Origin of the sequence: Echinimonas agarilytica, from assembly GCF_023703465.1 — a bacterium.
GTDB lineage: Bacteria > Pseudomonadota > Gammaproteobacteria > Enterobacterales > Neiellaceae > Echinimonas > Echinimonas agarilytica.
In genome coordinates this window covers 57,672-115,342 of sequence record NZ_JAMQGP010000010.1, presented here as the reverse complement: position 1 = coordinate 115,342, position 57,671 = coordinate 57,672, and the positions used below count along the sequence as shown (strand labels likewise).

The following is a 57,671-nucleotide window of genomic DNA, read 5'->3' as shown; positions in this document are numbered from 1 at the left end:
GTTGTATAAATCTGTTGCGGCGCGCATGGTGTAGTACAGCGCGTCTGGTTCAGGGTTTAGGAAGGTAATCCCATTAGCTGATTCCAAGTTATTGCCGTTATAGCCAATGACGGTGTCTTTTAAGCCGCCAACTTCCCGCGCGACAGGGAGTGAGCCATAGGCAAGACTAAACATTTGCGTGAGGCCGCAGGGCTCGAAAATGGAGGGCATAAGAAAATAGTCTGCGCCTGCTTGTGCTTGATGGCTCAATGCATCGCTATAGCCGATAAATAGGCCAAATCGATTGGGGTAGCGTTTTGCTAACGCGGTGAGTGCGTCACAAATGGCTGTTTCTCCACTCCCTACAATCGCAACCTGTGCATCGCTGCTGGCAAGGAAGTCAGCCAATGCAGGTACGAGCAAACTGAAACCTTTTTGGTCAGTAAAACGACTGACCATTGCAAACAAAGGTAAGTTGGGATCTTCGGGCAAATTTAATTGCTGTTGCAGATCTTGCTTGCACTTCGCTTTTCCTGACAAATCCGTTGCGCTGTAGTTGGCGATGAGATGCGGATCGTTTTCAGTATCCCACTCCCCATAATCACAGCCGTTTAAAATACCCACCAATGCGTCTTTCCGGCGTTGGAAAATATGGGACATGTAGTGTCCGCCCAACGGTGTTGTTAATTCTTCGGCATAGGATTTACTCACCGCGTTTATTGCGTCAGCGTAAAGCACTCCACACTTTAAAAAGTTAAACATGTTGTAGCTGTCGTACATGCCTTCTTCGGTGTATTGGCTAAACGTGTGTGCAAAAGGAATGCTGTTGAGATCGTACGAGCCTTGATAAGCGCCATTGTGGATAGACAGTACTGAGCGAGTCTCGGCAAAGAAGCTATTATCGGCCAATACGGTTTTTATGAAGAATGGAGCCAGTGCAGTGTGCCAATCATTGCTGTGCACAATATTCGGCTTAAGGTTTAACATTTGGCATGCTTGAAGTGCTGCCAGTGTGAAAAAGGCAAAGCGCTCGCCATTATCGGCATAGCCATGGTTGCCATCATCATAAGGACGGTCACGATTAAAATAAGGTTCATAATCAATGGCGTAAACTGGAACTTCTTGACCACTGATTTTGTAGATTCGGTAGATGTAATGTTGCGAGCCCAGGTGCATGGTGAGTTCTATAGGAGCTTCACCAGGTACAACCAAAGCTTTGACTTGTGGGTAGCAAGGGAGCATGACAGAAACATCGATGTCGCGTTTTTGTAGTTCTATGGGAAGTACTTTCGCTACGTCAGCCAGACCTCCAGTTTTAATTAAACCGTCTACTTCACTGGCTAAAAACAAAACCCGCATATAATCCCCGCATTCAGATTTACAAGCAATTACCGATTCAGCCCCCTACTTTATCGGCTTTCAATGGAAGATCAATAAATTGATGTTTTATTTACAACTTCAAATCATCATTGTGGTTGCGCGGTACAGCGATATATAGCGAATTTCTGCGTTGAGGCAGGCACCGCTACTTGTTTGAATGAGGCTTCAAGCAAGGGAACATAATTGAGGAAGCGATTTGCCACCACTCGCATTTCACCATGACGCTTTAATAAACGAGGTGCTTGGCTAAAAAGCTGCTCTGTGATCTGATAATGAGTCTTAACGCCTTGATGAAATGGGGGGTTGGTGACAATGCAGTCCAACGATGCTTGTTGGATATCTTGCACGCCTGTGACGGGGTAAACATTGGCCTTAAGGCCGTTTTTTGCAAGGCTTAATTGAGTTGCGTGAAGAGCAAACGCGTTGACATCAACGGCATGAACTTCGGCTTTAGGGTTTAAATATGCAATGGCATTGGTGATGACGCCGCAACCGCAGCCAAAGTCGAGCACTTGATCATATTGATTGTTCGGCAGGTGTTGGAGCAGTAAGGCAGTGCCGTCATCAAGGCGTCCAGAACTAAACACGCCAGCAAGAGTTACAAGCACGATAGTTTCTGTATTTAAGGTGACTTCAAATACACGAGCAGACGCCATGATGAGGGCGTTGTCATCCACTGAGGTGGCCGATTGCACGGGGCAACAAAACAAACTGCAATGACGCGCTGCGTCAACCTTATTTGCTGGCAGCTCTAATGCCTTAGCGACTTGAGGCGCACTTTTAATACCACCTTTATTTAATCCAACACAGTAAATAGCAGCATTGTTTGCGACTCTAGCCATGGCCATTTGCATGAGTAATTGGCCGAGCGCTTTTTCTTTGGGCCAATAGATGATGATGGTATCAAAGTTATTCCACGATTCTGGAATTTGAGTGCCGAAGGCTGCTCGCTCTTCCGTTAGCTGTTGCACATATAATTGGTGATAACCGAAGTGATAGCTAAATGTATATGTGTCTGAACCGTGCTCTGACAGGTATTGAGGAAATGTATCGCCAGGACCATTGATGATTAAACAGCGTTGTTGTTCAAAACACTCGATATTTCGAGCGAGTACGGTGCTGGTGTCTTGAAGTGAAGAATTGGACATGATCATTTCCCATTTTGAATCGGCGGGAGTATATCATGTCCATTTCAAAGCAACGTAGCCTGATCAAGCAGCTTGGCGTCGTTGTGCACGAATTTGTTCGCGCCATTGTTGTTTTAGTTGTTCTTTAACATAAGTGGGGCGAGCGGCTTTAAAATAACGAATATCATCTTCAGTCAAGTCATTCACCGGAAGACGCAAGTTCTTGCTAGTAATATAAGAACGAGCTTCGGTGGAAATACTAAAGCGATAAAACCCCGTTCGCAGACCTTCTTCTTGCGTGTGACGATGCAAAATATGTGCATCAGTTAAACGCTGAACAGCTTCTTGCTCGATGGGTAATATCAGTGAGCTTGTCCGCTGAAGAAAAAACTCGCGTAAGATCGCGCGTTCTTCGTTGTCCAAACAGTTGGCTTTGAGAGCAGCTTGTTTTTGAGCTTTTTGGCGATTCAATCGCTGCATGACAACACGCGCCATCAAATTCAGAGCTAAGACTACAAAATAGCTCAAGGTCACAATATAAATTAACGCGACCAAAGCTCCATAGCTATCGAGTATTTCGGCCAAACGAAGTTTGAGCATTATATGGTTTGGTGCAAATAACAGAACACCACTAGCGATTAGTGAAACTAATAAAAAGCGGTGGAGCCGGTCGCGCTTGGCATCGGATTTATATTCAGTCACATTCATTGCGTTACTCGTCAGGCAATTGACACTACCTACGAAATTAGCAATAACTGTGCCGAGTTATCTAACGGGTATAAGGTTCGAGCTGCAGACTGTTACCGCTGTAAAATATTTTACTTGGGCCATAGTCTCTTGAGGTCGACAAAGCCCATTGATCGCTCAAGCTAAACTCAAGCCCACTAAAGGCATTTTTGCTCACAATCACTTCAACGCTTTCGGCCACTCTAGAAAGCCTAATGTTGGCGGTTTGAACGCCGAACTCGCAGGCTTCAGTGGTCGTTTTCTGGTCGCGTAAAAATGATTGGCACATGTCGAGCTGAACTTGGAGTTCAGGGCTTATTTGTTGTTCTTTGATGTGGTTAAGTTCAGCTGATAGCTCTCGTTGTGCTTCTTGTTCAGTGGCTAATCGCTCGCGAGATTGTTCCAATTCTAGCATGGCCAAGTCGTATGCATGCGATAGGTTAATTGCGGTAGATACGCCTGCAGGAGCACCTAACTCCCCGCAATAAAGTCCTTTGCCAACATAAATGTGGCCACCTATCAGAGTACCTTCATTAGGAGTTTGCAAGCCAATAAATACACTATCAGCCGCTGATAGCGTGCAATGCAGCGCCTGCTTCTTGATATGAATGCTCTTGCCTGCGGTAATGCCTGCGTTTTGAGCCATCGTTGCAACGACATCGCCTCGGGCAGATAATTGACACGAGGATATATTATTTTCATTCAGGTGCCCGTAAGCGCCTTTTTCAATGGTAATGTCGCCTTCGGCTTCGATGATACATCCTTCGATATTACCCATGATGAGGACGTCGCCACCGACTTTAATGCGCATACTTTCGGCCACGTCGTTTTTCACTACAACATTGCCCAAATATTCAATATGCCCTGAGCGGTTATCGACAGAGTCTAGCTCTAAGGTATCAACGACTTTCATACCTGTGTCAGTCAATACAGGTATGCCTAATCGTGTTGCAACTAACAGGTTTTCGTCGCCGTCTTTTAAGTCGGCACCGTCAGCGGCTTCTAACAAGTTGTCCTGAACCGGTGGTGCTGGAATCACATTGCCAGTGACGGTAATACCGTCTTTTCCCTGTATAGCCGGTGTTCGGCGTAACAGCGGTGACCCCTCTGACACGGAAATAATAGCTCCGAAATCACGAGGATCAACTTTACCTACACCGGCCGACTGAGGTCGCAATACTCGATCTTTTAGCGTCGGTGTCAGTTGTTCTAATTTTCCATCTTTGCCAAAAATAGGAGGGGTTGCCTTTGCTACTGTGCATCGGATCTTGCGTGCGCTGCTATTTTTTTTGGAATGTTCACTGAGAATATCAACGGCCCTAGGGTTGAGACCGTGTTTAATGCCTGCCTTAGCAAAAATACGAACAATATCGGTATGACTTAATGATTTTCCACCACGTGCTGGACGCAACTCTGCCACGGCTATCATGCCACCATCTTCAATGTGAATGGTGAGTTCTGCATCACTTGCTTTGCCTATGATAACCAATGCAGGATCGCTTTTTGCTTCAATTGCTTTGGTTAAAGCTTGGTGCAATTGATTATTATCAAATAAGCTTGATGCGTATCGAGACTTTGACAATGTTGCAACAATAGAATCTAAGTCGGCTTCTTGAAGACGGCTCAGTTGCATATGCAATTCAATGTTATTTGTCTCTTGATTCAGTAGCAGCTTGTCTTTCAGCACGGCAGACATGGTCCCGTTGGTTTGTTCCGCTAACAATATTGTCAGCGTCTAACTTTATTATCAAGATTATGAATTTTTCTCAGTGACCTTCGTCAAATGCGAGTGAAATGTCAATAAAGGTGACAGATAAATGCGAATTTTAGTGATTGGAGCTTTTGGAACCATCGGCAGAAAACTTGTACCTGCGTTGGTTGCAAAGGGTCACACTGTGTCGGTTTCAAGTCGCAATGCACGCAAAGAAATACCATGGCCAGAGTTAGGCTGTGAGCGCTATACACTGGACTTGCTCAGCGCTTCGAGCATTCCACCTGCACTCGAAGGAATCGACGTAATCTATTATCTCATGCATGGTATGAGCGACGGAGAACAGCACTCTGAGCGCGAAGTTCGAGCGGCTCAAAATTTAGTGGCTTCAATTCAACAATCGACAGTTAAACGTATCATATATATGGGGAGCTTGTTGTCGGATACGCCACAATCCGAACATATGCAGGCTAGACTGGCGACCGGAAAAGTGTTGGCATCATCGCCCATTGCCGTGACTGAACTTCGCGCGGGTATCATTATTGCGCCAGGTTCGGCCGCTTTTGAAGTCATGAGAGATATGGTTGGGAATTTGCCCTGGGTGGTTACTCCTAACTCCATTCATACGTTAGCACCGCCCATTGCTCTAAGTAATATTGTTGTATACCTCACTGGTTTTCTTGACCTTCCAGAAACTCAAGGAAAAACTTACGAGGCAACAGGGCCAGAATGGATGAGTTATCGAGATATGATGGAGCGCCTTGCTGCCCATATGGGCTGGCGTTGCCGTATTGTTTCGACCCAGCATTTACCAATGTCATTGGCTACCGCAGTGCTTGGAATAGTCACATCTGTACCTAAATCGCTAGCCAAAGCTTTGATCGAAGGACTATCCGAGAGACTACAAGCTAACCCTGCTCCTTTACAGACGCTCATTCCGCAGACTTTAGTCGCTTATGAAGATGCGCTATCTCAGCTTCTAGAAGAGGAGACTGTTGAGGTTTACCCCAAGCGTTGGGAGGACGGAGTGCCTGCTTTTCGAAACTTTTCTCATCGGCATGGGTTTTATTCCAAATGCGCGAGTCAAAGCATCACAGTGCCAGCTTCGGCCAAAAGTGTGTGGCAGGTTGTGAATTTACTCGGTGGTGAGCATCGCTATTTTTACATGGATATATTGTGGGCCATGCGCGAATGGATGGATTGGTGCATGGGGGGAAATGGCCGTGATCATGGCCGAGATGATCCCACCATGTTGAGAGTGGGGGAGCGGGTCGATTCTTGGCGTATTTTGAGTGTGGAACAAGAAAGCTTGCTGGTGATGAAGTTCGGTATGAAGGCACCAGGCGGTGGTGGCATGCAAATTACCATAGAGCCCAAGTCTAAACAGTCGTGTGAACTCAACGTAGAATTACTTTGGCATCCAGCGGGTTTTATGGGCTTAGCGTATTGGTATTTCTATGCCCCGTGGCATCAATTGCTACTCAATGGCATGACCGAAAAGATGTCGCAACTTGCGATGGATATCGAACAAGGTCAAACGCCCTAAACCATCATTTTGGTGTATAGTGTGCGGAAAATTTTACATCTAAATAAATACTTCAAAGGATTTGCCATGAGCCAGGTCAAAACAGCGCTTAAAATCGATGCCAAGCTCGGAGAGTGCCCTCGATGGGACGAGCAGACTCAAACTTTATTTTGGGTTGATATTGATAACTTTCGTTTAAACCAATTTGACCCTAAAACTGGCACAAACAAGGTGCTGCAGCTAGACGAAGAAATCGGCTGTTTTGCGCTCCGTGAAAAAGGCGGTTTTGTTGCGGGTTTGCGCTCAGGTTACGTCACCATCGACAGTTTGGAAGGCGGCATTACCCCAATTGCAGATCCTGAAGCTGATAAAGATTGGCAGCGATTTAACGATGGCCGCTGTGATGCAGCAGGTCGGTTCATCGCTGGAACATTGAACCCACGTAAAGATGCTTACAGTGGTCACTTCTACAGCCTTGATCAAGGTACCGTCAAAAAATTGGTAGGAGAAAACTGGACATCAAATGGTTTGGCATTCAGCCCTGATTCAAAAACCTTATATTACTCAGACACTCCTCAGCACAAGATCTTTGCATGCGACTATGACTTAGACACAGGTACGGTCGGTGAGTCGCGTATTTTTGCCGAGTTCCCTCTTGGCTGGGGGCGTCCCGATGGAGCGTCAGTTGATGCGGATGGGAATTACTGGTCAGCATTGTATGGTGGTGGCCGAGTTGTTCAGCTGAATCCGCAAGGCGAGATTATCAATACCATTGCGGTACCGGCTAAAAACCCAACGATGGTTGCATTTGGCGGTAGCGATTTAAAGACACTTTATATCACGACCACTAAGGCGGGATCGGAGGAAGAGGCAGAACAATACCCATTATCTGGCTCGATCTTTGCCGTTGAGGTTGAAGTGGCAGGTGCGGTTGAACCTCGCTACAAAGGCGAATGACAAATTAGGCCGACGCTCGTTGTTGAAATTCGACTTCAGTTGAGAGCAGGCGCTGTTTTAGCGCTTGTTTTCGTTCAGCGGGCGCAAACGATGCGTCGATGCTGTTATGTGTGAGCTGAATCCACTGTGGTTGGGTAAGCTCAAAGGCATCTTGTATTGCTAGCATATTTTGAGTGAGATAGCCGCCAAAATAGGCCGGATCATCACTATTCACGGTGACACAAAGCCCCAAGTCTAACAGTTGCTTAAAATTGCTTTGAGCGATGTCTGGAAATACGCCAAGTCGAACATTCGATAGCGGACAAACCGTTAAAGGCACTTGGTGCTTGACCAAGTAATCAACAAGTTTAGGGTCTTCTACACAACGCACTCCATGATCAATGCGGCGTATTTTTAGTTCGTTGAGTGCTTCCCAAATGTATTCTGCAGGGCCTTCTTCGCCCGCATGAGCAACACGATGCCAACCATATTCGTCTGCAATTTCAAATGCAGTACGGAATTTCCCTGGTGGGTTCCCCTTTTCGGCAGAGTCTAATCCAATACCAATAATTTCGTGTTGCCAAGGTTTGGCAAGCTTGAGTGTTTCGAGTGCGTCATCCACCGGTAAATCGCGCAGTATCGACATGATTAACCCGCTGCTTGCGCCATAGTGATGCCAAGCATCTTGTTGAGCGCCAGTAAGGCCGTCCATGATGATATCCATGGATATGCCACGCCTGATGTGTGCTTGCGGATCGAAAAACACTTCGTAATGAAGAATATGCTCTACATCGCAGCGAGCAAAGTAAGCCATCGCCAGATCGTAGAAGTCATTGGCGGTTTGAAGTACCGAGGTGCCTTGATAATAGAGATCTAAAAATTGCTCAAGGTTATGAAAGTCGTATGCGGATTTAAGAAGATCAGGGCTGGCGTAAGGCAAGTGAATACGATTACGTTCAGCAAGTATGAACATAAGCTCAGGTTCAAGCGTCCCTTCAATGTGAAGGTGCAGCTCTGCTTTAGGTAACGCGCTTAAAAACTCGTTCATTGCCATTCCAATTGGGCACTATTTATACACTAAGTATTGCTGAGTTTTTAAATGGAGCAAATGCGTTTGATCAAAAATGACAAAGGCCCGCAACCTTAATCAAGGTGCGAGCCTTTTAATGTGGTGCAGAAGGGGAGACTTGAACTCCCACGACCTTACGGTCACTAGCACCTGAAGCTAGCGCGTCTACCAATTCCGCCACTCCTGCAGTTGCGCATTTGAGCGCGCGCGAATCATACTGTATTCGTTCGATATCACGCAAGTGATTTTAGCCAAAAACCACAAATCTAAAGCTGTAGTATTTAGTTTTGTCTTAACTGGCGTAAGGTATGTGGCGTTAACATTCAATAAGGAGATAAGAGTGTCTCGAAGCATCATTATTGGTTTTGCAATACTTGTGTCGAGCTTGGGCCAAGCCAGCAGCTGGGATCTCATCGAAAAAGATCTGAAGTCACCATGGTATGTTGGTGCAGGAGGCGGCTATGGAAATGTGTCGGGTGAAGACGATGAAAACTGGAGTAGCACTTGGTACGGCTATGCAGGATACAGATTTGATCGTGTGTGGGGAATTGAGTTTGGGCTGACGCAACCCGGTGAACTGGATATGGACTTGATTGAAGGACAGTCTATTGCCATTGACGGCAATTGGAGTACTTCAGCGAGCTTGTTAGGGTTTGCTTACTATCGTGACTTTAGCGCGTTTTACCGTGTCGGTGTGCAATATGACGATTATGACACGGTGGCATTTTTAGAACGCGAAAAGGGAGAGTGCCAAGCGCTAGGCGAAGCATTTGTATGCCAAGATTCAGCCCATCAAATCAGTTGGTTGCTTGGTCTTGGGGGGGAGTTCCCAATATCTGATGCAGTGTTTATCCGAACCGAGTGGATCAGCGCTTGGGGGCAAGACGACTTTGACCATCACCAAGCTTTGATGAGCTTGGCGGTGGCATTTTAAGTTATCGCTTTAAATTGGAACGCATGATTTGAGTGATTGCCCGAGTGCTGCCATGACATCGGAGCGGCTAATCACACCAATGACTTTGCCGTCTTCAACAACTGGATAGATTTTGGGTTTCTCGTGAACCATCTGCTGTGCCAAGTCGATGAGTCCCATATCAGGTGATACCGATAGTGGTTCGTTGTTCATCACATCATCAACTTTCAGCGTGGTATCGCAAAAGTAAGAGGCGCTGATAAGAACACGGATACAGTCTTGTTCAGACACGAACCCTTTTAAATTCTTATTGGCATCCATCACGGGGGTGCCTGTAATTGCGAATTCGCGCAATAAGTCCACAGTTTCAGTCAGCGGTGTACCGACCTTCATGTGTGGAAAATGTTTATGCATGAAATCACGAACTTGATGGTTATGTGGCATAGCAGTTCCTCCCTAAAGCACACACGTCCAGTATGTGCAGGAACCGGCTATTCGGCCAATTGTTTTGTCAAATACCCAACATAGGCCACAACTATTAATCCAACGGTAAGCTTTATCTACGCACTCTTCACGAACTTAACAGTATCGCACTCAGACGGTTTGGCAGGCATACGCCGACGTGACATAAACAATCGGCTGCCGGTTAAACGTTTGGCTTCTTTTTTGGCGTCAGCGGCTAACGCGGCCACTTCATGATGCGAATGGCAGTGGTTAGGATCGGGTTGTACCGCGCCAATGGCTAATCCAAGTAGTGGGAAAAATTGTTCTACGCCACTGCGTGCACGCGCTACAATTCCATTGCGTTCAATATCGACTGCTTCATAATAATTTGGGATACGGGCAACAAAGTCTTTCAAAATAAGTTCGCACTGCAGTTGCCAATTGTCATCGGTGAAGATAGCTACGAAATCGTCGCCTCCCACATGACCGATGAAATTTCCCGGTGCAGAGGCATGGCTTTTTAGGAGCTCAGCCACCAGTTGGATGATCATGTCCCCACGACCATAACCGTACACATCGTTATAGGGTTTGAAGTGATTTAAGTCGAGGTAGGTAATGACAAATTCTTGCTTTTTCTTGAGCAACCGTTCGACTTCGCGATAAATGGGAACGTTTCCCGGCAACATCGTAAGAGGATTGGCGTAACGGGCACTTTGAATACGGGATTCAGTGATCCTGCGGAGCAAACTCCGTACTGACCCTAGCCCTCTATATTCGCCCTGCACTGTAATCACAAAGTGAGTCCGAACATCAAAGCTTTCTTCATCGGTCACAATGCGACTGACATCTTCGAGTGAAATATCTGATTCCACTATCACAGGATTCAGCTGCATGACTTGACCGATATGACGTCTTTCGTTGAGCGCTCTGCCATAGGGAGTTGAAAATAGTTCAAGAATATTCGCTCGTTGTACGATTCCGACAGGCAGCGGACCGTTTGTTACGGCGATGGATTGCAAATCAGGCGTTCGCAGGAATCGGTCGACAACTTCGCCTGATGCTACGAGGTGATCCACAGGTTTGCTGGGTTGCAACAAGACCACTGCCGTATCTTGGAGGCTGTGCAACAAGTTAGAGCTGTCATTTCTAATTTTATACGCGCCAACGGCTGTGTCGACGATAGAGCGCATTGGGCGACCGAGTAAATAGCCTTGACCATAGTCAATGCCAAGCTCTTGTGTTTGAAGAAGTTCTTCGTCGGTTTCAATGCCTTCTGCAACGACTTTGGAACCTGTGGTTTGGGCGAGTGAGACAATACTGCGAACAAATTCTTTTTTAACCGGATCAGTATGAATTTGACTAATAAAATAGCGATCGATTTTGATAATGTCGGGTTGAATCTCGCTCCACAAGCGAAGTCCGGAAAAGCCTGCACCGAGATCATCAATGGCAATCAGAAACCCAAGGTTACGATAGTGATTCACTGCTTTTAGAAGCGTCTGGGGATCATCTACTTGATGCTGTTCGGAGAGCTCAATCACCACATTTTCAGGCTTAATGTTGTGATGCGCCAACCATTGAACGGTCATTCCTTTGGGGTGATCTTCGTTCAGCAAGGTGACTGGACTGACATTAATAAACAGGAGCGCATCAGTGTTGAACTCATTGTAGCGTTCAATGGCGCAATGCCGACATAGCAAATCCAACTGCGACAGACGTTGTGACTTTGACGCAACTTCAAAAAGAGCGGCTGGCGAATGAAGAGGGCTGTCCGAAGGACCCCGTGAAAGCGCTTCGTAGCCAATCACTGTTCCGCGTCTAAGATGAACCAAAGGTTGAAATAGAGAGGTTAAGGAGCGGTTCTCTATAATACGTTCTAACTCTTGCTCAAGCGGTGAGGGCGCCATGATCATACTACCTAGTTTGCGTGAAGCGGTTCACGGTGACATAGGATTATGTCAGTAGCATGACAAGATTAAAGATTTGTTAAATTTTTGAAGTGTGACTTTACCCTATGTTTTGTAAGGAATTGTAAGCAGAACGTTATGGCATATTGCGCTTAATTCTAGAGCCTTTAAACTATTTAAAAAAACATAAGAGACAACGTCATGAGCCACGAACAAAAATTTCATCCCATGGTTAAGCTAATGCATGGGCTAGTTGCCATCGCGATGATAGCGGCCATCGTCATAATTCTCATTGCTGGCGAAATGCCACGTGGGCCAGAAAAATTCGAGCTGTACTTCTGGCACAAATCACTGGGTGTATTAGTTGGGGGGCTTGTTTTATTTCGCATTTGGGCTGTGGTATCAAAAGGTAAACCAAAGCCTTTGGGAAAAGGAATTGCCCGTTTGGCAGCTCAATGGGGGCATCGCTTACTTTATGTTGCCATGATTCTCATGCCTGTAAGCGGTTTTCTGATGTCTTGGTCAGGAGGGCGTGAAACACCTTTCTTTGGCCTTTTCACCATTCCAGGTGCGAGTGAAAAGTTAGAATGGCTGAATGAGATCACCCATGAAGTTCACGAGATTGCAGGAAATGTAGTCATCGGGCTGATTGTACTTCACGTGCTGGGCGCGCTCTACCACCACTTTATTGTGAAAGACAAAACGTTATCAAGAATGTTTGGTCGTTGATTCAATAAAAAGAAACCCGCATCAGGCGGGTTTCTTTATGGTTATTTGAAGTACGGACTTTGAAAGTTATGCAACGACTTCATGTAATTTAGCCGCTCCAACGTGTGACTATCTGCTTGACGTTGCTCGGTGAGCAATCCAACTAAGCTTTGAATATCGTCACATTCATGATGATTCATCCAATCTTCCAAACCCTGATTTAGGCTTTTCAGATAGTCGATGCCGTTACGAATTAAGCAGCTTGCCACTTGCACCGAAGATGCGCCAGATAGCAAGTATTGAAGTGCTTGCTCTGCATTCTCAATACCACTGTTGCCAATAATGCTGCTGGATATTTTGCCGTATAGTAGTGACGCCCAGTGAATGCTCCATTGGCTATCTTCTTTGCGAGATAACTGAACACTTTGGTGAATATTCATGTTTTCAGTATCCACTGACGGTAAATACAAACGGTTGAACATGACTAAACCGTCTACACCAATACCATCGAGAATGAGTGCCAAATTGCCTGGAGAACTCAATGTCGGCATTAATTTCAGGGCCATTGGTTTTTGGCAAATAGCACGCATTTCTGTGGCTAGCTCAACGAGTTGTTCTTCAATATCGCGGCCGCTCTGAGTCAAATCAACCGGTAAATGATACGGGTTATATTCGACGGCATGGGCGCCTGCATTGGTGGCGAGCATGGTCATCTGGCTTAGGTGATCGAGATTGGTGCCGTTTAAACTGGCAATCACAGGAATATTAAGCTTGCTAGAAGCGTCGTCTACTAGTCGCAAATAGTCGTCACTCGACACGCGGTACTGCGAGTCGGGTTCGCCATTATTGCGCCTCCCCTCTTCAAATAAAGAAAACAGCACAACAGCTCCGGCGCCAGCATCTTGCATGCGCTCCAAATTTTCCAATTTAGTTGAAAGCGGACACGCCGCAACAACAATCGGGCTGGCGATTGAAAAGCCAAGGTACTGGCTCGAAAGAGGATTCATTTGCATAGGCAGACAACCTTTATTGTGAGGTCAGTAATCAAAAACGTCAGAATTCAAAGTAGCAAACATTTTTGACTTAAACATTACCAAATATCAATCAAGTACGTTTTTTCAAATAGTTAGCATAATCGGGTACGCGAGTCTCATATTCGCAATTGAGCAATGGTGACTCAATTAAAAAGTCTGCAGATGCAGGATTACACGCGACCGGAATATTCCACACCGCCGCAAGGCGTAACAGTGCTTTTACATCTGGATCGTGCGGCACGGCGTCGAGGGGATCCCAAAAGAAGATCATCATGTCGACTTTGCCTTCGGCAATTTTAGCGCCGAGTTGTTGATCGCCCCCCATTGGGCCACTCAACATACAAGACACATCTATACCCGTTGCTTTTGCAACTAAAGTACCTGTGGTGCCGGTGCCAAACAGTTCGTGTTCAATTAACTGCTCTTTACGAATTGATACCCATTCCATGAGAGCAGATTTCATGTGGTCATGAGCAACTAATGCAATACGTTTGCGGGCAGGGATAGTTCGGCTAGTAGTTTCCATCGCGCGTAGGCTCCTAAATTTTTGTTTAATCTGGCGATGAGACTACCCCCCGATGGTCAGTGGTGCAATGGTTTTTGGAGTTAGATATCTGCTTGAGCGTAATAGTGATACCCTGATCGAAGAATATATTTAAGGAGCATCGGCGTGAGTGCAATTGAACAAGTAAGTGGTTACTGGAAAGAGTTTTTTGAAGACCAGATGAGTCAAGCGTATATGCAGCAACTCAGCCAATTCTTGCGCGAACAAAAGCAAGACGGGCAGCGTATTTTCCCCACGAGCGAAAACATGTTCAAAGCCTTTGAGCTGACACCGCTGGAATCAGTTAAAGTTGTCATTGTAGGGCAAGACCCGTATCACGGAGAAGGTCAGGCCCATGGTTTATCTTTCTCAGTACAACCGGGGGTGGATAAGCCGCCATCGTTGAAGAATATTTTTAAAGAGTTGAATCGTGATTTGGGCATGGATATCCCGCAAACTGGATGCTTACAGGCGTGGGCCGAGCGCGGCGTGATGTTACTCAATAGTGTGTTGACAGTGCCTGAAGGCCAAGCGGGCGGACACCAGAAAAAGGGTTGGGAGCAATTTACGAATGCGGCTCTAAGCGCCATAAATGACCGTACTCAAAATGTTGTGTTTTTAAGTTGGGGTAAGTTTGCTCATGGCGTGTGTGAACACATTGATACGCAACGTCATTGTGTGATTAAAACCTCGCATCCAAGCCCCTTAGGCGCCACAAAAGCAGGTAAAGATTTTGTATCGTTTAACGGTTCAGGCTGCTTTTCTGCAGCCAATCGTTGGTTGATGGAACGCCAAATTGCGCCTGTTGATTGGCGTTTAGAATCAGACTAGATTTGGCTATTCATTCGATCGAAAATCGTACATAAAATTGAGCTGGCGCATACGAAATTTATCAAAGCCTTCATATACTGACTTTAGTATATGGATTGCTTGAGCCTATATTTAGGGCTTTATCGGCTGGGAGAAATTACATGATTCTGGATATTATCCAAAAAGAGCATGTCAATATGGCTGCTTTGCTTAAGTTCCTTGATGCCAAGTTGAATGATCTGAAAGAAGATCGCAGTATTCGCTATGACTTCATTAAAGACATAATCGATTACCTTCATGACTATGCTGATAAACATCATCATCCGTGTGAAGACCTTATCTACGAATACTATCTTGAAAAAACGCAAGGCCATCAGGATGAGATTCATCAATTAGCGGTTCAGCATCAGAAAATTTCTGAGTTGACGCAGCGCTTGAGTGATATGACAGAAATGATTCTGATGGACGCAGTGGTGCCCCAACAGCAATACATTGATGCGTTATCGGAGTTTTTGTATGTTCAAACCAGTCATCTGAACTACGAAGAAGACAATATTATCCCAATGTTGCGTGAAGAACTCACTAACGACGATTGGGACGCAATTTTAAAGTTATTGCCATACGATGGAGTTTCAGATGTCGATTCGCTGGAAGAGCTGGCGAAAAAAGCAGATCCGTTATTTGGCACACAAGTAAGCGAGCGCTACAAACCCTTGCATCAAACTTTACACGGTTAAGATGTTTGGTTGAGCCGAAAACCAAAGAAGCCCCGCATTTTTGCGGGGCTTCTTTATGATATACAAGCGCCATAGGTAGCGTTGGATCAAGAGCGTAAGGCCACAATAGGAAGTCACTTGCTGGTGGTGTTATGTGATGATAAAGCTGCACAACGAAGCGTTAATACTGACTTTTTAATATCACTAAAGCGTTTCTCTTCTCGCAAAACCACGACATTGCTCGTATAAAAACCACCACTCGACTCACATCGGGGGTGGTTTCAATCTCAAACAGGGGTCATTGTCGCGTTTAACGTATAACCGCATCTGTGCTGTTAAATACTTGCATCACTACGGACGCGACATGGCCTCCGGCGTCGGGAAAAGTCACAGACACAGTGTTATTTTGTTGTAGCGCAGAGAGTGATACAGGGATTTCTAAGGTACCGTAGAAGCTGGCTCGACCTGTGTTGATATCGCCTGAGACCTGATCGTAGCCGCGGAAGTCCGTAGGTACTGCCACGGTATTCCCATTTACTGTCACCGTTGGCTGCAACGATTTATCGTGCGCTCGGCCAATACCTAAACGTAATACCGCCTCACCATGATTGCCAACCGTCACATCGGAGATCGAGAAATCAATTGCTTGATTTGCAATAATCTCCTGCAGATAGCTATCCGCATAATGTTTCGATTCTGACAATGTTTGGTCGATCATGTAATCGGCATTGCGAACCACTTCAATGATCATGGTGCCTTCGCCATCCAAAGTGACCGTATCCGGTAATTCCGTCAATTCAGTCGTTTCTATCGATGACGCTAAGTTGGCATCATTCGACGACACTAAGTGGCGAATTGTCACGCTAGAAATAGTTGACTCATCTAAGCCTAAGGCATTCAAATCTATATCTGTTTCATCAAATTCTAAGCTGTTTAGTATGATATACGCCGTATCACCATCGATATATGCATCGACTTGAAGATCTTGGTCGGTTGCGTATGTATCGATTCGAGTACCAGCCACGTCTGACCATAAGTCATAGAACAGCACGAGATCTGAGTACACCCAAGACGTCTGACTGCTATCTCCGGTGCGTTCAAATTCTTGAATCATCAAACGCGGGCCGTAAGGTACTGTCACGCCATTCACCTCTTTGCGACCCCACTCAGCTTTCACTACAAAGAACGGAATCGTTTTCGCGATGGTATCCGGACGCTCAAGGAACGACATCAACTGGGAGTTTGTTGAACGTAGCGAGTGCGTATTGCGCTCCTCACTCCAACCTTGGTTAATTAATGTGTGAATCTGAGCACCGTATTCAGACACCACGAGTGGTTTCACTTCTTCAAAGCTCAACATACTGTAGTGGTCCAGCATATCCAAAGTCGCTTCTAGGTTACTGCCTTTACGGAAGCGCTCGCTGTTTTCGAACCGAGGGAAGTCATAGGTGTGAATCGAGATAAAATCCATTTTATCACCGGCAGTATCAAGGAATAACTTGTCCCGATCATTCCAACGGTTAAAATCATCTTCTTCAAAATTTGGGAAGGCTACGGTATAGCCTCCAACCGCAATATTATCATTTGCAGAAGTTTTACGAATTTCATCAGCAACGGTGTTATGGAAACGGAATATGTCGACCGGCTCAACACGGTCTGCGCCAGAGCGCACGCTGGTTAAGTCATACAGTGGCTCGTTCATTACTTCAAAATACGTTGGTTTAGGGGTACCTAAATCACTATCGTTTAATGCGAAATACTTAGATAAAAATTGACTAAAGAAGTGTCCGGTTGCAGTACCTAGCGGCTCATCCACTGTATCTTCCTGCGAAAACGCCCATGCTGTGCCGCCAATTGTGTTGATCAATGTGCCTTCAGGCCAGTATGGGTGTTGCTGACCTCCAACAATCATATCGCGAGCACGGAACTCCACGGCACGTGCTTGTGTTACTTTGTCACTAGTACCGTTGGTATAGCTCCATTTAACACCATTACCTCGTGTCGTAGCACTTGCTTCATCTATAAAGCCTGCACGACTGGTATCTTGTGCCACGTTACGCAACTGCCAACCTGGAGATCCCGTTTCACGGCCAAAATATACGTCGTAGCCGTTGGCAAAGGTTGTCAATAAATTATCAATGGCATTTGGTGCATTGCGGCTGTGGCTATCATTTTCACTCCAGCCATTCTCTTGATGCGACGCGTGAATTGTGATGTATTTCTGTCGATCAAACTGAGCGACCCCATTAACGCTGTGCTTGCGGTTAAAATTAACATCAACGCGCGGATTACCAAGAATAGCATCTGCGGCAGTCGTGACAGTAAAAGCAGAGGAAACACCGCCAATCGTCAGTGTTGCAGTGCTTGCTTCTCCACCTAAGTTAGAAGATTGAACGCGGACACGTACTGCTTCACCAACACCGACAGTCGCACTGGAACTACTATAGCTGCCGCCATCGATTGAGTATTCACCGCCTGTAATCTCAATATTCGCAGGACTAATGATGCCCGCTACCGTTATGCTGTTGGATTCTAGCCAAATGTTTTTAGCAACATCTTGCAGCGCCGTAAAAGTAAACGCATCTGGCGTGGTATCTGCGGTCGTTGTTGCGGTAAAAGTGGCTGTAACACCGCCGATCGACAACATAGCGCTGCTGCTCTGGCCTGCTTGAATGGGTGTTTGAAGTCGCACGCGAACCGTTTGGTTCAGCTCGATATCACCTGCCATAGCCGTAAAGTTGCCACTACCAATAGCATATTCGCCACCGGTAACCGAGATGGTTGTCGCTTTATTGATACCTGACACAGTGATCGTGTTGGATTCGATCCAGACACCTTCACTCACGTCAGTTTGCGCCGTAAACGTGAAGCTTTCCGGGGTAGTATCGGGTGTAACTATTGAGTCAGGATTATCTGAACCGCCGCCTCCTCCACATGCAGCAAGCGAGAGCGCGGCAGCGACAATGGTACTGTAAATAAACGTATTTCTAGCAGACATAGAGGTGAACACCTTTCACTTGTTTTTATTGAAAACGCGCGCAAGCAAGAGGTTCGTGACTTTTGAACGATCCGTGGGAAATGACCCAGAAAAAGATCGAGAAGGATCAGAGCATACGCAGCTTTGATCAAGTTTAACTGTTAACAATAATGCTTTCGCGTGGAATTTTTCGCCAAATGTCACAAAGTTGACGAAAAATTCAGGAGGTTACAGCTTTAATATCTGCACATTGCTGCGGTTTTCGAGAGAGCCTTCGGATTCTCGCGGGTGCTTAGCTCTGGAGCATTGACGTTGTCATCAACGTTCGTCTAAACCATCACTAAATGAGAAGTCGAATTCATCTAATTCTTTTTGTAATCGATATTTTTCTTTGATGGACTCTATTTCTCGCCACTTTCGTTTGGAGCGAGAGTTGCGTTCATTAGATTTGTCGTATGAACTATCTGAATAACCAAATTCCAGTCTTTCCATAGTGATGTACCCCGAATCTATAATGAGACGATTGCTCATGATGAGCAGTATTTTTGATATCACAACAGGGTAAAAAGTAAACGACAAATGTTGCGTTTATGTGACGGTGCTCCAACCAGTAAAAACAGGGTGAGATCTAGCGCCAATTTAAGTATTATGCCGAGCTGAAATTCGTCTAAATTTTATAGATCTGCAACTCAGCCGACTTAATTAGGCGACAGTCAATGCGAGCCGTCACATAATAATCCCAACTAACCAATTGAATATAAAGGCCAGTAGTTGCTTGCAAGCGCGAACACAAGCGCACAATTAGCTAGCCCCCACATGCTTTACATAGGAGAAGACATGCTCAAGTCCATCAATCCGACTCAAACCCCTGCGTGGGAAGCCCTCACTCAACACTCTGAGGCTATGAAGTCTACGTCGATCAAAGCTTTATTTGACGCGGATGCCGGTCGTTTCTCTCAATACTCGACTCAGTTTGAAGATATCTTATTTGATTATTCAAAAAATCTGATTAATGACGAGACATTGAGCCACTTGCTCGCACTTGCTGAGCAAACTGAACTGAGCCAAGCCATTGCTGCTATGTTCGGTGGCGATAAAATAAACGCCACTGAAAACCGTGCCGTACTCCACACTGCATTGCGTAATCGTAGCAACACCCCGGTGATGGTTGACGGTGAAGATGTGATGCCAAAAGTGAATCATGAACTTGCCAAAATGAAAGAGTTTTGTGAGCAAGTGCATAGTGGTCGCTGGAAAGGTTATACGGGTAAAGCCATTACTGATGTGGTGAATATTGGTATTGGTGGCTCTGATTTAGGACCTGTTATGGTGACTGAGTCTTTGAAGCCATACTGGGACAAAGGCATTACTCCGCACTTCGTTTCTAACGTAGACGGCACTCACGTTGTTGAGATTCTCAAAAATGTAAATCCAGAAACTACATTATTCTTGATTGCATCTAAAACATTTACCACGCAAGAAACCATGACCAACGCACTGAGTGCTCGAGATTGGTTCTTGGTGTCCGCGGGCGACGAAGCTCATGTTGCTAAGCACTTCGCAGCACTTTCAACCAACACCGCAGCGGTAGAAGCATTCGGTATCGACTCAGCTAATATGTTTGAGTTTTGGGACTGGGTTGGGGGTCGTTACAGCTTGTGGAGTGCAATTGGCTTATCCATTGCATTGACCATCGGCTTTGAGCGCTATGAAGAACTGTTGCAAGGGGCTCACGACACCGATTTGCATTTCAAAGACACTGCACTGGAAAATAATGTACCGGTACTGATGGCACTTATTGGTCTTTGGTATGGTAATTTCTTTGATGCCGACTCAGAAGCGATTTTACCGTACGACCAATACATGCACCGTTTTGCGGCTTACTTCCAGCAGGGCAACATGGAAAGTAATGGCAAGTACGTATCGCGCAGCGGCGAGGCTGTAAATTATCAAACTGGCCCAATCATTTGGGGTGAGCCTGGTACCAACGGTCAACATGCGTTCTACCAATTGATTCACCAAGGCACGAAGTTGATCCCATGTGACTTCTTGGCGCCTGCTATTAGCTACAACCCAACGGGCGATCATCATCCTAAATTATTAGCCAACTTCTTTGCACAAACTGAAGCTCTTGCGTTTGGCAAAACCAAAGAAGCCGTTGAAGCTGAATTCAAAGCGGCGGGTAAAACCGATGCAGAAGTGGCAGATCTAGTGGCGCATAAAGTATTCCAAGGTAACCGCCCAACAAACTCATTCTTATTCAAGCAAATGACCCCTGCAACGCTGGGTCGTTTGATTGCAATGTATGAGCACAAAATCTTTGTACAAGGCGTGATTTGGAACATTTATAGTTTCGATCAGTGGGGCGTGGAATTGGGCAAGCAGTTGGCCAGTGCTATTCTTCCAGAGCTTGGTGATGATGCAGACGTTAGCAGTCACGATAGTTCCACCAATGGTTTGATTAATACTTACAAATCTTGGCGTTAAGCAGAGTCCATGATGAAAAAAGGCCGCTTTTGCGGCCTTTTTTGTTTTCCAACAATGCCAATGTCATTATTCTTACCTAGTCTTAGCTCAGAGCAGATAAGGAGTGAACCTATGCAATCAGGAATTCTTCAACCGTTACCAAAGCACGGTTGCTATTTAAGTTTTGATAAATTACCCGAAGTGACCCTAAAAGAAGCACTGCACTGCTTGCAACAAAGTGAAATTGAAACGCAGCATGTTTTTGGAATTGGTCCTGCACTGATCCCCACGATCGCTGAAACCCAAATCGATTTAGCAACATTTCCAGCCATGAGTGGCTCGGGAGTGAATGTACCCTCCACTCAAAATGATGTGTGGATCTGGCTGCGTGGCGACTCCCCCGGAGAATTGGCAATTGAAGCCCAGTTCTTGGCGTCTGAACTGAGTGAATGTTTTGACCTTGTGCATCAAACACAAGCCTTCTTGCACGATAGTGGCCGCGATTTGACGGGCTACGAAGATGGTACTGAGAATCCAACGGGTGATGATGCAATGGCTGCGGCCATTGTTGCAGGACAAGGGCAAGGGTTGGATGGTGGCAGTTATGTTGCAGTGCAACAGTGGGTTCATGATCTTGCACGTTTCTCGATGCATTCCCAGCCGGAAAAAGACCACATGATTGGTCGAAGACTTTCTGACAATGAAGAATTAGACGATGCTCCCGACAGCGCTCATGTAAAACGCACAGCACAAGAAAGTTTTGCCCCTGAAGCCTTTATGGTGCGCAGATCGATGGCATGGGCAGAAGGGCCTGATGCAGGATTGATGTTTGTTGCCTTCGGTCATTCTCATCAGGCGTTTGAGCAGCAAATGGTGCGCATGGCAGGCCTTGAGGATGGCATCGTGGATGCGTTGTTCAACTTCACTCGGCCTATTACAGGTGGCTACTATTGGTGTCCGCCACTCCAGGGTGACGGCGTAGATTGGTCGATTTGTTTGGGCGACGATTGAACCCATTAGAATCATCAGTGTCATATAGATATCAACGAGATACGGAGATGAAGATGGGAAATTTGTTCATGGCATTTTTAGCATCAATCGCTTTAGTCGGTTGTGTTGCCACTTCGGGCGGAAGCACGGTGAGTTTAACCAAACAAGATTTGGTGCATCACCACTACAACCTAGAATCTGTCAACGGTGAGCTGGTGACAGATTTACTGGGAGTCAATCTAAACGAACAGAAAAGACCTGACATTGAGTTTCAAGAAGGTTTTCGGTTAGCTGGAATTGCCGGATGTAATCGATTCTTTGGTCAGGGTGAGCTGTCAAATGGCGTGCTGAAAATGTTACCCGGTGGTTCAACAATGATGGCTTGCCAACCCGAACTTTCAAAAATTGAGCAAACAGTGCTGAACGTTTTAAATGAAGGGGCTCAAGTCACTGCATTTGAGAATAAACTTACGCTGAAAGCTCAAAGTGGTGAGTTAGTTTACGTCTTAGCAGATTATATGCATTAAGGCTGATGCAAAGAAAAACGGGAATCCCAAAACGGGATTCCCGGAATTTGGCAATGATAGCCAATAGAGCCAGACGAGATTTGCACTTAGAGTGAGTTCGGTACCTTTCAGTGACCTGCTTCTCAAGCACGAACTCATAGTAACCTAAATCTTAATGAAAGCAAATGATAATCATACGCATTTGCAATAAATTTTTTGTTCCCTTCCCAATATCCCCTTTTTGACGTGTTACGCTGTTGTTAACTATTTATTTTTAATGATATTTTCGTGTTGGCATTTGCAAGTGATGCCGCTTACATTGATCAGCTTCAAGTTAATAGGATCAGTGTCCGACTATAAAGTGCCTAGTTTTAGACCATTCAACTCATGTAGTAAAAACCTTATCGATGCCGGTCAGTAAGCACTATGCTTGAATAAACACATGATCAAAGCGCATTGCCAGCATGAGCTGTACTGAACAATAGGATTCTTATGTTTGAACAGATAATCGATATGATGAATGACTTCCTTTGGGGAAGCATTTTGATTTACTTGTTACTTGCTGTTGGCATCTACTTTACGGTGCGACTGGGGTTTATTCAGTTCCGACATTTTGGGCATATGTTCTCGGTACTGAAGAATTCTAGAAAATCTGATAGCAGTGGTATTTCATCGTTCCAGGCCTTGTGCACTAGCTTGGCCGCTCGTGTTGGCACCGGAAATCTTGCAGGTGTTGCAGTAGCGCTTTATTTAGGTGGCCCGGGCGCTATTTTCTGGATGTGGCTGATTGCGCTTATTGGTATGGCGACTTCTTTTGCAGAGTCGAGTTTAGCGCAGCTTTACAAAGTAAAAGACGACCAAGGCAACTTCCGAGGTGGCCCTGCGTATTACATGCAATTTGGGCTTGGAAAGCGATGGATGGGCGTGGCATTCGCCGTATGTTTGATCATTGCATTTGGTCTTGTGTTTAATGCTGTTCAGGCAAATGCGATTGCAAATGCAGCCAGTGTCGCCTTTGGATGGGAACCCTATCAAACCGGAATTTTAATTCAGCTACTCACTGGGTTAATTATTTTTGGTGGTATTCGTTCTATTGCTCGATTTGCCGAATTAGTGGTGCCATTGATGGCGCTGCTCTACCTTGTGATCGCATTGTCTGTTGTCGTGATGAATATTACGCATCTGCCCGATGTGTTTAGCCTTATTTTCCGCAGTGCATTCGGCTGGGCTGAAGCGGCCTCTGGGGGCATTGGTTATACCGTTGCGCAAGCGATGATGAATGGTATAAAACGCGGATTGTTTTCCAACGAAGCAGGCATGGGAAGTGCGCCGAACGCGGCGGCGACTGCCACCCCGTATCCTCCGCACCCAGCATCTCAGGGGTATGTACAAATGCTCGGCGTGTTTGTGGATACCATTGTGATTTGTACGTGCACCGCATCGGTGATTTTGATCTCAGGCGCGCTTGAGCCGAACAGTGGTGTGTCGGGTATTGAGCTCACGCAGTTGGCTCTCACCAATGAAGTGGGGGCATTTGGTAAGTACTTTATTGCCATTGCGATTTTCTTCTTCGCCTTTACCTCAATTGTGGCCAATTATTCATATGCCGAGACCAATCTTGTGTTCTTAGAGCATGAGCATCCGCGCGGTCTCCAATTTTTCCGATGCTTTGTTCTTGCCATGGTGATGTTTGGTGCAATGGCAGAATTGCCGATTGTTTGGAAAATGGCCGATTTGTCGATGGCGTTCATGAGTGTGATTAACTTAGTGGCTATTTTATTGTTGTCGGGTGTGGTGATTAAGCTTGCTCGCGATTATAACCGGCAACTTGATGAAGGCCGGTTACCCACTTTTGATCGCAGCCAATACCCTGAGTTGGATGAACAAATTGCGAAAGGCGTTTGGCAGCCCAAAGACGTTCAAAAGTAACCCGTGGGTCACCCTTCATTTGGCGGGTTTAAGGCAGCAAGCACTATGTTATAGTGCTTGCTGCCTTATTAGTTGTGGAGCCCTGATATGCTAGCTGTTGTATCTCCAGCGAAAACGTTGGATTTCGAAACCCCCGCCAACACCTCTTCTTTTTCTCAGTCCGATTTATTATCTCATTCGGCTGAACTGATTGAACGCTGTCGACAGCTCACCCCGGCAGATATTGGTGGGCTAATGAAAATTTCAGATAAACTTGCAGGCTTAAACGCTGCTCGCTTTGCTGAATGGCAACCCAATATGACACCTGAAAATGCCAAACAAGCCGCATTGGCATTTAAGGGAGATGTGTATACTGGGCTTGATGCACAAAGCCTTTCTGAGGCTGATTTTACCTATGCACAATCGCATTTGAGAATCCTCTCGGGCTTGTATGGCTTGCTACGGCCATTGGATTTAATGCTGGCTTATCGATTAGAGATGGGGACGAAGCTCGACAATACTCGCGGGAAAAACTTGTATGAATTTTGGGGCTCCATTATTACTGATGCGCTGAACCAAGCATTGCAGGAACAAGGTGATGATGTACTGGTTAATTTAGCGTCTAATGAATATTTTAAAGCGGTAAAAGCCAAACAGATTAAAGGAACCCTTATTACACCCGTGTTCAAGGACTGTAAAAATGGGCAATACAAAATCATCAGTTTTTACGCTAAAAAGGCGCGTGGTTTAATGGCGCGTTATCTGATTGAAACCAAGCCCTCTTCGGTTGAGCAACTCAAGCGATTTGACACTGACGGTTATTATTTCAGTGAAGAGCAGTCCAGCAGTGATACCTTGGTCTTTTTACGCGATGAGATGAGAGCCTAACATTGAATGTAAGCGGTGTGGGGCTTAACCAAGCCTCACATCGTCACCCACTTCAATTAAACTTCCCACGCCTCGAGTGACAATTGCATTTTGGCCAAAGTAAGCGCCTGCTCCGTTGCCAAGACAATCAAAATCAATCAGTGACTTGAGCGGACGTCCGTCTTCGGGTTTACTTCCATGTTGCTGATCGACAGTGATCATCGGGCAACGTTCACAGGGTTTTCGCAGGCCAAGTTGATACTGATTATGATGCGCTGATATTTCAGAGATAGAGTTTTCTTGCCATGCTGTCGTGTCGGTAAGAATCACGTTGGCTCGGAAGCGATTCATATTTAGTGGCGTGAGGTCATGGGCGCGCAAGTGACGATTAAATTGATCGAGCGATGCAGTGTTGGCCACCAATATTGGGTAGCCGTCTGCAAATGCCACTTGGCTAGATTCGTCATCCCACAAATGTTTGGCCGAGACGGGGCGTTCAGACTCGTCGCCAAAACGCACTAACCGAACGCCAGAATTTGATTTTTCAGTGGCTTCGCCAAGCCATTGAGCCACAGCGTCGCCTTCATCAAATGCGAGGACTTCATCTCGCCATACTGTCACTTGCATGGTTCGCTGGGGGTCATAATCATAGGACACATGAAAGGAAGGCATGCCTTGTTTATGCAATACAAGTCCGACGTTGGTGAGTTCTGTTTTGATGCGAGCCAGTTGCGGCCATTGGCGTTGCGTAACGAATCGTCCGTTGGGAAGTACTAGCATCCATTGCCGATCACCAATGCGATTGCGCCAGCGGAGTCCATGCTCGCTCAGGGTGGCACTGCTGAGGCTGAAGCCGGCCAGTGATTTGACCGGATAAATGTACAATGCAGAAATGACAGCCATGTCGATGCTCTTGTTTATTTTTCAGTGGGGGTGTCGTTATTGTTACCCGACTCGGCGCGTTTAGCCTTCAGCCAACGCGGCGCGCCTTTATTCTTTTTGTCGCGCAATCGCTGTTTCGGCAATTTCACGTCTTCGTCTTTTTCTGCGGCCTTTTTCTTCTTCAATTTGTCTTTCTTTGACACCTTTGGAGTAATACGCGCGGCTTTGTGTTTCGGGCGAAGGGTTTTCACAAAACGACGATCGATAGTTTCATCGGTGTAGCGCTCTACACGATCTAACTGTGGCATGTCATGCGCTTCGACCAATGAAATAGCGGTACCCTTGCGACCAGCTCGGGCGGTTCGACCAATACGATGAACGTAAACATCGGCGGTACGGGGCATGTCGTAATTGATCACATGGCTAATGTCACTGATATCAATACCGCGCGCTGCTACATCGGAGGCCAACAAAATGGCTTTTTCTTGGGTTGCGAATTTCTGCAATGCATTATCGCGTTTGTCTTGGTCCATGCTACCGCGCAATTCAATGGGCAGCAGGCCTTGCGAGCGCAACCAGTCGCCTAGCTCAACCAAGCGTTCGCGCGTTTTTGCAAACACGATGGCTTTGGTGACAGACTCATCCTTCAAATAGTGAAGTAAGAGCTGGCGCTTGTGGTTTAAATCATCTGCAAGATGTACCCATTGATGCAGGCGGTTCTTTTCGCGGCGCGGCACGTAGTCGGCACGTAAAGATACAGGATCATTTAGAAGACGCGTTGAGAAGTCTTCAACTAAGTTGCCTTCTAATGTCGCCGAGAATAGGGCGGTATGCTTACGCCAACGAGTTTCTGCCGCGATAATTTCAACGTCTTGACCAAAACCCATTTCCAACGTTCGATCCGCTTCATCAATGACCAGAAGCTCCACTTCTCGTGGATTAATCAGTTCTTGATTCAAGTATTCAATCAAACGTCCTGGGGTTGCGACCAGTAAATCGATGTTCTGGCGCAGCATTTGCGAGTATTCTGTGTGGGCCACACCGCCGGTTAATGCATGACAATCCAGGTGATTGTTTTTACACAAGGTACGGGCAGATTCCAGTACTTGAGTTGCAAGCTCGCGAGTGGGCACAATGATTAAAACACGAGGCGGGCCTGATTTGGCACGAGGAAAGTCCAGTAAGTGCTGCAATGCAGGTAGCAAATAGGCTGCGGTTTTACCTGTACCTGTGGGTGCGCAGGCCAATACATCCAACCCTTCCATCATGGCAGGCACAACCTGCTGTTGGATTGTAGTTGGGCGTGTGTACTCCATCTCATCGAGTGAGGAGAGGAGTCGTTTGTCGAGTTCTAATTCGGCGAAATGCATAGCAACAAATAACAAAAGGGATATGGCCGGTAAGTATACCACCGAGCCGCACAGACGATGACAGGTTTTCGTTGTAAAGAATTTTTTGTGGCGCATGACCGCTGCGGGATGAAGGTTGGCACCGACAGTTTAATTTTGGGAAGCTGGCTGAATGTTCACGCGGTGCGGACTGTTTTAGATATGGGCGCGGGCAGCGGAATTTTGTCAATGATGGTCGCACAGCGAGCTTTACAGGCCGAAATTGATGCTGTTGAAATAGACCAAGATGCCGCCGAACAAGCGCAAGATAACTTTTTAAACACACCGTGGAATAACCGGTTGAGGTCGATTCATGGTGATGTGACACAGTGGCACCCGGTCAAAAAGTATGACTTGATAGTCAGTAACCCTCCTTATTTTTTGGCAGGGCAAACGCTGAACTGTGTCAAGCGTCAGCAAGCTCGGTTGGACGAACAGCTTCCCATCGACCGCTTGCTCGACCAAGCAGGCGCATTGGCACATGACCATACTCGCATAGCATTAGTGCTGCCAATGGAGCGACTGAGCGATGTTGAATCTTGGGCACAATTGAACCAATGGTCTTTGCACCGCGTGCTACATATTCAAACGCGCGCCGACAAAATGGTGCGTAGAGTTGCAATAGAGTTAGTTCATGTTGAGGCTTCGTTAATGTATGAGCAGCTATGTATCATGGATGAAAATAATCAGTATACCGCTGAATTCAAAAGCCTGACGAAGGCATTTTATCTTGCTTTTTAAGGTTTTCCGGTGAGTTTTAACATGGTAATGTTGCTGGTTATTTCATAGGCTCTATAGAGCAATGTTTAAGCGACAATGAGCGGACTTAGATCCTCGGTTTAACCCCATCGCGTATAGCAAAAGGAACACTTTTGAAAGCACTTAAAACCTCAGACACAATTGGCCTCGGCTTTATGATTTTGGCCTTTTTTCTGGGCGCGGGGAACTGGATTTTCCCACCCATGGCCGGATATCAGGCGGGTGAGCAAGTCTTTCCAGCAACGTTCGGATTTTTGATCACGGCTGTGGGTCTTCCTTTGTTGGGGATCATTGCGCTGGCTTATGCTCGGGGAGGGCTTTCTGCATTAGGGCGTTATTTGCCGAGTGGTGTGAGTATGTTGCTAGCTCTAGCCATCTACCTGATCATGGTACCAGGCTTTGGTATTCCACGTACCGCTCTTGTTTCGTTTGAGTTGGCGGTGAAACCCTTCTCTGAAAACCCTAATTCAGCTGTTTTGTTGGCGGTGTTTAGTGCGGTTTATTTTGCAGCCGTATTTGCCATTGCACGAAATCCCGGCCGATTATTAGATACGGTAGGTAAGTTTATCGCTCCCTTAATGCTGCTTTTGGTGTTGGTATTAGGTGTCGATGTATTGTTGTCGCCTCTTGGCGAAATTGTACAAGGAGAAGGCAAGTTTGCCGAGTCTCCTGTTATTAATGGCTTCCTTGAAGGCTATATGACGATGGATTTACTGGCGGCAATGCTATTCGGTGTATTGCTTATTAATGCCCTTAAATCTAAAGGCGTTTCTGATCGAGACGAACAATTTAAAGCGCTTTTCATCGGCGGGATTATCGCCGCAGTTGGGTTGGCGTTGGTTTACTTTATTTTGTTTTATATGGGTGCAATTAGTGGCTCGGTGGCTGAAGGCGCAGCCAATGGCGGCGAAATTTTTGCCCGCTACATGGCTGCATCCATGGGCGCACCGGGTCAGTGGATTTTAGCTTTGGTGATTACTCTTGCCTGCTTAACCACAGGCGTCGGGGGTACATGTGCGTTTGCTGAATACCTTGAAGAACGATTCGAAAAGGTCGCTTATCAGCCCGCACTGGCCGTTATTGTGGTGGTGTGCTGGGCAATGGCAAATATTGGTTTGGATGACTTAATCCAACTTTATATTCCAGTGTTGGTGGCGATTTACCCTATCGCAATCAGTGTTGTGATTTTGAATGTGCTTGCCGATAAACTGCCATCTCCGACGTTATCGTTTCGTTTAGTGGTGGCGGTGGCCGCTATATTTGGTTTATTCGATGCACTAAGCGTGGCCGGGGTTCTTGCCTCTATTCCGGGTCATGGGTTGTTGTCATCCATTCCGTTGTTTGATCAAGGCATGGGCTGGCTCATTCCGTCTGTACTGGCATTGATTGTGAGTGCGTTGGTATCGCGCTCCAACACAGAACAACAAACACCTTCAATTTAAACTGATGATTTGAGAATTAATGCATGTCTGATATGAGACTTGACACCAAGAATATTTTTGCGCTGGGCTTTATGACATTTGCGTTCTTTTTAGGCGCGGGAAATATTATTTTTCCGCCTATTGCAGGGCAAATGGCGGGTACCGAAGTGACATTGGCTATGTTGGGTTTTTTAGTCACTGCCGTGGGATTGCCGCTTGCGACGCTGATTGCCGTTGCAGTGGCCGGCGGAAATATGGAGTCGGTCACGCAAGATTTGCCCAAAACGATAGCCGTGACCATTACCGTCGCGATCTTTATTGTCATTGGCCCTGCGTTCGCATTACCAAGAACATCATTAGTGGCCTATGAAACAGGTTTAAAGCATTTGTTGGGTGAAACAACGCTGCCTTTATGGGCATATACCATTGGCTTTTTTGCAGTTGCGGCATCGTTAGCGCTACATCGCGGCGCATTAATTGACTATATTGGCAAAATACTAACACCGGTACTGATTGTGTTGCTTGGCATTTTGGGGATCTCTGTGGTGTTTAATCCGTTGGCTGACATCGGAGTCACGAACAATCCTGAAGCAGCTTTAACGGCTGCGCAATTAGCGTACCGAGAATCACCATTCAGCAAAGGATTTATTGAAGGCTATAACACCATGGATACCTTTGGTGCCTTAATGTTTGGTGTGTTGATTGTTGATGTGTTGCGTAAGAAAGGTGTGACTGATCAAGGCTTTCAGGCGCGGTATTTGATTCAAGCTGGCATTATCGCTGCTATTGGCTTGGCATTGGTTTACACGTCATTGTTTTATCTCGGGGCGACCAGCGGCACCGTTGCGGCTGGAGCGGATAATGGGGGTGAAATCTTAGCGCTTTATGTGCAAGGAATGTTTGGTCAGCCCGGACAATGGATTTTATCGGGAGTTGTGACCCTAGCCTGTTTAACGACGGCAGTTGGGTTAACCGGTGCTTGTAGCGACTATTTCTCCAATTTACTGAACATACAATATCGCTACTTAGTGATTGTTTTTGCGCTAATTAGTGCGTTGGTGGCGAATGTAGGACTGAGCTACCTCATTGCTGTGTCGATTCCAGTGCTGATTGCTTTGTACCCTGTTGCTGTGGCTTTAGTGGTGTTGAACTTAGTTCGTTCAAAATTGAATCATCCAGAGCAAGCATTTCGCTGGATCGTCGGCATTGCATTTGCGCTGAGCATGCTCGACGCAATGAAAGCCGCAGAAATTCCAGGCACCACAAGTTTGGTGGAAACTGCCAGCCATCTCCCTTTGTTTAGCTATGGCCTTGCTTGGTTGATTCCAGTGTTCGCGGCCGTTGTTGTGGCGTTGGTATGGCCTTCTCATCAATCGAAAGATGCCTGAACATTAGTCAATTGAAAATGAAGGCGCTCCCCTCAAAGGAAGCGCCTTTTTTATATGTGGTGTTGAGAATAGTGTGTGTTTGCACACATAACTGCTATCTAATAGTCTGATGAAATTGGGGTATTCGTAATGTCTTTCTATGCTCAGTCAATCATCTTTATTGTTCAAATACAGGATGTTTGCTTGCATGGCCGACGCGAATGAAGCTCGTATCTTATGTATTGCCTCTTCATTGGAGGATGCTCCACATTGTTTATCGGTATTTCGAGTATCTCAATGCGCGCTTGGACAATCTCTTGATGGTGTGCAGGAGCAGATTGATGGTGTTGTCTTAATTGGTTTGTTAGCGCAAGACGTCGAGAAATATCTGAATGAGATTCGACTCAATCGCCACACACAATTGAGCCTTGTTTATCTTCAAAATTGCGCATCGTCAGAACAATTTTATGCCTTATATGATGGGGTAGTGGAAGATGATTCATTCCAGACCTTTATTACTCATGTGGCGCGTTTTAGAGAGCGTCGAAAAGAACTTAGAACCCCTGAACAACCCAGTCTTGAAGATCGCTTAATTAGCTATTTGTTTCTATCTGATGAGCGGGCGTTAATGCCCATTCGAGAGCTGCAGGCAAGTTCGGTCTACCACTATCCGCTGTTATCTCTATGGGACAATTCCGATGACCAACATTTGTGGACATCTTTATTGGTCAGAAATTCTGTGTTGCAAAATGAGCAACTTTTAGACCGACTCCGGCTGTGTCAAAACTGTGATTCCGGTTTATTAAACTATGTAGATACCTGTCCAAATTGTCAGTCAATAGATATTCGTTCTGAGAGTGCAATTCATTGCTTTACTTGTGGCCATATTGCAGATCAGGCGCAATTTATTCGTCAAGGCGCCTTGGCGTGCCCCAACTGTTTAACAAACCTTAAGCACATCGGTACAGATTATGATCGCCCGCTGGAAAACCATCGATGCAATGAATGCGATCATTTCTTTATTGATGGCCAAGTGGTTGCACAGTGTTATTCGTGCGGAACGTCCAATCCGATAGAGCGCCTGAAACAAAGAAGTATATATGCGCTCAAATTGGGAGAAAGTGGCCGCATTAAAGCGCGGACTGGAAAAGCTAATTATTTGATTCCATCTGCTGTGGGCGTAGCCTTACCCAAAGAGCAGTTTAGCTGGACATTGAGCTGGCTTAATCGTCTCGCTGAGCGTTATAGCGAACAGAATATTCATACCGAAATTCGTTCCGAACATTCGTTACTGATCCTCAATTTTTCCAATTTGACGTCTCTGATTCAATTGGAGTCAGAGTTGTCGTTACTGAATCAGCTGGAAGCCTTTAGTGACCGGTTACGTAACCTGCTAAGAACAACAGATATCTGCTGCCAATATAACGAACATATCTTGATGATTATGTTGCCGCATACGGGACAGGCAGGAATGGAGGTGATTCAAGATAAGGTCATTAAGATTGGAGAAGCGCAATCAGACAGCACGCTGGAAGTGTCAATCGGTACTTATTTTTTGCCCATTCAAGCCATTGATGACAACGCTGAGCAGTGGCTTGCAAGTGTTTGCAGCGGAGCGCTTCCATAATGGATTTAACGACAGTCTATTACGTTAGTGTTTCAACTCTTGAAATGCTGAAACAAGATCATGCATTGCTATTTATCATGATCCCTATGGTGTTGTTATTCGAGCTTCCTCTGTCTATCTTGATTAATGTAGGTATTGTTCGGTGGGCTATACGTCAACAGAAAAATACCCCGCTGTATTTTCATCCACGCGTCTCAATTATCATCACCTGTTATGGCGAAGGAGATGCCATCATCCAGACCGTTGAGACGCTGTGCGAACAGATCTATTCTGGCCCCATTCAAATTATTCCTGTGATTGACGGTGCCGTCCAAAACCAAGATACCTACAAAGCAGCGCTCAAGTGCTTGCCAATGCAGCAGCGCTACAACAATCGTACGATTGATATTGTGCCTAAATGGCAACGGGGTGGACGCGTTTCCACGCTGAATGCTGGACTGTACCGTGCCACAGGGGAAATTGTCATCAATGTCGATGGAGACACTTCGTTTGACAACAATATGGTGTATCAAGTTCTAAAAGAATTTGAAGATCCCAATGTACCCGCCGTAGGCGGCTCACTTCGTGTTCGGAACATCACAGATAGTTTCTGGACTCGCATGCAAACAATTGAATATATGCTGTCGATGCAAGGAGGGAAAACGGGGCTTGCTGAATGGAATTTAATTAACAATGTATCGGGCGCTTTTGGTGCATTTCGGCGAGATTTCCTAATGCATATCGGTGGCTGGGATACTCACACCGCTGAAGATCTTGATCTGACTGTGCGCATCAAACAATACATGTCTCGTCATCCTAAATTGCGTATTCCATTTGCATCGTTGGCCATTGGGCATACAGATGCCCCTGTCACCATTAAAGAGCTATTTAATCAGCGACTTCGATGGGATGGGGACCTTTTGTTTTTATACCTCAGAAAGCACAAACATGCCTTCAGCCCTAAACTACTGGGGTGGAAAACATTTTTATACACCCTATTTTATGGCGTTGTTTTGAATGTTGTGATGCCAATTTTAGTGCTGATTTATACGGTTTGGATGGCCATATGGTTACCTATAGAGTTTTTTGTTGGTGTATTGGCTGTGCAATATTTGCTGTATTTATTATTGAGTAATTTTCATTTCTGGGTGTTTTGGTTTGCGATTTCTGAACGCCCCAGGGAAGACCTCAAAATGCTGCCTTGGATGCTCCTGTTTTTTCCGTTCTATACCCTTACGGTTCGTTTTTTTGCAGCCTTTGCGTTGGTTCATGAATGGGTTCGTCGTGGCCATGAGGAGAGTAATATGGCTCCTTGGTGGGTACTTAAACGAGGGAAGCGGTTCTAGTGAAAATTACATTCCGAAATAGCAAACAGCAACAACCTACTGAACAAGATGGTTTTAACGTGACATATGCGCCAGCTAAGCGTATTGCCTTTAAAGCAAGGTGGTACATGTTGCTAGCTATTGTGATGAGTCCAATTGTGCTGCTGCTCTGGTACATTTTTAGCGAAAAGCTATTAATTGCTGCCGATGGCATATTGACGACGGAGCCGGTGGAGTTGAATGCATTTCAACGTGGCTATGTTGAAGAGTTATTTGTGAAGCCCGGAGACTACGTTGAGAAAAACGACATTATCATGCATTTTCGTGCGCCAAGGGTTGAACAAGATCTTAAGCTGTTGCGTCAACGAATTGATGATTTGAAGTATCAAAATAAAGCATCTTTGGCAAAGATTAAACTGCTCCATCAGCAGCAAATTTCAGATTTCATTTCAGCGTTGGCTAGCAATAATCAGATTCAAAAGGAATATGCCGAAGGCAATCGAGATGATTTGCTCACATTAGCTGACCGGCTCATGCTGGAGCGGCTAGAAGTGGAAGTAAAACGTGACTACAACAAAGCATTGTTGGACTACCAATGGGCTATTGAAAACCATCAGAATGGGCCGATATCAAAATCGATAGTCGATTTGGAACGCGATATTAATCGTTTGTTAGTGACCCAGTCCGAACTCAATGTAAGGGCTCCTAACGCTGGCGTCATTAATGATTTGTATGTCAATGAAGGCGAATACCTGCTTGAGGGGGCTTCTTTGGCAAAACTATCAAATAGAGTCCAGCCAGTGGTGATGGTATTTTTACCCCCCAATCGTCTTGAATATGGAAAAATAGGCAACCGCGCCACGGTCACTTTACCTGATGGTACATCGGTGGTTGGTGTGGTGAGTGAACCTACTCAAATGGCCAATCGGATCCCTCGCTCGTTGGCTGGTCCTTTTGAAGATGGAAAAGTAGCCGTTCAAGTCACTTTGTCACTTGAAACTGATATCTCAAATTTTGTCGAAGGCCTGCCGATAAGAGTCCGTTTTTATTACTTTGAATAAGTTGAAAGGGAAGTGAATTCTGCTTTTGTGATATCGCACATTAATATAACGATGTTGTGATACTTTCGTGAGGAAGTCCGTTCGAGCAATCAGTACAGTGACTGAATGACTAAGTGACGAGACAAATTCATGAAGTGGCTTCTAATTATATTTTCTTTCAGTGCGTTATTGACCTTAACGGCTTGCGGAGGCGGAGGAGCATCCAGCAGCACTGCCGAGACTGAAGCGCCTATTATTGAAAACAGCGGCGATAACAACACCGATGGAGAGGGGGAATCTTCAGGGGTATTAACGGGCGTGTTCTTTGATGCGGCTGTTGAAGGGCTGGCTTATCGCACTGATACCTTTACTGGCGAGACCAATGCACAAGGCGAGTTCCTATATCGTCGAGATGAACAGATCACTTTTTCCATTGGTGGCGTCGACTTTCCGGAAATTCTGGCGGATGGGTTAGTCACCCCTCTCTCTGTTTTTTCAACTGATGATGTGACTGACGTTCGGGTGACAAATATGCTGCGCTTGTTGCAGACACTAGATATGGATGGCGTTGCTGAGAATGGTATTGTACTGCCGAATAATATTCACTCGTTGGCAACAGATATGACGGTTGATTTTGGCAGTGGCCGATTTGATGACGAATGGGCAAATGTTGTGGCTCAAAGTGGGGCCGCAAATACGTTTTTGGTGACAGCAGGCGACGCCCAATACCATTTTGAGCAATCTCTACAAGCTTTAGAATCGGGTGAAATTAGTTTTTGTGCTAAAACACATGAAAAAGTAGGGTGGAGTGGTACGTTCCAGACATACGCCCATAATGTGTCCGGTGTGGCTCGGATTGTTGACGATTGTACGATTGAAGTTAGCCAATTCACTTATGATGGAGAAGGCCCAGATGTATACTTTTATGGCGCGTTAGATCGTTTATTCTCAAGCCCAGAGGCATTTTCTATCGGCAATCAACTCAATGGTCAAGTGTATGTTGATAGCACCATTAGTTTGCGCTTACCGGCCAACAAAACGTTGGATGACTTAACTGGGCTTTCAGTTTGGTGTGTTGATTTTAACGCCAACTTTGGAGACGTTGAGTTTACGCCGTAGAGAAATGTGGCGGTAGCGTATTGAAGTCATACTTTACCGCCATCAACCTCACGGTTGAATCGATTGTTGGTCTGCTAGAATCGTTTTATTAATTTGTTGGCGTGACTGTTCAAAATGAGCTTGCTGGCTTTGTATCTGATCTTCAATTTCAAAGCGAACTGATTCCATATCATTAAGCTGTGTATGAAGTTGTTCCAGTCGAGCTTGTTCAGCCTGAGATAGGTTAGATGATGTTTGTAATCGGTCAATGCTGTTTTTAACGGATGCAATTTTCAAATCCAAACTACTCATTTGGGCTTGCTTGGTCAGCAAATCACTCTCAATTAGAAAATATCCTCGCCCCAATACATAAGCGCGAAGAAATCGTGCTTCATTATGACCGGTACATTGGGCATTGTACGTCTCGCCAGATTTGCCTAGCTTCAGACCTTGATGATAAGTGCAATATTGCGTTTTTCCGATTGTCACCCCTTGCTCATAATTCGCTTGGTTGGGTTGCCAATCCTTGCTTTGGCATTGCTCAGAGTATTCATTTAAACGGGTTTGTTGCGCGCCAGATTTCGCATCCTCGATACCGACTTGTAGCCAGTCGATGGTGTCACACTGAATATCGGGCAAGGTGCTTTGGCAAGCACTCAGAAAACCGAGTGCAATGAGGGCGAGAGGTGAATAGTTGTTCATGAAGAGTCCCTTCTGGCTGCCATATTATGCATGGCGGTAACGTGTTCGCTAGAAGGGTAGTTTTACATTGGATGCATAGCAGGAATAGCTGCAAACTGGCTACAAGTTAGGTCATTCTATGCACTTGTCGCTTGCCTTTATTGTTGTTCGGCCCATGATTCGAGCTCGTTGAGCAGTTGGTCACACCAATCTTCAATGCGTTGGTCTGATCGTTCAAATTGGCCTTCGTCATCTAACGCAAGGCCTACAAATTGACTGTTATCTGGAGTTAAAGCTTTGCTGGCGTTAAATTGATAATCATCACCATTAGGCCAAAAACCAATGCGTGCTACTTCGGGGTGTTCAATTGCTTCATGTAGCATGCCTAACGCATCTTGAAACCAGTCGGCATAGCCCTCTTGGTCGCCCATTCCGTATAAAGCCACAATTTTTCCAGCAAGCTGAAGCGTTGCCACGTCGGCCCATTGGCTTTCCCAATCTTCTTGTAGCTCGCCGTAATCCCATGTGCTAATGCCAAAAATCAGTACGTCATAATTGGCTGTTAATGCCAACGATTCATTGGCGATATTGTGCAGCTCGACCAACTCTTCACCGAGTTGGCGTTGAATTTTTTCGGCTGCCATTTCGGTGTAGCAGGTAGACGATGCGTAAAAAAGACCAATTTTCATCTTGCAGTAGAGTGCTTACTTCAGGTTAATCTAAGGTTATGGTAACAATTTTTTGATCGAGGCTCAGCAGTGCACGCTTCTTTATTTCAAACGCGTATTGTCACGCCCTTTGGCCGTTGGACTGTCACCGACGATGGACAGCACGTGCTGGGGATTGACTATTGGAACGATTCGCAGTGTAGCCAGAATGTTTCCCCCCTTGGAAAAGAGGTAGAGCGGCAGGTTTTAGCGTATCTGAAAGACGCGCGTGTTGAATTTGATGTACCCATTGCGCCGCAGGGAACTGACTTCCAAATGCGAGTCTGGCAGCTCATGCAAGCTATTCCGAAGGGGACCGTTTTGACCTATGGAGATGCCGCCACAGCTCTCAATAGCGCAGCCCGTGCCGTAGGCGGAGCCTGTAAGGCAAATCCAATACCGTTAATTATTCCATGCCACAGAATTGTGGCAAAGCAAAGCATTGGAGGTTTCTCTGGAAAGACCAAGGGCGAAACAATTGACCTCAAGATGTTTCTTCTTCAACACGAGGGCGTGTTGTCTGCCAAATTCACAGGTATATAAAAGTCTGATTGCTATATATGACGGGTGAATCACATCAAAACAATCTGAATTTATTATTTAAAACAATGGTGTGATCTCCCATTGCCTTTACGTATGATTTTCAGGCATCCTTTGGGAAATATTTACGGACATCGAGTAATGTTTGCGTCAGCGCAACAGTGGATTGAGTCATATTCTTGATACTCACATTCAGTTACAAAAGGTTCATGCACATTGGTGCCACTAATGCGCGATACTGCTTCATCGTTCAAAGTGCAATAGATCTGTGTGCAACACGGTCTAATCAGTAGTGGCTTAAAACAGGTTTTACACATGACAAAGTTTTTGAAGGTGCTTAGCACCATTTTGATGACATCTTTTATTAGTATTCAAACCGTTGCGGCAGATGATGTCGACAAGCGTGTTTCGGCAAAGATTTTCGCCACGTTTGGTGAAATGCCGGCCATGGTAACTGAAGCCCCAATTCCAGGCTATCGAATGGCGGTGACCAGCCAAGGCAATTTTTTCGTATCGAATGACGCGAAATACATGATGTATGGGCGTTTGTTCGATATTACCGATGGGTTAAAGGAAATTACTGATTCTGGTCTGAATGATTACCGTGCCGAAAAACTTAAAACCATCAAAGATGACGTCATTACTTATCCTGCGATTGGTGAAGAGAAGTACAACGTGTATGTCTTTACTGATATCACCTGTGGCTATTGCCGCAAGCTACATCGTCAGATGGAAGAGTATCAAAAAGCAGGGATCACCATCAATTATCTAGCATTCCCGAGAAGCCCTCAAGCCGCAGAGTCCATGCAAAAAATCTGGTGTGCAGATGATCCAGTGGATGCCATGAATAAGGCAAAAATTGATGACATTGTTGCCGGTAAGCAATGTGATAGCTCTGATCAGCGTGTCACCATGCAGCATGACGTGGGTGTGAAATTTGGTGTTCGAGGCACGCCAGCAATGGTGTTAGAAGATGGCACTATGATGCCGGGCTATCGTGAACCCAGTGAGCTTGTAGAAACGCTTCAGCGCGCAATGAATTGATTAAATGACCACCTCTTTGATACGGCAGCGGGTCTCGCCTGAGCACTCGTTGCCCAATACAATTCATCCCATCCTACAAAGAATCTACAGTGCTCGTGGCGTGGTTGAAACACAGCAAATAGAGCACTCTGCAGGTCGATTGGAACACTATCAGTCTCTATTGGGAATGCCGGAAGCCGTGCGCTTACTTGCTGACGCGATAGCGAATCATCAAATGATCACCATTGTCGGCGATTTTGATGCCGATGGTGCGACCAGTACGGCTGTGTGCCTTTTAGCGCTGCAACTATTTGGCCATCATAAGGCTGATTACATTGTTCCAAATCGATTTGATTCGGGATACGGACTGACACCACCGATTGTGGATGAAGCTGAAAAGCTTGGCACTGAATTACTGATCACTGTTGATAATGGTATTTCAGCACTTGCCGGTGTTGCTCATGCAAAAAATAAAGGCATGAAAGTACTGGTGACCGACCACCATTTACCTGGCAGCGAGATTCCAAATGCCGACGCGATTGTCAATCCTAACCAGCATGGCTGTGCATTTCCATCAAAATCGCTAGCAGGAGTAGGGGTTGCGTTTTATCTCATGGTCGCATTGAAGAAACACTTATCAGAATGCGATTGGTACCAAAAACCATTACCCAACTTAGCGGAATTATTAGACATTGTTGCAGTGGGAACAGTGGCAGATGTTGTGAGCCTCGACCAAAACAATCGGATTTTTGTCCATCAAGGGTTGCAACGTATTCGCGCAGGGCGAGCTAGACCCGGAATTTTGGCGTTATGCCAAGTTGCAGGTAGGAATCCTCGTGAGTTACAAGCGAGCGATCTTGGTTTTGCGGTTGGCCCACGTCTAAATGCAGCGGGTCGCTTAGATGACATGGGGTTAGGCATTCAATGCCTGATCACTAATGATGTCGATGCGGCACATCGCATGGCGCAAGAGTTAGATGATTTGAACAAAACTCGCCGCGAAATTGAACAAGGCATGGAAAAAGAGGCGCTGGTGGCGCTGAATTCCTTATTGCGCAAAGCTGAAGCCGAACAGTTACCCCGTGTACTCAGCCTTTATCAAGCCGACTGGCACCAAGGCGTGATTGGTATTTTGGCATCGCGAGTCAAAGATAAGTACCACCGTCCAGTCATTGCTTTTGCCAGTGATGATAACGGAGTTCTAAAAGGCTCGGCCCGCTCAATTTCTGGTGTTCACATGCGTGACTTATTGGAAGCCATTGATACCGAGAAGCCTGGGTTAATTCTAAAATTCGGTGGACATGCGATGGCGGCAGGCTTGAGCTTAGAAGCTGAACGGTACGATGAATTTAAACAGTTATTAGAGCAAAAAGCACAGCAGTGGGTGAATGAAAGTTTACTCAATGAAGAAATTCTTACGGATGGCCAGCTTAGCCGTTCAGAACTTAATTTAGACTTTGCCCAACTCTTACGCACCGCAGGCCCGTGGGGACAGTCGTTTCCAGAGCCTGTATTTGAAGGGCGTTTTGAATTAATTCAACAGCGGCTTGTGGGTGAGAAACACTTAAAAATGGTATTAAAAGAAGAAAGTGGTGGTGCAATATATGATGCCATCGCGTTTAACATTGATACCTTATTGTGGCCTAACTTAACGATACGTTGGGTACGCATTGCCTATCAGCTCGACATCAATCATTTCCGTGGTAACACGTCGATGCAGTTTTTGGTCAAACACATTGAGGCGCACTAAGCGCCTCGATGGATTATTTGAACTTTAGAGTACTAGCCTTCAGATTTATTGTTCGCCTCTTCAGCATCCTGCTCGGCTTTTTCAACTAATTTTTTGGCCAACTCGATCTGTTCCTTTCCTTTTAATTCGTAGATTTTTTTGATGGGAACACCCACTTTAATCGCGCTATTCATCGCGTAAACCTTGTCGAATTTTGCCATAATTTGGCCACCCGAATTGGTGACCGCAAGATTCAAACTAAAGGCCAGATCATGATCTGGCCGTGTCAGTATGACCAAATACTTGCGCCCGGGGCTACCCGACATGAGGAGAACTTGATCAGTCCATGCTCCCCAGCCGCTGACTTCAGAATTTCTCACACTGCGCACTTCTTTGAGCTCAGAAAATTCATAATTTGGTTTTACTTTTTCAGCGGCCATTAACGTTCCCGTGAGGGCAAAGCTCATCATTAAAGCACAAAGCAAAATTTGAATGATTTTCTTGATCATAGTGGGCTCCATAAAGCCAATTTTAATGCGACTAAAACGAATGATTAGTCCATGTGAGGGGCGAACAGCGCCCGCCCCTGTGGTACATCAAAAATAGCATAATAATCAACCCGAGTACGCTTAATATGAAGGAGTTTGGCAAACTAATTAGGCTGGTTTTAATTGTTGTGGGCTGCCAATCAAATCGTTGAGGCAACGCTGCATTTAAAATGGTATTTGAGCTTTGCCAAAAGTCTGCATTCGAGATGTTTGATTTTAACGTTTCCAACAGCAGAGCAGATGTGGGCCCTTGGTAGATGGCATTGTCCCATTCCCGATTAAATTGTGTATAAGCCTGCGAAATACTCAGTGAGGTCGGCAGCGCAGATGTGTTTGAGCTAGTGGCGTCGGCATCCCAGCCTTGGTTGTTCATCTGAATACCAGCAATGATCGCGGCTGAATCAATATCATTTTTAAAGGCAAATAACTGATCGCCACTGCTGGACAGGCTAATGCGAGATTGCACTGTCAAGGTGCCACTAGATACATGTGACAGCCCAAGGTCAAAACTCACCACGGTCCCCGCTTCAATGTAATGCGTAATATTCCAGCTCACCTTGCCTTCGGTGTCTCTGAATGTTTGATCGGCTCGCACGCCTGAATCGGTGAAATTAACGGTGCTACCAGGATGAATGTCTTGCCAAGTGACTACAGCAAATTGATCTGAGCCATCGGCTTGATAGTGCACAAACTGTAAATCAGATGGGGACAGTAAGGTGGAAGCCAGAGATTGAATTGAGCACAGGCAAAAAGCCCACGCAAACAGCATAGAAATATTTTTCAAAATACGTTCCTTGTATTTTAACGATTAAGATTAAATTGTGGCGATCGTTCCTTGATCGAGTGTGCTGAATTTAAATCAAATTGAAGATTGATTCGGGTTCAGCAAGGTAACGATAGACGATAATCCGAAGTAGAACAAAATTTGTTCAGGTGTTAAGCATGCATCATCAAAGCGACATCTTGGTTCATTACCGTGTTTTCAAAGCCTTTAGGCTTGATTCAGCTCTATTCAATAGTGGGTTGATCCTGTACAATTCCGCGGCTATTTATTTACCTCTGGCTTGATGAGAGTTCCATGTTTGAGATTAACCCAGTTCAAAACAAGATTGCCGATATGCGTGAGCGCGGTCTAACGCTGCGCGGCTATTTAGATTACGACGCCAAGGCCGAGCGCCTTGAGGAAGTAATGCGAGAGCTGGAATCTCCTGAAGTATGGAATGAGCCCGACCGTGCTCAAGCGCTCGGCAAAGAACGCTCTGGGCTTGAAATTGTGGTTGAGACCATCGATACCCTTGAACAAGGCCTGGAAGATGTTGAAGGCTTGATTGAGCTTGCGGTAGAAGCGGAAGATGAAGATACCTTCTCAGAAGCAGAAGCTGAGCTTGCAGGGCTTGAAGGAAAGCTCGAAAAACTCGAATTTCGCCGCATGTTTTCAGGGGAGCAAGATGCGTCTGATGCTTATATTGATTTGCAAGCGGGCTCTGGCGGCACTGAAGCGCAAGATTGGTGCAATATGCTCCTGCGTATGTATTTGCGTTGGGGTGAAGCCAAAGGGTTTAAGACTGAGCTGATTGAAGTGTCAGATGGTGATGTGGCGGGCATTAAGTCAGCCACCATCAAAATGTCGGGCGAGTATGCTTACGGTTGGTTGCGCACAGAAACAGGTGTGCATCGCTTGGTACGCAAGAGTCCATTCGATTCAGGAGGACGTCGTCATACGTCATTTTCGAGCGCATTCGCTTATCCTGAAATTGATGACAGTATTGATATTGAAATCAATCCTGCGGAGCTTCGCATTGATGTGTATCGCGCATCAGGAGCCGGTGGTCAGCACGTAAACAGAACGGAATCAGCGGTGCGTATTACGCATTTGCCAACCAATATTGTGGTGCAGTGTCAGAACGACCGCTCCCAACATAAAAACAAAGACCAAGCCATGAAACAGCTCAAAGCCAAGCTTTATGAGTATGAATTACAAAAACAAAACGTAGAAAAGCAAGCGGCAGAAGATGCCAAGTCAGATATTGGCTGGGGCAGTCAAATCCGTTCATACGTTTTGGATGATAGCCGCATTAAAGATTTAAGAACCGGCGTTGAAAACCGCAATACTCAAGCTGTTTTAGACGGTGACCTAGACCGATTTATTGAAGCCAGCCTGAAATCTGGCCTGTAACAGGATATTGAACCCATGAGTGATAATGAGCAAATCCAGCAAGACGAAAACAAGCTTATTGCCGAACGCCGTGCAAAACTTGATGTCATTCGTCAAAACTGTAGCGCGAATGGCCACCCGAATGAATGGCGCCGCGAACACAAGGCCGACGCTCTGCAGGCTGAATTTGGTGACAAAGAAAAACCTGAACTAGAAGCCCTTAATCATGTGGTTTCTATCGCTGGCCGTATTATGGCGAAGCGTGGGCCATTCTTGGTCATTCAAGATGTTACTGGGCGTATTCAAGCCTATGCCAGCAAAGACGTACAGAAAGCCTTAAAAGCGATTGGTGGGCTCGACATTGGTGATATCGTCGGTGTGAAAGGCGCATTGCATAAGTCAGGTAAAGGTGACTTGTATGTGAATATGGAAGACTACCAGCTGCTGACTAAAGCGCTGCGCCCTTTGCCAGAAAAGTTCCACGGCCTAACGGACCAAGAGCAGCGATACCGCCAGCGTTATGTTGACTTAATCGTCAACGAAGATTCGCGCTTAACCTTCCAAGTGCGTTCTAAAGTGGTTTCTGCTATTCGCCAATTCATGACCGAAAATGAGTTCATGGAAGTGGAAACACCGATGATGCAAGTGATTCCTGGCGGTGCTTCAGCACGCCCATTTATCACGCACCACAATGCATTAGACCAAGATATGTACTTGCGAATTGCTCCAGAGCTTTACTTGAAGCGTTTAGTTGTAGGCGGCTTTGAGCGGGTGTTTGAGATTAATCGTAATTTCCGCAATGAAGGGTTGTCGCCGCGTCATAACCCAGAATTCACGATGATGGAATTCTACATGGCGTATGCCGATTACCGGGACTTGATTAATCTCACCGAAGACATGCTTCGCACTGTGACACAACAAGTGTTGGGTTCATCGGTTGTCGCTTACGGTGATGAGGAATTTGATTTTGGTGCGCCTTTTGCGCGCATCAGCATGACAGATTCAATTCTCCAGTATAACCCTGAGGTCACAGCAGAGCAGTTGTCTTCGCTGGAAACTGCCAGTGAAGTCGCGAAAGATTTGAAAATTGAAGTTCAAAAGTCTTGGGGCTTAGGCAAAGTCATCACCGAAATTTTTGAAGAAACGGTTGAGCATCGCTTGATTCAACCTACTTTCATTACCGAATATCCAGCTGAAGTTTCGCCATTGGCTCGACGCAGCGACAGCAATCCTGAAATCACTGACCGCTTTGAGTTTTTCGTAGGTGGCCGAGAAATCGCCAACGGTTTCTCGGAGCTGAATGATGCGCAAGACCAAGCCGATCGTTTCAAAGCTCAGGTACAAGCCAAAGAAGATGGTGATGATGAAGCTATGTTCTTTGATGAAGACTACATTACAGCGCTTGAACACGGTTTGCCGCCCACAGCAGGACAAGGTATTGGTATTGACCGCTTGGTGATGTTGTTTACTAACTCGCATACCATTCGTGACGTGATTTTGTTTCCCGCAATGCGCCCACAGCTGCCTTAAACTAAGCCCGATTGCAATGCATGATGAAAAGCCAGCTTAAAAGCTGGCTTTTTTATGAGCTAGTTTTAGAAATGTAGCGAAGTCTAGGTTTGGGTAAATAAGCTGTGTATTGCTTGTTAAATAACCTCCAGAGGCTAAATTTATACTAAAGGTTTTGCCATAAATGGCGATAAACTGAACATCTTGTACAGATAGCTGTGTTTGGCTATCTGATATTATTGGTGAGGAAATCCTATGGCCATCACAAACCTTTCTGACGCTCTGCGTCCCGCACAAGCAACGACAGGAACTCCTGTTTCCGTGCGTGAACAAGCGACTACAGAAAAAAATTCAGCCATCATGGAAGCGCAGTTACAAGTCAGTATCAAGAGTGGTAATGAGCCGATGTCTCTGCTGTATAAAACCGCACTGGAGGCGATCAATGCAGAGTTGGAACCTACTTTGGGCCCCAATGCTGCACAGTCCACCTATGACTCTGATTTGGACGTGTCGCCAGAAGCAACGGCCGACCGAATTGTGAAAGGCTCTACGGCATTTTTTGATGCCTTTCGTGGACAGAACCCACAACTCAATGACGAAGATGCGATGACGGAATTTATGTCTGTGATTGGTGGCGGTATTGAAAAAGGGTTTGAAGAAGCACGTGATATTTTGGATAGCTTGGCCGTGTTAGAAGGCGACATCAAAACCAATATCGACTCGACCTATGACTCTGTCCAAAGCGGATTACAGACCTTTGTGTCGAACTATTTCGATGGTTTAGCAGCAGCCCCTGAACAGCCTGAACCGGTAGCGTAAGTCATTTTAGACAGCCTCTTACAGGAGCGAGAGGCCATTACTTTGTTATTCAACTAACATCATAAGAGGCTGACCTGCCTCGGCGTTAAACTGCTTGTAATCTTGACCCAGCAACATCAGTGCTGTAGCCGCTATTTGGTTTTGATACAAAGGTTTGTCGTTCTTTAATTGGCCCCTAGCTTTTATATCTGGTCCTATCGCGGCCAGCCATATGTGATTCGAGCCAACAATGCCGTCTTTAAACTCTTTTAAATAGTCTAAGTAGCCTGATGTCGCTTTTGGACTTGCGTGATGCTTCCAATCATCGGGGTTGCTGCCACGGCCGTGATCAACGGTAATGACTAAGTTGGTGTTATTGCGATATTGTTCGGTGGATTGCAAGGTTTGCCATAGATCCTGAATAAAGGCATCTGAGCGTTGAGCGGCATGCAAATATTGATCGTATCGTCCGTCGTGGGCAAAATCATCGGTTTCGCCTAAAGCGATGTAGACCACGCGCGGTTTTTGATGGGTGATATAGTGTTTAGCAATGCCATAGGTGAGCGCATCAAAACGGACGTTATGCCAGTGTTTCGGAAGTTCGTCGATCATGGCGTTGAGTTGTTGCAGTTGCTCATCTTGTGGCTGGTGAGTGCCGTGGTCAAAACCAGAATTAACGACTATGCCAGCGCGCTGTTCATTGACGATATTGTCGAATGCATCCCAGCTGCCAAATGCGGCCACTTTTCCTGCGAATTCATGCTGACCATTGAGCCACTCTAAAAATGTGATGTTTGGATTAGGACCAAGCTTATTGGAATTGATTTTCGGGTCGGCTTTGCCAGTTAAGATTTCGTTGTAACCCGGGTATGAAAACCACCAGGTGTTACTCACTTGCATGTCGCCGTGGTTGTCTCGGTTGCCTATAAGAGCGCCGTTCGCTTCAATCGTATGGCTGATAAATGGCATTAGGACTTGGCGGCTCTCTTCCATGGTCTCTCGACTGAAAGCAGCAACAAGCTTTTCACTATCTCTCACGTATTCTTTGTGTTTTATTAATTGAGGATCTGCGCCTCTGAATGTTTCTTGCCAGCGCACGCCATCCAGCGAGATGACAACCAGATTATCGGCTGCGAAGGTGTAAGGTGATGTGCAAATAGCACTTATCAGCAAGAGGTGGCCAAGTGTGCATTGAATGAAGCGGTACATGGATTGTCCTTGTGTTATGTATCAATGTTCAAGCCCAAAAAAGCGAGTTCGTGCCAGAGCAACGAACTCGCTGATTGAAACCTAACGGTAGGTTAGAAGTTTACCGTTGCGGTTGCTGTTGCTGTGCGCTCAGCGCCGATAAAGTAGTAGTTTTCAACACCACCGGCTAGATACTCTTCATCTAACAGGTTATTGACGTTCAAAGACAAGTCGATGCTATTGAAGTAACCGCCGCGAATGGCTTTGTTATAACCTAAGTACAGATCCATTACCGTATGAGCTTCGATTTCGTCTTGGTTGTCAAAGTCGCCGTAGTAGTCCCCGGTGTACTTGGCTGAAAGGCCTGCGCGATATGCATCATCTGAGTAGTTCATGCTTAACACAAACATTTCCTCAGGCGCACCTGCAACCTTGTTGCCTTTGACAATGGTCTGCTTTAGGCCATCGGCATAGTCGCTGACGGTTTTATTGTATTCACTGTCATTCAACGTTGCAGAAGAGTACAGGCTTAAAGTATTTGAAATGTCCCAGTTGAGGCTGGCTTCAAAACCTGACGAATCAATACCGCCTACGTTTACGAATGTACCGTCGAGTTCATTTAAGAAGTCAATTTCATCGGCATCGGTATCGCGCTCAAGGCGAGTGATTCTGTTTTTGAATTCAGAATTGTAGTAGACCACGCTCGCTTGCAATGAAGTGCCATAAAAGCGTAAACCCAATTCATAGTTCTTCGCTTCTTCACCATCTAGGTTTTTGAAATCTTGATCCGTTTCTAAGATTGCGTCACTGATGGGTTTGAAGTTTTCAGAATAGCCAGCAAAGACTTCCCACTCAGAATTAATACCGTATACCGCACCTAAACTTGGCAATACATCGGAATCGGAGTCGAGTTTGCCTGTTTGTTGGCCGATGAGTTCATCTTTACGCGTGATTTCAACAAGGTATTGCTGAATACCCGCGGTGACCACTAAATCACCAAATGTCATGCGATCGCTGAGGTAGTACTTAAACGTGTCTGTTTCGTAATTGCGATCGTACTGAACCCAGTATGGGTTGTTGTCATAGTGATGATAAACCTCTGGGTTGACGACGTTGTGCCAATCGCGATGTTCATCACGGTCTTGGTTCTCTACCCAAAAACCTGCACGAATCGAGTTAAATGAGATATCCCACGTTAGGTTGGCTGTGGCACCAATGCGCGTTTTTTCATAGTGAGTGTGACGATAAGAAGAAACTCGAGTCCATGACTCGTCACCGCCATAACAACTTAAGCTGCTACCACACGTGTTGCCGCTGGCATCGGGCGTATCAAGCACTTGGTTGCCATTTGCGTCAAGGTAATAGTAACGGGTGTTTGATACGCCACCTTTGTTTACTGGGTTTCCGTCAGCATCAAACGATTGCGCCTGATACGGAGGTAACCAATCACCACGGCCTTCCATGTAGTGATGGTATGGAGTGAAGTCGGCTGAAATATTGTCGGCCAAAACAAATTCTGCCTTCACATAAGTGAGGTAGTTTTCACGCAGTGTTGACCACGCTTCGGCAAAGTTTTGATCTAAATCTGGATTGCCAGTCCAAGCCCAAGTCAAGCCGTCCCAGCGCGGATCGTTGTCAAAACCGGCAATGCTTACACCGTTGTAGTTGTCTTCTTCAGAGTCGTCGTAAGAGAAGCGGGCGGTGAGATTAACCCAATCCAAATCCGACGTGATTTTTGCTTCAAAGTGAGAGGCTGTTGATTCACCGTTTGAACCGGAACCGATCCAACGATCATTGGCTTGATCAGAAATACTGAAATATGCATAGGTATCTTTTGCTATTTCGCCAGTGTCGTAGCGTACAAAGTACCGGCGTGCACTGTGATCTCCTCCGATGATTGAGGCTTCAACTTCGCGTTCTTGTTTTGGCATGACCGATACATAATTTAATGTGCCGCCCAATGCATCAAGTGAGGCTGAAGCAATGTCGGCCGTACCCTGAGAAACTTCTACAGCTTGAAGGTTTTCGCCGTCGATAAAGCGGTTGGCTTTAGATCCGCCACCGTAGCTTGAACCGCCATTTGGCACATTGTCGATGGTGACGCCAATTTGTTGTTCGTTAAGGTTAAGGCTGAATCCACGCATTGAAATCGTCGTAGACCAGTCGTCTCCGCCAAATGCGCCACCTTCACCAACAGTGATGCCTGGTAGCATATCAATAATGTCATTCACGCTCATGGCTGCTGATGAATAGTTGGCCATGTTTTGGTCAGTGGCATTATTTGAATAAGCCACACGTTTGCCGGTGATTTCGATCGATTCAGTGGTATTAGCAGGTGCATCATCTGCCAGTACGGGTAATGCAAAAGCCGCAGCGATTGCCACAGCTAAAGTATGTTTGTTGGTCATCGAGATTCTCTATTATTGTGATTTAAGTCTAAAAATGAGCACGACGATTGTTCGTGATAAATGTGACATTGAGCTAACAGTTCAATGACTCTGATGTGAAGATTGAATGTATAAAAAGTTTATGAAATGTTACAAATTAGAGTTTAGGCACTAACGTGATTAGTTAGTGCTTACTTTCTTTTGGTTTTCAATAAAAAATTGATTTCAATTCAATAATTCGTCTTAAAAGTGTTACAAAAGATTATTCTGATTAGCTTCTAAACGATATCTTTCATACCATCTAAATGTGTTCGGCTATTGCGCCGATAAAACGACAGATAAAAAACAATACCGACAACTTCTCAAAGGACACTGATAAAAATGAATCGCAGAAAAACAATAATTGCGACCAGTGTTGCGCTTACATTTCTTATGGCAGGTTGCTCCGAATCGGAGCAGAAACCAGCTGAAAAAAATTCAGCAGCGACTACTGACACCGCTCATGCACAAACGCAATTAGTTTCCGGAATCGACAAACAAAACTTCGACAGCCAAGTTCGTCATCAAGACGACTTTTACTTGAGTGTGAATGGCACTTGGCTAAAAAATACTGAAATTCCTGCCGACCGTTCAAACTATGGCAGCTTCTCTGTGTTGGCCGATAACTCACAATTGGCACTGCGCGAGATTATCGAAGCTGCAGCTGCGAGTAAAAATGAAGCGGGCACCGAAGCGCAGAAAGTGGGTGACTTCTATCAGACCTATATGGATGAAGCTGCGATTGAAGAAAAAGGAATCGGCCCGATTGCTTGGGACATTGATCTCATTGAAGGGCTGAATACCCATGAAAAGATATCGGCTTATATCGGGAGATTACTGGTGCAGGGCGGCGGCGCTCCATTTGGTTTTTACGTGAACAATGATGCGAAGCAGTCCGACCAATATATTGTGTACTTTTACCAGTCTGGGCTGGGCTTACCCGATCGTGATTACTACATAAAAGATGATGAGAAGTCTGAGAGTTTGCGTCAGGGCTATAAAGGTTACGTGACTGACATGCTGTCAAAAATGTCGCACCCCGATCCAGAAACAGCAGCTCAAAAAGTACTTGAACTCGAAACTCAGATTGCCCATGCACACTGGGATCGCGTAGCACGACGCGATGCGAACAAGTCATACAATAAGATGACTCGTCAAGAACTGACTCAGCTGCTGGGTGGGTTTGACTTTGCAGCTTACTCGGCTGAAACCGGATTAGATGCGGTTCAAGAATTTGTAGTGCGTCAGCCTTCATATCTTGAAGATCTTGGTGCGCTGTTTAAAGACGTTTCAGTTGAAACATGGCAAGCCTATCTTAAAGTCCGCTTAATCAACTCTACAGCAGAATACCTAAGCGAAGAGTTCGTGGTTCGAAAATTCGACTTCTATGATAAAACGTTAAGTGGAATTGAAGAGCAAAAACCACGCTGGAAGCGAGCTGTGAATGATATTGACAGCATGATGGGCGAAGCAGTCGGAAAATTATACGTTCAAAAGCACTTTAAACCAGAAGCGAAAGAGCGGATGGAAAAGCTCGTGGCTAACTTGATTAAAGCGTTTGAAATTTCCATTAATGAATTGGAATGGATGACGGATGAAACCAAGGTTCAAGCGCAACAGAAACTCGCTAAATTCACACCTAAGATTGGTTACCCCAATCGGTGGCGAGATTACTCTGATTTAAGCATTGTCAATGGCGACTTAGTGGGTAACGTGAAACGTGCGGCCATGTATGAATACACGCACATGCTGAACAAGTTAGGGCAGCCCATCGATAAAGATGAGTGGCACATGACGCCGCAAACGGTAAACGCTTACTACAATCCAGTGAACAACGAAATTGTATTTCCGGCAGCCATTTTACAGCCTCCATTTTTCAATATGGAAGCCGATGATGCGGTCAATTATGGTGGTATCGGTGCCGTCATCGGTCATGAGATTGGGCACGGTTTTGACGACCAAGGCAGCAAGTACGACGGCGATGGAAACCTACGTAATTGGTGGACTGATGCTGACCGTGAAGCATTTGAAGCGCGTACCAAGCAGTTGGTTGAGCAATATAACGCCTATTACCCATTTGAGGATGCTCACGTCAATGGTGAATTCACCTTGGGCGAAAACATTGGTGATTTGGGTGGGCTTACGGTCGCTCATAGAGCGCTACAGTTAAGTTTGAATGGTGGTGAAGGTGAAGTCATCGACGGCTTAACATCCGATCAGCGTTTCTTCATGGGCTGGTCTCAGGTGTGGCGTCGCAACTATCGTGATGAAGAACTTCGTCGCCGTTTGGTCACTGATCCGCATAGTCCCTCGCATTATCGTGTGATTGGAATTGTGCCAAACATCCCGGCCTTCTATGAATCATTTGATGTAAAAGAAGGTGATGAGATGTACATTGCTCCTGAAAATAGAGTGAAAATCTGGTAACTGTCTATCTGGGCAGCATTTTTTTCTTGCTGCCCCGTTGTTTTTCGGTCATGTTATTGCCACTTATTATGAAAGTTTTCATTGTGACAGGGCGGAGATCGTCATGAATCCAAATTTAGTCCGGTTAGCGATAGGTACAACGGCCATAGTTGTTGTTGGCGTTTCTGTTTGGTGGTTTGCCGATCAGCAAATTGAAACGGCTCCAGTTCAGCCTGAACTTCCAACCATTGAAGAACCTGCTTTACCACCGGAACCCGTGCCGCTGCCTGACATTGAAGAAGTCGAAGTCATTATGCCAGCCCCTGAGCCTGAACGTGAAACGTCAGTGACGCAATTAGAGCCTGTTCAGCTGCCGGAGCCCGTCCAACCAGAACCTAAGCTATTTGACTTTGTCTTGCCGACTTTAGAGTCTAGTGATGCCACTTTGATGCAACAATTGCGCGCTAAAATCGCCAGTAAAAGTATCGAACTTTTGGCCGATGAAGGCATTATTGAGCGCTTTGTTGCGACCATAGATTCGATTTCGAGAGACAATTTGACGTTTAACCAACTGCCGGTTGAGCGACCTGTTGGGCAATACAAAGTGATTGAAGCGAAGGGGAACATTTACGGGTCTACCGCAAATATTGCTCGGTATCAGCCTTATCTGGATTTAGCTACCTCAATGTCTCGGGAACATTGGATTGACTTGTATACCCACGTGTATCCATTATTGCAGAATGCCTACGAGAACTTGGGGTATCCCGACCAACAATTCCACGATACCTTGTTGCAGGCACTTGAAGTGATCAAGTCATCACAAAAGCCATCGTCGTCTATTGCATTGACGCAGCCGAATGTGATGTTTGAGTACGCAGATTTGGAAATGCAAGAATCAACACCGGTGAATAAGCTGATGTTGCGAGTTGGGCCTGAAATGAACCAAAAGTTTCGACTGTTATTAGAGGGGCTGTCTGGACCGTTGCAGCAATGGCAGCCGCCTGCTCTGAGTGACTAAGTAAAGCTTGGATTCAGCGACACCTATTTGATAAAAAGGCGACTCAATAGTCGCCTTTTTTGTGCCTGAATGTGAACGGGCTAGCCGTCCATATGCATTCCGTCTGGGCTAAACGTGACCTGATTTCTGCCATTTTTCTTTGATTCATACAAAGCGGCATCAGCTCGTTCTACCCAAGCCAATGGACTATTGATTTCAGGATGGTTTTGCGAGATCCCAATACTGACGGTGACGCTAATAGCATGATCTTCAAATTCGATGGGCGTTTTGGCCACCGCTTTGCGCAAACGCTCGGCAAAGTAAAGTGCTTGGTCAGGCTGAGTATCGAGTAATAAAATAGAGAACTCTTCGCCGCCGAACCGGCCTGCGATATCTACATTGCGTTTGGTGCGCTTCAAGCGACGAGCGACTTCTCGAATCACTTCATCGCCTGCAACATGGCCGTATTGGTCGTTGACTGCTTTAAAATGATCAATGTCGATCATTACCAGCGTGCTCGGCTGTTTGCTTCGCTGCATACGAGCGAACTCATGACGCAGGCGTTCTTCCCAATGCCCACGGTTAAATAGTTGAGTGATGGAATCGGTTCGACTGATTTCTTCTAAGCGGGCATTCGCAAGTTTTTGCTCAATTTTATTCACAGCCTCGTCGGTGACGTCGTAAATAATGAGCGCAATATGGTCAATTTCTCCCTTGATCGACTCAAGTGGGCAGACGGTCATGTTTTGATACATAAAGGCCGATGAGCCGGTAATTGGGCGGTAGTTTTGAAAACGAAATACGTAAGGACGTTGTTCCCAAGTGGTGAACGAACGATTTTTTAATAGCCGAGCACTATCGAGTTTCTGCCGAAACCAGCGTTCGGGAATATCTGGGAACAAGCGAAAAATTTCTCGGTTACGAACCTGATCGGGCGTCAGTCCGCTGTGGTTTTTCATGAAGCCATTCCATACCTGAACTCGATAGTCCTTGTCGAGCACGACTAAACCCACATCGATGTGGTGGATCATCGTGACCATCCAGTGCATTTCAAGGAAATCATTACTCATTGCAGCCATGTAACTATCCCTCGACTAGGTATTTAATATTTTCGCTGAGTACATGAAGCGACTCTTCGGTGAATACAAGGAGTAGATCACAGTTGATATCGTGCTCTTCTACGCAATAGTTGATTTCGATGGCGAGGTTTTTCTGCCACCGGTTTTGGTTTGCAGCGATCAAGTCGATGACTCGGCAGTGTTGCCCCAACACGACAGGGTGTCCTTGACTGAAATGGATATGTAGCATTTCAGCAATGCCTTTAAGGCAAGCGCCAATCAGGATATTGGATAAATCCATCAGGACTTCAATTTCGGCTTGATTATCTAAGTTGGCTTCGTGGCCAAGCAACTTAGCCATGTCATCAAATTTAGTATCATCAAACAACAAGAATGCTTCGCCTGAGACTCCGTCGCCAATAAAGCCCTGACACACCGCAGATAAGTCGCTGTACTCATCCACCGCTTGAAGTGCCATGTGTAGCTCTGAACTTTCCAATACGTTCACGTTGGGAATTGGAAGCTTGACGAATACATCAAGTACTTCTGCTAACAAACTGCCAGCGCGACCCATTGCAACGTTTGCTAGCTCCCGATAAGCGTCCATTTCAGACACTTCAACCGCGTCTAATTCATTGGGCGTAGTCCGTTCAGGTTTTGGCACATACCAGCCATGGCGCTCGAGAATGTGTCGAATCTCTTGACGAGAAGCTGGTTTACGCAAAAACTCAGCGGCTCCCATTGCGGTGACGCGTTCAAGTGCTTTAGTTTGAATATCGCCCGAGACCACTACAACATCTGGCCGTTTGCTTTGATGTTGAAGTTTCTCAAGTACTTGATAGCCGTCCATTACGGGCATGGTGAGATCCAGAAACATCAGATCCACTTGTTCGGTTTGGCATAGGGTGAAGCCTTCTTGTCCATCTTTGGCAAAAAGAACTTCTACATCCCAATCTTCGGGTAGGCTGCGATTCATTTGTTTACGCGCTAGCGCAGAGTCGTCGCATATCAGAACGGTTTTAACCACGGACTATTCAAATCTTTTAGGGCGAATTAACTGGTTAATTGTACATCAAGGGAGTGTCATGTTTCGACTTTAATGGTTGATCAATTCCTAATTTTTGGGGTTTTAATGATCTACTATCTTTTCACAACTTCGCTGCACAGGGTTCGCCTTTGGTCTAATTGGCCTTTACTGGGCATTGTATATATAATGGCGCGGCTTATTCTGTGGGCAAAAATCTATACTAAAACCCAATGCCTTACCTTTGTACTTGATGCACAAGGCTCCCACTGACGAGAGGAAATTACTGTGCTTAACGATTATCGCAAACACGTTGAACAACGTGCTTCAGAAGGAGTGGTTGCAAAACCACTTAATGCAGAACAAACTGCTGAATTAATTGAATTAATTAAAAATCCACCTGCAGGTGAAGAAGACTTCTTGCTTGAACTTCTTTCACAACGCGTGCCTCCAGGTGTGGATGAAGCTGCTTATGTTAAAGCAGGCTTCTTGGCTGCTATCGCAAAAGGCGAAGTGTCATCGACAATCCTATCGCCTGAAGTTGCCACTGAATGGTTGGGAACAATGCAGGGCGGTTATAACATCGCGCCTTTGGTTGAGTTGTTGGATGTTGATACCCTTGCCCCTATTGCGGTGAAAGCACTGTCTCATACATTGTTAATGTTTGATGCATTCTATGACGTTGAAGAAAAAGCCAAAGCTGGTAACGCATTTGCAGCGCAAGTGCTGCAATCTTGGGCCGACGCAGAATGGTTCTTGAGCAAGCCCGCATTGCAAGAAAAAATCACCTTGACGGTATTTAAGGTGACCGGTGAAACCAATACCGATGACTTGTCGCCAGCTCCTGATGCTTGGTCTCGTCCAGATATTCCAGTACATGCTTTGGCCATGTTAAAGAATGAGCGCGACGGTATCGTTCCTCAAAAAGCCGGTGAAATTGGTCCGCTAGCTCAAATTGAAGAAGTGAAAGCCAAAGGTTTCCCTGTTGCATATGTCGGTGATGTTGTAGGGACTGGTTCATCACGTAAGTCGGCTACCAACTCGGTGTTGTGGTTCTTCGGTGATGACATTCCATACGTGCCTAACAAGCGCACTGGCGGCTTTGTTTTAGGCGGCAAGATTGCACCTATTTTCTTCAACACAATGGAAGATTCAGGCGCGTTGCCTATCGAAGTCGATGTGACATCGTTGAACATGGGTGATGTGATTGATGTTTACCCATTTGAAGGCAAAGTGTGTAAGCACGGCACTGACGAAGTCATTTCAACGTTTGGGTTGAAGACGGATGTGTTGATTGATGAAGTACGTGCCGGTGGCCGTATTCCTTTGATCATCGGCCGTGGCCTCACGGACCGTGCGCGTGAGTCTTTGAGCTTACCGGTAAGTGACGTATTTCGCCGTCCTGCTTCTGTTGAAGATTCTGCAAAAGGGTATACCCTTGCCCAGAAAATGGTCGGTAAAGCGTGCGGCGTAGCAGGTGTTCGTCCGAACCAATACTGCGAACCTAAAATGACAACTGTGGGCTCGCAAGATACAACTGGCCCAATGACGCGTGATGAATTGAAAGATTTGGCGTGTCTCGGTTTCTCTGCTGATTTGACCATGCAGTCTTTCTGTCACACGTCTGCTTATCCAAAACCGGTTGATGTTGAAACGCATCACACGCTTCCTGATTTCATCATGAACCGTGGTGGCGTGTCATTGCGTCCAGGCGATGGTGTAATTCACAGCTGGCTCAACCGCATGTTGTTACCAGACACAGTGGGTACAGGCGGTGACTCTCATACGCGTTTCCCTCTGGGCATCTCATTCCCTGCGGGTTCAGGTTTGGTTGCATTTGCTGCGGCTACAGGCGTTATGCCATTAGACATGCCTGAATCAATTCTGGTTCGCTTTAAAGGCGAGATGAAGCCAGGCATTACCTTACGTGATTTGGTACATGCTATTCCTCTGTACGCCATCAAAGCTGGCTTACTCACAGTGGAAAAAGCAGGTAAGAAAAATGCCTTCTCGGGTCGTGTACTTGAGATTGAAGGTCTTGAAACATTATCTGTTGAGCAAGCGTTTGAATTGTCAGATGCATCAGCCGAACGTTCAGCGGCAGGTTGTACGATCAAGCTAGATGAAGCGCCAATTAAAGAATACCTTAACTCTAACATCGTGATGTTGAAGTGGATGATCTCAGAAGGCTATGGCGATCGCCGTACTATTGAGCGCCGTATTCAAGCGATGCAAGACTGGTTGGCGAACCCTGAGTTGATGGAAGCTGATGCCGATGCGGAATATGCTGAAGTCATCGAAATTGACTTAGCCGATATCAATGAGCCTATTTTATGTTGTCCAAACGATCCTGATGACGCGAAGACATTGTCAGACGTTGCAGGCGTAGGTATCGATGAAGTGTTCATTGGTTCGTGTATGACTAATATTGGTCACTTCCGTGCCGCAGGTAAACTGTTGCAGAAGTTCCAAGGTCAGTTGCCAACACGGTTGTGGGTTGCTCCACCAACCAAGATGGACGCTGCACAGCTCACTGATGAAGGCTACTACAGCATTTATGGTAAAGTGGGTGCTCGAACTGAGTCTCCAGGTTGTTCGTTGTGTATGGGTAACCAAGCGCGTGTTGCAGATGCAGCTACGGTGGTTTCAACTTCTACGCGTAACTTCCCCAACCGTTTAGGCACGGGCGCTAACGTTTACTTAGCCTCTGCTGAATTGGCGGCTGTGGCGTCAATTATTGGTAAAATTCCAAA

General features: G+C 45.9%; 48 protein-coding genes and 1 tRNA gene (2 of these 49 cut by a window edge). 27 read left to right on the top strand and 22 right to left on the bottom strand.

Annotated features, from left to right (window positions below; translation table 11 throughout):
* From NAF29_RS17085 to NAF29_RS17070, 4 genes are all read right to left on the bottom strand, one after another.
* Positions 1-1,338, bottom strand: the 5' portion of a protein-coding gene (locus NAF29_RS17085; RefSeq protein WP_251262845.1) for a glycogen synthase. It extends 120 nt beyond the left edge of the window; only the first 1,338 of its 1,458 coding nucleotides appear in the window; it begins with the start codon at positions 1,336-1,338; its stop codon lies beyond the left edge, outside the window.
* Between the two features lie 107 nt (positions 1,339-1,445).
* Positions 1,446-2,507, bottom strand: coding sequence for a class I SAM-dependent methyltransferase (locus tag NAF29_RS17080; RefSeq protein ID WP_251262844.1), 1,062 nt, complete (start codon positions 2,505-2,507; stop codon positions 1,446-1,448).
* A 63-nt stretch (positions 2,508-2,570) separates the two neighbouring features.
* The gene (locus NAF29_RS17075) at positions 2,571-3,194 is read right to left on the bottom strand and encodes a super-infection exclusion protein B (RefSeq protein WP_251262843.1); all 624 of its coding nucleotides are present in this window, start codon (positions 3,192-3,194) and stop codon (positions 2,571-2,573) included.
* Positions 3,195-3,255: 61 nt separating this feature from the next.
* A complete protein-coding gene (locus NAF29_RS17070) occupies positions 3,256-4,899 on the bottom strand; it encodes a flagellar assembly protein A (RefSeq protein WP_251262842.1) in 1,644 nt (547 codons plus the stop codon).
* Between the two features lie 130 nt (positions 4,900-5,029).
* Between NAF29_RS17070 and NAF29_RS17065 the strand changes: the two genes are divergently transcribed.
* Positions 5,030-6,469, top strand: a complete 1,440-nt coding sequence (locus NAF29_RS17065; protein ID WP_251262841.1) for a DUF2867 domain-containing protein — start codon at positions 5,030-5,032, stop codon at positions 6,467-6,469.
* 66 nt (positions 6,470-6,535) lie between these two features.
* Positions 6,536-7,405 (top strand): SMP-30/gluconolactonase/LRE family protein, encoded by an 870-nt coding sequence (locus NAF29_RS17060; RefSeq protein WP_251262840.1) that lies wholly within the window; start codon positions 6,536-6,538, stop codon positions 7,403-7,405.
* Between the two features lie 4 nt (positions 7,406-7,409).
* Here the strand turns inward: NAF29_RS17060 and NAF29_RS17055 are convergent, their stop codons facing one another.
* Entirely contained in the window at positions 7,410-8,432 is a 1,023-nt protein-coding gene (locus NAF29_RS17055) for an adenosine deaminase (RefSeq protein WP_251262839.1), read from the bottom strand.
* 121 nt (positions 8,433-8,553) lie between these two features.
* A tRNA-Leu gene (locus tag NAF29_RS17050) sits at positions 8,554-8,640 on the bottom strand.
* Positions 8,641-8,793: 153 nt separating this feature from the next.
* On the opposite strand from NAF29_RS17050, the gene NAF29_RS17045 reads away from it, so the two are divergent.
* The gene (locus tag NAF29_RS17045) at positions 8,794-9,387 is read left to right on the top strand and encodes an outer membrane beta-barrel protein (RefSeq protein ID WP_251262838.1); all 594 of its coding nucleotides are present in this window, start codon (positions 8,794-8,796) and stop codon (positions 9,385-9,387) included.
* Between the two features lie 9 nt (positions 9,388-9,396).
* Here NAF29_RS17045 and NAF29_RS17040 read toward each other — a convergent pair whose 3' ends face one another.
* Together NAF29_RS17040 and NAF29_RS17035 are read right to left on the bottom strand one after the other, a co-directional pair.
* Positions 9,397-9,810, bottom strand: a complete 414-nt coding sequence (locus NAF29_RS17040; RefSeq protein WP_251262837.1) for a CBS domain-containing protein — start codon at positions 9,808-9,810, stop codon at positions 9,397-9,399.
* A 116-nt stretch (positions 9,811-9,926) separates the two neighbouring features.
* Positions 9,927-11,717: a bifunctional diguanylate cyclase/phosphodiesterase gene (locus tag NAF29_RS17035; RefSeq protein ID WP_251262836.1), complete on the bottom strand. Its 1,791-nt coding sequence runs from the start codon at positions 11,715-11,717 to the stop codon at positions 9,927-9,929.
* A gap of 201 nt (positions 11,718-11,918) precedes the next feature.
* On the opposite strand from NAF29_RS17035, the gene NAF29_RS17030 reads away from it, so the two are divergent.
* Positions 11,919-12,446: a cytochrome b gene (locus tag NAF29_RS17030; RefSeq protein WP_251262835.1), complete on the top strand. Its 528-nt coding sequence runs from the start codon at positions 11,919-11,921 to the stop codon at positions 12,444-12,446.
* Positions 12,447-12,487: 41 nt separating this feature from the next.
* On the opposite strand, the gene NAF29_RS17025 is transcribed toward NAF29_RS17030, so the two are convergent.
* Positions 12,488-13,438, bottom strand: a complete 951-nt coding sequence (locus NAF29_RS17025; RefSeq protein WP_251262834.1) for a beta/alpha barrel domain-containing protein — start codon at positions 13,436-13,438, stop codon at positions 12,488-12,490.
* Between the two features lie 91 nt (positions 13,439-13,529).
* Entirely contained in the window at positions 13,530-13,985 is a 456-nt protein-coding gene (locus tag NAF29_RS17020; protein WP_251262833.1) for a methylglyoxal synthase, read from the bottom strand.
* Between the two features lie 144 nt (positions 13,986-14,129).
* Between NAF29_RS17020 and ung the strand changes: the two genes are divergently transcribed.
* Both ung and NAF29_RS17010 read left to right on the top strand, forming a co-directional pair.
* Complete coding sequence (ung, locus tag NAF29_RS17015) at positions 14,130-14,834, top strand: uracil-DNA glycosylase (RefSeq protein WP_251262832.1); 705 nt, start codon at positions 14,130-14,132, stop codon at positions 14,832-14,834.
* A gap of 140 nt (positions 14,835-14,974) precedes the next feature.
* Positions 14,975-15,550, top strand: coding sequence for a hemerythrin domain-containing protein (locus NAF29_RS17010; protein WP_251262831.1), 576 nt, complete (start codon positions 14,975-14,977; stop codon positions 15,548-15,550).
* A gap of 289 nt (positions 15,551-15,839) precedes the next feature.
* On the opposite strand, the gene NAF29_RS17005 is transcribed toward NAF29_RS17010, so the two are convergent.
* On the bottom strand, positions 15,840-18,527 hold the full coding sequence (locus tag NAF29_RS17005; RefSeq protein ID WP_251262830.1) for a cellulase family glycosylhydrolase: 2,688 nt from the start codon (positions 18,525-18,527) through the stop codon (positions 15,840-15,842).
* A gap of 297 nt (positions 18,528-18,824) precedes the next feature.
* Positions 18,825-18,998, bottom strand: coding sequence for a DUF3545 family protein (locus NAF29_RS17000; protein ID WP_251262829.1), 174 nt, complete (start codon positions 18,996-18,998; stop codon positions 18,825-18,827).
* 345 nt (positions 18,999-19,343) lie between these two features.
* Between NAF29_RS17000 and pgi the strand changes: the two genes are divergently transcribed.
* The 5 genes from pgi (at position 19,344) to yaaA (ending at position 25,264) form a co-directional block, all read left to right on the top strand.
* Positions 19,344-20,993, top strand: a complete 1,650-nt coding sequence (gene pgi / locus NAF29_RS16995; RefSeq protein ID WP_251262828.1) for a glucose-6-phosphate isomerase — start codon at positions 19,344-19,346, stop codon at positions 20,991-20,993.
* 111 nt (positions 20,994-21,104) lie between these two features.
* A complete protein-coding gene (locus NAF29_RS16990) occupies positions 21,105-21,983 on the top strand; it encodes a Dyp-type peroxidase (protein WP_251262827.1) in 879 nt (292 codons plus the stop codon).
* 68 nt (positions 21,984-22,051) lie between these two features.
* Complete coding sequence (locus tag NAF29_RS16985; RefSeq protein WP_251262826.1) at positions 22,052-22,489, top strand: META domain-containing protein; 438 nt, start codon at positions 22,052-22,054, stop codon at positions 22,487-22,489.
* A gap of 471 nt (positions 22,490-22,960) precedes the next feature.
* The gene (locus NAF29_RS16980; protein ID WP_251262825.1) at positions 22,961-24,397 is read left to right on the top strand and encodes an alanine/glycine:cation symporter family protein; all 1,437 of its coding nucleotides are present in this window, start codon (positions 22,961-22,963) and stop codon (positions 24,395-24,397) included.
* An 87-nt stretch (positions 24,398-24,484) separates the two neighbouring features.
* Positions 24,485-25,264: a peroxide stress protein YaaA gene (gene yaaA / locus NAF29_RS16975; RefSeq protein WP_251262824.1), complete on the top strand. Its 780-nt coding sequence runs from the start codon at positions 24,485-24,487 to the stop codon at positions 25,262-25,264.
* Positions 25,265-25,288: 24 nt separating this feature from the next.
* On the opposite strand, the gene NAF29_RS16970 is transcribed toward yaaA, so the two are convergent.
* Positions 25,289-26,146: an MOSC domain-containing protein gene (locus NAF29_RS16970; RefSeq protein WP_251262823.1), complete on the bottom strand. Its 858-nt coding sequence runs from the start codon at positions 26,144-26,146 to the stop codon at positions 25,289-25,291.
* A gap of 14 nt (positions 26,147-26,160) precedes the next feature.
* On the bottom strand, positions 26,161-27,495 hold the full coding sequence (srmB, locus tag NAF29_RS16965; protein ID WP_251262822.1) for an ATP-dependent RNA helicase SrmB: 1,335 nt from the start codon (positions 27,493-27,495) through the stop codon (positions 26,161-26,163).
* Positions 27,496-27,552: 57 nt separating this feature from the next.
* On the opposite strand from srmB, the gene NAF29_RS16960 reads away from it, so the two are divergent.
* From NAF29_RS16960 to NAF29_RS16930, 7 genes are all read left to right on the top strand, one after another.
* A complete protein-coding gene (locus NAF29_RS16960) occupies positions 27,553-28,254 on the top strand; it encodes a tRNA1(Val) (adenine(37)-N6)-methyltransferase (RefSeq protein ID WP_251262821.1) in 702 nt (233 codons plus the stop codon).
* Between the two features lie 131 nt (positions 28,255-28,385).
* The gene (gene brnQ, locus NAF29_RS16955) at positions 28,386-29,714 is read left to right on the top strand and encodes a branched-chain amino acid transport system II carrier protein (protein WP_251262820.1); all 1,329 of its coding nucleotides are present in this window, start codon (positions 28,386-28,388) and stop codon (positions 29,712-29,714) included.
* Positions 29,715-29,737: 23 nt separating this feature from the next.
* Positions 29,738-31,081, top strand: coding sequence for a branched-chain amino acid transport system II carrier protein (gene brnQ / locus NAF29_RS16950; RefSeq protein ID WP_285817834.1), 1,344 nt, complete (start codon positions 29,738-29,740; stop codon positions 31,079-31,081).
* A gap of 187 nt (positions 31,082-31,268) precedes the next feature.
* Positions 31,269-32,687 carry a TackOD1 domain-containing metal-binding protein gene (locus NAF29_RS16945; RefSeq protein WP_251262819.1) on the top strand — a complete coding sequence of 473 codons (1,419 nt, stop codon included), beginning with the start codon at positions 31,269-31,271 and terminating at the stop codon, positions 32,685-32,687.
* Positions 32,687-34,012 (top strand): glycosyltransferase family 2 protein, encoded by a 1,326-nt coding sequence (locus tag NAF29_RS16940; protein ID WP_251262818.1) that lies wholly within the window; start codon positions 32,687-32,689, stop codon positions 34,010-34,012. The genes NAF29_RS16945 and NAF29_RS16940 overlap by 1 nt, the downstream gene beginning before the upstream one ends.
* The gene (locus tag NAF29_RS18460; protein ID WP_251262817.1) at positions 34,012-35,052 is read left to right on the top strand and encodes an HlyD family secretion protein; all 1,041 of its coding nucleotides are present in this window, start codon (positions 34,012-34,014) and stop codon (positions 35,050-35,052) included. Before NAF29_RS16940 ends, NAF29_RS18460 begins: the two co-directional genes overlap by 1 nt.
* Positions 35,053-35,181: 129 nt before the next feature.
* Complete coding sequence (locus tag NAF29_RS16930) at positions 35,182-36,150, top strand: DM13 domain-containing protein (protein WP_251262816.1); 969 nt, start codon at positions 35,182-35,184, stop codon at positions 36,148-36,150.
* Positions 36,151-36,198: 48 nt separating this feature from the next.
* On the opposite strand, the gene NAF29_RS16925 is transcribed toward NAF29_RS16930, so the two are convergent.
* Positions 36,199-36,831 carry a DUF2799 domain-containing protein gene (locus tag NAF29_RS16925; protein ID WP_251262815.1) on the bottom strand — a complete coding sequence of 211 codons (633 nt, stop codon included), beginning with the start codon at positions 36,829-36,831 and terminating at the stop codon, positions 36,199-36,201.
* A 137-nt stretch (positions 36,832-36,968) separates the two neighbouring features.
* On the bottom strand, positions 36,969-37,499 hold the full coding sequence (gene fldB, locus NAF29_RS16920) for a flavodoxin FldB (RefSeq protein WP_251262814.1): 531 nt from the start codon (positions 37,497-37,499) through the stop codon (positions 36,969-36,971).
* Positions 37,500-37,568: 69 nt separating this feature from the next.
* Between fldB and NAF29_RS18455 the strand changes: the two genes are divergently transcribed.
* From NAF29_RS18455 to recJ, 3 genes are all read left to right on the top strand, one after another.
* Positions 37,569-38,060 carry a methylated-DNA--[protein]-cysteine S-methyltransferase gene (locus NAF29_RS18455; protein WP_349665595.1) on the top strand — a complete coding sequence of 164 codons (492 nt, stop codon included), beginning with the start codon at positions 37,569-37,571 and terminating at the stop codon, positions 38,058-38,060.
* A 312-nt stretch (positions 38,061-38,372) separates the two neighbouring features.
* On the top strand, positions 38,373-39,101 hold the full coding sequence (locus NAF29_RS16910) for a thioredoxin fold domain-containing protein (protein WP_251262813.1): 729 nt from the start codon (positions 38,373-38,375) through the stop codon (positions 39,099-39,101).
* A 4-nt stretch (positions 39,102-39,105) separates the two neighbouring features.
* A complete protein-coding gene (recJ, locus tag NAF29_RS16905) occupies positions 39,106-40,830 on the top strand; it encodes a single-stranded-DNA-specific exonuclease RecJ (RefSeq protein ID WP_251262812.1) in 1,725 nt (574 codons plus the stop codon).
* A 32-nt stretch (positions 40,831-40,862) separates the two neighbouring features.
* Here the strand turns inward: recJ and NAF29_RS16900 are convergent, their stop codons facing one another.
* Complete coding sequence (locus NAF29_RS16900) at positions 40,863-41,318, bottom strand: DUF6491 family protein (RefSeq protein WP_251262811.1); 456 nt, start codon at positions 41,316-41,318, stop codon at positions 40,863-40,865.
* Positions 41,319-41,349: 31 nt separating this feature from the next.
* Complete coding sequence (locus tag NAF29_RS16895; protein ID WP_251262810.1) at positions 41,350-42,141, bottom strand: hypothetical protein; 792 nt, start codon at positions 42,139-42,141, stop codon at positions 41,350-41,352.
* A 294-nt stretch (positions 42,142-42,435) separates the two neighbouring features.
* Between NAF29_RS16895 and prfB the strand changes: the two genes are divergently transcribed.
* The 3 genes from prfB (at position 42,436) to NAF29_RS16880 (ending at position 45,840) form a co-directional block, all read left to right on the top strand.
* Positions 42,436-43,533 (top strand): peptide chain release factor 2, encoded by a 1,098-nt coding sequence (prfB, locus tag NAF29_RS16890; RefSeq protein WP_251262809.1) that lies wholly within the window; start codon positions 42,436-42,438, stop codon positions 43,531-43,533.
* Positions 43,534-43,548: 15 nt separating this feature from the next.
* Entirely contained in the window at positions 43,549-45,042 is a 1,494-nt protein-coding gene (gene lysS, locus NAF29_RS16885) for a lysine--tRNA ligase (RefSeq protein ID WP_251262808.1), read from the top strand.
* A gap of 234 nt (positions 45,043-45,276) precedes the next feature.
* Positions 45,277-45,840 carry a DUF5610 domain-containing protein gene (locus NAF29_RS16880; protein ID WP_251262807.1) on the top strand — a complete coding sequence of 188 codons (564 nt, stop codon included), beginning with the start codon at positions 45,277-45,279 and terminating at the stop codon, positions 45,838-45,840.
* Positions 45,841-45,885: 45 nt separating this feature from the next.
* Here the strand turns inward: NAF29_RS16880 and NAF29_RS16875 are convergent, their stop codons facing one another.
* Together NAF29_RS16875 and NAF29_RS16870 are read right to left on the bottom strand one after the other, a co-directional pair.
* Positions 45,886-47,028 carry an alkaline phosphatase family protein gene (locus tag NAF29_RS16875; RefSeq protein WP_251262806.1) on the bottom strand — a complete coding sequence of 381 codons (1,143 nt, stop codon included), beginning with the start codon at positions 47,026-47,028 and terminating at the stop codon, positions 45,886-45,888.
* A 92-nt stretch (positions 47,029-47,120) separates the two neighbouring features.
* Positions 47,121-49,415, bottom strand: a complete 2,295-nt coding sequence (locus NAF29_RS16870; protein ID WP_251262805.1) for a TonB-dependent receptor domain-containing protein — start codon at positions 49,413-49,415, stop codon at positions 47,121-47,123.
* Between the two features lie 360 nt (positions 49,416-49,775).
* Between NAF29_RS16870 and NAF29_RS16865 the strand changes: the two genes are divergently transcribed.
* Positions 49,776-51,860, top strand: a complete 2,085-nt coding sequence (locus NAF29_RS16865) for a M13 family metallopeptidase (RefSeq protein WP_251262804.1) — start codon at positions 49,776-49,778, stop codon at positions 51,858-51,860.
* 103 nt (positions 51,861-51,963) lie between these two features.
* The gene (locus NAF29_RS16860) at positions 51,964-52,857 is read left to right on the top strand and encodes a DUF3014 domain-containing protein (RefSeq protein ID WP_251262803.1); all 894 of its coding nucleotides are present in this window, start codon (positions 51,964-51,966) and stop codon (positions 52,855-52,857) included.
* An 80-nt stretch (positions 52,858-52,937) separates the two neighbouring features.
* Here the strand turns inward: NAF29_RS16860 and NAF29_RS16855 are convergent, their stop codons facing one another.
* Complete coding sequence (locus NAF29_RS16855) at positions 52,938-53,915, bottom strand: sensor domain-containing diguanylate cyclase (RefSeq protein ID WP_251262802.1); 978 nt, start codon at positions 53,913-53,915, stop codon at positions 52,938-52,940.
* 4 nt (positions 53,916-53,919) lie between these two features.
* A complete protein-coding gene (locus NAF29_RS16850; RefSeq protein WP_251262801.1) occupies positions 53,920-54,921 on the bottom strand; it encodes a response regulator in 1,002 nt (333 codons plus the stop codon).
* A gap of 285 nt (positions 54,922-55,206) precedes the next feature.
* Here NAF29_RS16850 and acnB point away from each other — a divergent pair, with 285 nt between their 5' ends.
* Positions 55,207-57,671 carry the 5' portion of a bifunctional aconitate hydratase 2/2-methylisocitrate dehydratase gene (gene acnB, locus NAF29_RS16845; RefSeq protein ID WP_251262800.1) on the top strand. Its footprint extends 136 nt past the window's final position, so the window shows 2,465 of its 2,601 coding nt (coding positions 1-2,465); its start codon is at positions 55,207-55,209; the stop codon falls past the right edge of the window.

Coding starts and splice junctions, on each gene's coding strand:
- NAF29_RS17080 (WP_251262844.1), bottom strand. CDS start 2,507: ATGTCCAATTCTTCACTTCAAGACACCAGCACCGTACTCGCTCGAAAT.
- NAF29_RS17075 (WP_251262843.1), bottom strand. CDS start 3,194: ATGAATGTGACTGAATATAAATCCGATGCCAAGCGCGACCGGCTCCAC.
- NAF29_RS17065 (WP_251262841.1), top strand. CDS start 5,030: ATGCGAATTTTAGTGATTGGAGCTTTTGGAACCATCGGCAGAAAACTT.
- NAF29_RS17060 (WP_251262840.1), top strand. CDS start 6,536: ATGAGCCAGGTCAAAACAGCGCTTAAAATCGATGCCAAGCTCGGAGAG.
- NAF29_RS17055 (WP_251262839.1), bottom strand. CDS start 8,432: ATGAACGAGTTTTTAAGCGCGTTACCTAAAGCAGAGCTGCACCTTCAC.
- NAF29_RS17040 (WP_251262837.1), bottom strand. CDS start 9,810: ATGCCACATAACCATCAAGTTCGTGATTTCATGCATAAACATTTTCCA.
- NAF29_RS17035 (WP_251262836.1), bottom strand. CDS start 11,717: ATGGCGCCCTCACCGCTTGAGCAAGAGTTAGAACGTATTATAGAGAAC.
- NAF29_RS17030 (WP_251262835.1), top strand. CDS start 11,919: ATGAGCCACGAACAAAAATTTCATCCCATGGTTAAGCTAATGCATGGG.
- NAF29_RS17025 (WP_251262834.1), bottom strand. CDS start 13,438: ATGCAAATGAATCCTCTTTCGAGCCAGTACCTTGGCTTTTCAATCGCC.
- NAF29_RS17020 (WP_251262833.1), bottom strand. CDS start 13,985: ATGGAAACTACTAGCCGAACTATCCCTGCCCGCAAACGTATTGCATTA.
- NAF29_RS17010 (WP_251262831.1), top strand. CDS start 14,975: ATGATTCTGGATATTATCCAAAAAGAGCATGTCAATATGGCTGCTTTG.
- NAF29_RS17005 (WP_251262830.1), bottom strand. CDS start 18,527: ATGTCTGCTAGAAATACGTTTATTTACAGTACCATTGTCGCTGCCGCG.
- NAF29_RS17000 (WP_251262829.1), bottom strand. CDS start 18,998: ATGGAAAGACTGGAATTTGGTTATTCAGATAGTTCATACGACAAATCT.
- pgi (WP_251262828.1), top strand. CDS start 19,344: ATGCTCAAGTCCATCAATCCGACTCAAACCCCTGCGTGGGAAGCCCTC.
- NAF29_RS16990 (WP_251262827.1), top strand. CDS start 21,105: ATGCAATCAGGAATTCTTCAACCGTTACCAAAGCACGGTTGCTATTTA.
- NAF29_RS16985 (WP_251262826.1), top strand. CDS start 22,052: ATGGCATTTTTAGCATCAATCGCTTTAGTCGGTTGTGTTGCCACTTCG.
- NAF29_RS16980 (WP_251262825.1), top strand. CDS start 22,961: ATGTTTGAACAGATAATCGATATGATGAATGACTTCCTTTGGGGAAGC.
- yaaA (WP_251262824.1), top strand. CDS start 24,485: ATGCTAGCTGTTGTATCTCCAGCGAAAACGTTGGATTTCGAAACCCCC.
- NAF29_RS16970 (WP_251262823.1), bottom strand. CDS start 26,146: ATGGCTGTCATTTCTGCATTGTACATTTATCCGGTCAAATCACTGGCC.
- srmB (WP_251262822.1), bottom strand. CDS start 27,495: ATGCATTTCGCCGAATTAGAACTCGACAAACGACTCCTCTCCTCACTC.
- NAF29_RS16960 (WP_251262821.1), top strand. CDS start 27,553: ATGACAGGTTTTCGTTGTAAAGAATTTTTTGTGGCGCATGACCGCTGC.
- brnQ (WP_285817834.1), top strand. CDS start 29,738: ATGTCTGATATGAGACTTGACACCAAGAATATTTTTGCGCTGGGCTTT.
- NAF29_RS16945 (WP_251262819.1), top strand. CDS start 31,269: ATGGCCGACGCGAATGAAGCTCGTATCTTATGTATTGCCTCTTCATTG.
- NAF29_RS16940 (WP_251262818.1), top strand. CDS start 32,687: ATGGATTTAACGACAGTCTATTACGTTAGTGTTTCAACTCTTGAAATG.
- NAF29_RS16930 (WP_251262816.1), top strand. CDS start 35,182: ATGAAGTGGCTTCTAATTATATTTTCTTTCAGTGCGTTATTGACCTTA.
- NAF29_RS16925 (WP_251262815.1), bottom strand. CDS start 36,831: ATGAACAACTATTCACCTCTCGCCCTCATTGCACTCGGTTTTCTGAGT.
- fldB (WP_251262814.1), bottom strand. CDS start 37,499: ATGAAAATTGGTCTTTTTTACGCATCGTCTACCTGCTACACCGAAATG.
- NAF29_RS16910 (WP_251262813.1), top strand. CDS start 38,373: ATGACAAAGTTTTTGAAGGTGCTTAGCACCATTTTGATGACATCTTTT.
- recJ (WP_251262812.1), top strand. CDS start 39,106: ATGACCACCTCTTTGATACGGCAGCGGGTCTCGCCTGAGCACTCGTTG.
- NAF29_RS16900 (WP_251262811.1), bottom strand. CDS start 41,318: ATGATCAAGAAAATCATTCAAATTTTGCTTTGTGCTTTAATGATGAGC.
- prfB (WP_251262809.1), top strand. CDS start 42,436: ATGTTTGAGATTAACCCAGTTCAAAACAAGATTGCCGATATGCGTGAG.
- lysS (WP_251262808.1), top strand. CDS start 43,549: ATGAGTGATAATGAGCAAATCCAGCAAGACGAAAACAAGCTTATTGCC.
- NAF29_RS16880 (WP_251262807.1), top strand. CDS start 45,277: ATGGCCATCACAAACCTTTCTGACGCTCTGCGTCCCGCACAAGCAACG.
- NAF29_RS16875 (WP_251262806.1), bottom strand. CDS start 47,028: ATGTACCGCTTCATTCAATGCACACTTGGCCACCTCTTGCTGATAAGT.
- NAF29_RS16870 (WP_251262805.1), bottom strand. CDS start 49,415: ATGACCAACAAACATACTTTAGCTGTGGCAATCGCTGCGGCTTTTGCA.
- NAF29_RS16865 (WP_251262804.1), top strand. CDS start 49,776: ATGAATCGCAGAAAAACAATAATTGCGACCAGTGTTGCGCTTACATTT.
- NAF29_RS16860 (WP_251262803.1), top strand. CDS start 51,964: ATGAATCCAAATTTAGTCCGGTTAGCGATAGGTACAACGGCCATAGTT.
- NAF29_RS16855 (WP_251262802.1), bottom strand. CDS start 53,915: ATGGCTGCAATGAGTAATGATTTCCTTGAAATGCACTGGATGGTCACG.